Source organism: Flavobacterium denitrificans DSM 15936 (assembly GCF_000425445.1).
Lineage (GTDB): Bacteria > Bacteroidota > Bacteroidia > Flavobacteriales > Flavobacteriaceae > Flavobacterium > Flavobacterium denitrificans.
On the sequence record NZ_AUDL01000011.1, the window covers coordinates 115,343 to 173,013 of the forward strand.

General features: G+C 34.9%; 46 protein-coding genes (2 of these 46 running past the window's edge). 25 read left to right on the plus strand and 21 right to left on the minus strand.

The features are described from left to right. From H600_RS0106520 to H600_RS23100, 6 genes are all read left to right on the plus strand, one after another. A protein-coding gene (locus tag H600_RS0106520; RefSeq protein ID WP_026728027.1) for a CinA family nicotinamide mononucleotide deamidase-related protein crosses the window boundary here: on the plus strand, window positions 1-576 show its 3' portion. 678 nt of this gene lie to the left of the window's left edge; the window shows 576 of its 1,254 coding nt (coding positions 679-1,254); its start codon lies beyond the left edge, outside the window; its stop codon occupies window positions 574-576. Between the two features lie 71 nt (window positions 577-647). Further along, window positions 648-884 (plus strand): 50S ribosomal protein L28, encoded by a 237-nt coding sequence (gene rpmB / locus H600_RS0106525; protein ID WP_008468080.1) that lies wholly within the window; start codon window positions 648-650, stop codon window positions 882-884. Window positions 885-911: 27 nt separating this feature from the next. Then, complete coding sequence (gene rpmG / locus H600_RS0106530; RefSeq protein WP_008253902.1) at window positions 912-1,094, plus strand: 50S ribosomal protein L33; 183 nt, start codon at window positions 912-914, stop codon at window positions 1,092-1,094. Between the two features lie 74 nt (window positions 1,095-1,168). Beyond that, window positions 1,169-1,321 (plus strand): DUF4295 domain-containing protein, encoded by a 153-nt coding sequence (locus tag H600_RS22685; RefSeq protein ID WP_070261881.1) that lies wholly within the window; start codon window positions 1,169-1,171, stop codon window positions 1,319-1,321. Between the two features lie 189 nt (window positions 1,322-1,510). Continuing rightward, a complete protein-coding gene (ftsY, locus tag H600_RS0106540; RefSeq protein WP_026728028.1) occupies window positions 1,511-2,464 on the plus strand; it encodes a signal recognition particle-docking protein FtsY in 954 nt (317 codons plus the stop codon). A gap of 6 nt (window positions 2,465-2,470) precedes the next feature. Continuing rightward, the gene (locus tag H600_RS23100) at window positions 2,471-2,635 is read left to right on the plus strand and encodes a hypothetical protein (protein ID WP_209320117.1); all 165 of its coding nucleotides are present in this window, start codon (window positions 2,471-2,473) and stop codon (window positions 2,633-2,635) included. 73 nt (window positions 2,636-2,708) lie between these two features. On the opposite strand, the gene H600_RS0106545 is transcribed toward H600_RS23100, so the two are convergent. Then, on the minus strand, window positions 2,709-3,773 hold the full coding sequence (locus H600_RS0106545; RefSeq protein ID WP_026728029.1) for a serine hydrolase domain-containing protein: 1,065 nt from the start codon (window positions 3,771-3,773) through the stop codon (window positions 2,709-2,711). 232 nt (window positions 3,774-4,005) lie between these two features. On the opposite strand from H600_RS0106545, the gene H600_RS0106550 reads away from it, so the two are divergent. The 3 genes from H600_RS0106550 to H600_RS0106560 are packed head-to-tail and all read left to right on the plus strand — an operon-like array spanning window position 4,006 to window position 5,187. After that, the gene (locus tag H600_RS0106550) at window positions 4,006-4,446 is read left to right on the plus strand and encodes a hypothetical protein (RefSeq protein ID WP_026728030.1); all 441 of its coding nucleotides are present in this window, start codon (window positions 4,006-4,008) and stop codon (window positions 4,444-4,446) included. Continuing rightward, window positions 4,427-4,723, plus strand: coding sequence for a DciA family protein (locus tag H600_RS0106555; protein WP_026728031.1), 297 nt, complete (start codon window positions 4,427-4,429; stop codon window positions 4,721-4,723). The genes H600_RS0106550 and H600_RS0106555 overlap by 20 nt, the downstream gene beginning before the upstream one ends. 29 nt (window positions 4,724-4,752) lie before the next feature. Next, entirely contained in the window at window positions 4,753-5,187 is a 435-nt protein-coding gene (locus tag H600_RS0106560; RefSeq protein WP_026728032.1) for a hypothetical protein, read from the plus strand. 132 nt (window positions 5,188-5,319) lie between these two features. Here H600_RS0106560 and H600_RS0106565 read toward each other — a convergent pair whose 3' ends face one another. The 3 genes from H600_RS0106565 to bshC form a co-directional block, all read right to left on the minus strand. Further along, window positions 5,320-5,739 carry a nucleoside-diphosphate kinase gene (locus H600_RS0106565; RefSeq protein ID WP_012026941.1) on the minus strand — a complete coding sequence of 140 codons (420 nt, stop codon included), beginning with the start codon at window positions 5,737-5,739 and terminating at the stop codon, window positions 5,320-5,322. Between the two features lie 219 nt (window positions 5,740-5,958). Next, complete coding sequence (locus H600_RS0106575) at window positions 5,959-7,230, minus strand: acyltransferase family protein (RefSeq protein WP_026728033.1); 1,272 nt, start codon at window positions 7,228-7,230, stop codon at window positions 5,959-5,961. Window positions 7,231-7,437: 207 nt separating this feature from the next. After that, on the minus strand, window positions 7,438-9,027 hold the full coding sequence (gene bshC / locus H600_RS0106580) for a bacillithiol biosynthesis cysteine-adding enzyme BshC (RefSeq protein ID WP_026728034.1): 1,590 nt from the start codon (window positions 9,025-9,027) through the stop codon (window positions 7,438-7,440). 274 nt (window positions 9,028-9,301) lie between these two features. Between bshC and H600_RS0106585 the strand changes: the two genes are divergently transcribed. Then, complete coding sequence (locus tag H600_RS0106585; protein WP_026728035.1) at window positions 9,302-10,579, plus strand: MFS transporter; 1,278 nt, start codon at window positions 9,302-9,304, stop codon at window positions 10,577-10,579. Window positions 10,580-10,640: 61 nt separating this feature from the next. Here the strand turns inward: H600_RS0106585 and H600_RS0106590 are convergent, their stop codons facing one another. Then, window positions 10,641-14,708, minus strand: a complete 4,068-nt coding sequence (locus H600_RS0106590) for a DUF7948 domain-containing protein (protein ID WP_026728036.1) — start codon at window positions 14,706-14,708, stop codon at window positions 10,641-10,643. A gap of 136 nt (window positions 14,709-14,844) precedes the next feature. Here H600_RS0106590 and H600_RS0106595 point away from each other — a divergent pair, with 136 nt between their 5' ends. Continuing rightward, window positions 14,845-17,046 (plus strand): B12-binding domain-containing radical SAM protein, encoded by a 2,202-nt coding sequence (locus H600_RS0106595; protein ID WP_026728037.1) that lies wholly within the window; start codon window positions 14,845-14,847, stop codon window positions 17,044-17,046. Here the strand turns inward: H600_RS0106595 and H600_RS0106600 are convergent, their stop codons facing one another. The 3 genes from H600_RS0106600 to H600_RS0106610 all read right to left on the minus strand — a co-directional run bounded on the left by H600_RS0106600 (window position 17,047) and on the right by H600_RS0106610 (window position 19,850). Further along, entirely contained in the window at window positions 17,047-17,811 is a 765-nt protein-coding gene (locus tag H600_RS0106600) for an MBL fold metallo-hydrolase (RefSeq protein ID WP_026728038.1), read from the minus strand. Window positions 17,812-17,904: 93 nt separating this feature from the next. Beyond that, window positions 17,905-18,591 carry a response regulator transcription factor gene (locus H600_RS0106605; RefSeq protein ID WP_026728039.1) on the minus strand — a complete coding sequence of 229 codons (687 nt, stop codon included), beginning with the start codon at window positions 18,589-18,591 and terminating at the stop codon, window positions 17,905-17,907. Next, on the minus strand, window positions 18,588-19,850 hold the full coding sequence (locus tag H600_RS0106610; RefSeq protein WP_026728040.1) for a sensor histidine kinase: 1,263 nt from the start codon (window positions 19,848-19,850) through the stop codon (window positions 18,588-18,590). Before H600_RS0106610 ends, H600_RS0106605 begins: the two co-directional genes overlap by 4 nt. Before the next feature lie 165 nt (window positions 19,851-20,015). Between H600_RS0106610 and H600_RS0106615 the strand changes: the two genes are divergently transcribed. Both H600_RS0106615 and H600_RS0106620 read left to right on the plus strand, forming a co-directional pair. Continuing rightward, the gene (locus H600_RS0106615) at window positions 20,016-20,429 is read left to right on the plus strand and encodes a DUF1573 domain-containing protein (RefSeq protein ID WP_026728041.1); all 414 of its coding nucleotides are present in this window, start codon (window positions 20,016-20,018) and stop codon (window positions 20,427-20,429) included. A gap of 156 nt (window positions 20,430-20,585) precedes the next feature. Then, window positions 20,586-22,163 (plus strand): L,D-transpeptidase family protein, encoded by a 1,578-nt coding sequence (locus H600_RS0106620; protein ID WP_026728042.1) that lies wholly within the window; start codon window positions 20,586-20,588, stop codon window positions 22,161-22,163. 151 nt (window positions 22,164-22,314) lie between these two features. Here H600_RS0106620 and H600_RS0106625 read toward each other — a convergent pair whose 3' ends face one another. Beyond that, window positions 22,315-22,824, minus strand: a complete 510-nt coding sequence (locus tag H600_RS0106625; RefSeq protein WP_026728043.1) for a C40 family peptidase — start codon at window positions 22,822-22,824, stop codon at window positions 22,315-22,317. Between the two features lie 222 nt (window positions 22,825-23,046). Between H600_RS0106625 and H600_RS0106630 the strand changes: the two genes are divergently transcribed. From H600_RS0106630 to mgrA, 4 genes are all read left to right on the plus strand, one after another. Further along, window positions 23,047-24,132 (plus strand): SGNH/GDSL hydrolase family protein, encoded by a 1,086-nt coding sequence (locus tag H600_RS0106630; RefSeq protein ID WP_245176544.1) that lies wholly within the window; start codon window positions 23,047-23,049, stop codon window positions 24,130-24,132. Continuing rightward, window positions 24,122-25,516 (plus strand): sialate O-acetylesterase, encoded by a 1,395-nt coding sequence (locus tag H600_RS0106635; RefSeq protein WP_026728045.1) that lies wholly within the window; start codon window positions 24,122-24,124, stop codon window positions 25,514-25,516. Before H600_RS0106630 ends, H600_RS0106635 begins: the two co-directional genes overlap by 11 nt. 431 nt (window positions 25,517-25,947) lie before the next feature. Then, window positions 25,948-28,245: a beta-glucosidase BglX gene (gene bglX, locus H600_RS0106640; RefSeq protein WP_026728046.1), complete on the plus strand. Its 2,298-nt coding sequence runs from the start codon at window positions 25,948-25,950 to the stop codon at window positions 28,243-28,245. A gap of 359 nt (window positions 28,246-28,604) precedes the next feature. After that, window positions 28,605-29,561 (plus strand): L-glyceraldehyde 3-phosphate reductase, encoded by a 957-nt coding sequence (mgrA, locus tag H600_RS0106645; RefSeq protein ID WP_026728047.1) that lies wholly within the window; start codon window positions 28,605-28,607, stop codon window positions 29,559-29,561. A 262-nt stretch (window positions 29,562-29,823) separates the two neighbouring features. Here mgrA and H600_RS0106650 read toward each other — a convergent pair whose 3' ends face one another. From H600_RS0106650 to H600_RS0106680, 7 genes are all read right to left on the minus strand, one after another. Further along, on the minus strand, window positions 29,824-31,803 hold the full coding sequence (locus H600_RS0106650) for a retaining alpha-galactosidase (RefSeq protein WP_026728048.1): 1,980 nt from the start codon (window positions 31,801-31,803) through the stop codon (window positions 29,824-29,826). A 101-nt stretch (window positions 31,804-31,904) separates the two neighbouring features. Beyond that, entirely contained in the window at window positions 31,905-33,194 is a 1,290-nt protein-coding gene (locus tag H600_RS0106655; protein ID WP_026728049.1) for a glycoside hydrolase 5 family protein, read from the minus strand. Between the two features lie 143 nt (window positions 33,195-33,337). Continuing rightward, window positions 33,338-34,567, minus strand: a complete 1,230-nt coding sequence (locus tag H600_RS0106660; RefSeq protein WP_026728050.1) for a glycoside hydrolase family 26 protein — start codon at window positions 34,565-34,567, stop codon at window positions 33,338-33,340. Between the two features lies 1 nt (window position 34,568). Next, the gene (locus H600_RS0106665) at window positions 34,569-35,759 is read right to left on the minus strand and encodes an AGE family epimerase/isomerase (protein ID WP_026728051.1); all 1,191 of its coding nucleotides are present in this window, start codon (window positions 35,757-35,759) and stop codon (window positions 34,569-34,571) included. 6 nt (window positions 35,760-35,765) lie between these two features. Next, entirely contained in the window at window positions 35,766-36,956 is a 1,191-nt protein-coding gene (locus H600_RS0106670) for a glycoside hydrolase family 130 protein (RefSeq protein ID WP_026728052.1), read from the minus strand. Window positions 36,957-36,984: 28 nt separating this feature from the next. Next, on the minus strand, window positions 36,985-38,376 hold the full coding sequence (locus tag H600_RS0106675; RefSeq protein ID WP_026728053.1) for an MFS transporter: 1,392 nt from the start codon (window positions 38,374-38,376) through the stop codon (window positions 36,985-36,987). Window positions 38,377-38,414: 38 nt separating this feature from the next. Continuing rightward, on the minus strand, window positions 38,415-39,551 hold the full coding sequence (locus H600_RS0106680) for a glycoside hydrolase family 26 protein (protein WP_026728054.1): 1,137 nt from the start codon (window positions 39,549-39,551) through the stop codon (window positions 38,415-38,417). A 304-nt stretch (window positions 39,552-39,855) separates the two neighbouring features. Here H600_RS0106680 and H600_RS0106685 point away from each other — a divergent pair, with 304 nt between their 5' ends. The 7 genes from H600_RS0106685 (at window position 39,856) to H600_RS0106725 (ending at window position 50,877) form a co-directional block, all read left to right on the plus strand. Then, entirely contained in the window at window positions 39,856-40,734 is an 879-nt protein-coding gene (locus H600_RS0106685) for an AraC family transcriptional regulator (RefSeq protein WP_026728055.1), read from the plus strand. Between the two features lie 313 nt (window positions 40,735-41,047). After that, complete coding sequence (locus tag H600_RS0106690) at window positions 41,048-44,239, plus strand: SusC/RagA family TonB-linked outer membrane protein (protein ID WP_051234387.1); 3,192 nt, start codon at window positions 41,048-41,050, stop codon at window positions 44,237-44,239. 11 nt (window positions 44,240-44,250) lie between these two features. Next, the gene (locus H600_RS0106695; RefSeq protein WP_026728057.1) at window positions 44,251-45,849 is read left to right on the plus strand and encodes a RagB/SusD family nutrient uptake outer membrane protein; all 1,599 of its coding nucleotides are present in this window, start codon (window positions 44,251-44,253) and stop codon (window positions 45,847-45,849) included. 19 nt (window positions 45,850-45,868) lie between these two features. Further along, window positions 45,869-46,906 (plus strand): IPT/TIG domain-containing protein, encoded by a 1,038-nt coding sequence (locus tag H600_RS0106700; protein WP_026728058.1) that lies wholly within the window; start codon window positions 45,869-45,871, stop codon window positions 46,904-46,906. Window positions 46,907-46,999: 93 nt separating this feature from the next. Continuing rightward, complete coding sequence (locus H600_RS0106705; RefSeq protein ID WP_026728059.1) at window positions 47,000-48,232, plus strand: glycoside hydrolase family 27 protein; 1,233 nt, start codon at window positions 47,000-47,002, stop codon at window positions 48,230-48,232. Between the two features lie 11 nt (window positions 48,233-48,243). Next, the gene (locus tag H600_RS0106710) at window positions 48,244-49,209 is read left to right on the plus strand and encodes a glycoside hydrolase family 5 protein (RefSeq protein ID WP_026728060.1); all 966 of its coding nucleotides are present in this window, start codon (window positions 48,244-48,246) and stop codon (window positions 49,207-49,209) included. 594 nt (window positions 49,210-49,803) lie between these two features. Next, a complete protein-coding gene (locus tag H600_RS0106725) occupies window positions 49,804-50,877 on the plus strand; it encodes an outer membrane beta-barrel protein (RefSeq protein ID WP_026728061.1) in 1,074 nt (357 codons plus the stop codon). A gap of 391 nt (window positions 50,878-51,268) precedes the next feature. Here the strand turns inward: H600_RS0106725 and H600_RS0106735 are convergent, their stop codons facing one another. From H600_RS0106735 to H600_RS0106755, 5 genes are all read right to left on the minus strand, one after another. Continuing rightward, window positions 51,269-52,174: an N-acetylmuramoyl-L-alanine amidase gene (locus tag H600_RS0106735; RefSeq protein ID WP_026728063.1), complete on the minus strand. Its 906-nt coding sequence runs from the start codon at window positions 52,172-52,174 to the stop codon at window positions 51,269-51,271. Between the two features lie 37 nt (window positions 52,175-52,211). After that, the gene (locus H600_RS0106740) at window positions 52,212-52,757 is read right to left on the minus strand and encodes a hypothetical protein (RefSeq protein ID WP_026728064.1); all 546 of its coding nucleotides are present in this window, start codon (window positions 52,755-52,757) and stop codon (window positions 52,212-52,214) included. Window positions 52,758-52,796: 39 nt separating this feature from the next. After that, the gene (rimO, locus tag H600_RS0106745) at window positions 52,797-54,110 is read right to left on the minus strand and encodes a 30S ribosomal protein S12 methylthiotransferase RimO (protein WP_026728065.1); all 1,314 of its coding nucleotides are present in this window, start codon (window positions 54,108-54,110) and stop codon (window positions 52,797-52,799) included. A 182-nt stretch (window positions 54,111-54,292) separates the two neighbouring features. Beyond that, window positions 54,293-55,798, minus strand: coding sequence for an OmpP1/FadL family transporter (locus H600_RS0106750; protein ID WP_026728066.1), 1,506 nt, complete (start codon window positions 55,796-55,798; stop codon window positions 54,293-54,295). Window positions 55,799-55,843: 45 nt separating this feature from the next. Continuing rightward, window positions 55,844-56,839, minus strand: coding sequence for a hypothetical protein (locus H600_RS0106755; protein ID WP_026728067.1), 996 nt, complete (start codon window positions 56,837-56,839; stop codon window positions 55,844-55,846). Between the two features lie 101 nt (window positions 56,840-56,940). Between H600_RS0106755 and proS the strand changes: the two genes are divergently transcribed. Next, window positions 56,941-57,671: the 5' portion of a proline--tRNA ligase gene (proS, locus tag H600_RS0106760; RefSeq protein ID WP_026728068.1), read on the plus strand. It continues 748 nt past the right edge of the window; 731 of the gene's 1,479 nt are visible here — the first part of the coding sequence; its start codon is at window positions 56,941-56,943; the stop codon falls past the right edge of the window.

Sequence of the window (57,671 nt, forward strand, 5' to 3'; positions counted from 1 at the left end):
GGAACTGATAAAGAAGAATTGGAAAAAGCGATTGAAGACAATGTCAAGTCTTTAGATGCTATAATTCATGATATAATAGTGGGCTACGAAGAAAATGAAACAATCGAAACCGTAATTGCAAAGTTTCTGACAAAGCAAAACAAAACAATTTCGACTGCGGAAAGTTGTACAGGAGGGAAAATTGCTTCGCTTTTGTCTTCCGTGCAAGGGGCGTCTAAATATTTTAAAGGAAGTGTTGTTTCGTATGCGACAGAAGCAAAGGTCAATATTCTTGGGGTTTCGCAAGATTTGATTGATGAATATTCGGTGGTAAGTGCTCAAGTTGCATCGGCTATGGCTTTGAATGTGAAAGAGATGCTTAAAACTGACTACGCAATTGCGACAACAGGTAATGCTGGACCTTCAAAAGGTGACTCTGATGCTGAAATCGGCAGTGTTTTTATTGCATTAGCAACGCCAAATGAAGTGATTGTTGAAGAATTTAACTTTGGACAACCGCGTGAAAAAGTGATAGATAGAGCTTCTATTAAGAGTTTGGAAATATTACAGAAAGAAATTTTAAAAATTGTGCAATAATTTTTTGCTACAATGGTTTATTTTTCTTTTCTTTGCACCCTGATTTTGAATAACGATAAAAGATAAGTATAATGTCAAGAGTTTGTGACCTTACAGGTAAAAGAGCGATGGTAGGAAATAACGTTTCTCACGCTATGAACAAAACTAAGAGAAAGTTTTCTGTAAACTTAGTTAAAAAGCGTTTTTATCTTCCAGAAGAAGATAGATGGATTACTCTTAGAGTAGCAGCATCTACGATAAAAACAATTAATAAAAATGGAATCACTGCAGTTTTGAAAAAAGCGCAGTCAGAAGGGTTTATCAAATAATCTTTTCCTAAATAAATATATAGCAAGATGGCAAAGAAAGGTAATAGAATCCAAGTAATTTTAGAATGTACTGAGCACAAGACTTCTGGTGTTCCAGGAACTTCTAGATATATTACAACTAAGAACAAAAAAAATACTCCAGACAGATTAGAGATTAAAAAATTTAATCCAATCTTAAAAAGAGTAACTGTTCACAAAGAAATTAAGTAATAATTAGAGATTTTTATAAATCTCAAATGGTTTGGCCATTCGAGTTTTATGAAAAGTTCAATAACATTTGAATCATGGCAAAGAAAACCGTAGCATCGTTACAAACAGCTTCTAAGAGATTGTCAAAAGCCATCAAAATGGTAAAATCTCCTAAAACTGGTGCATATACATTCGTAGAATCTATTATGGCTCCTGAAGAAGTTGATGAATTCTTGAAAAAGAAATAATTACAATTACATTATATAGAAAAGCTACTTTCTTACAGGAAGTAGCTTTTTTATTACCTATATTTGTCTAAAAATCTAAAGAATCGCAACAATTGCTCTTTTTTTGAAAAACAATTACGCTTTCTTTAATGAATTGGGTTTCTTGCCTGAAAATCGAGAAATCTAGCAAAACTAAATAAACTACAAAAAATGAGTTTTTTTAAAAAATTATTCTCTACCGAAAAAAAAGAGACTTTAGACAAAGGTCTTGAAAAAACTAAAACTACTTTTTTCTCGAAGTTAAGCAAAGCTGTTGCTGGAAAATCTAAAGTCGATGATGATGTTTTAGATAATCTGGAAGAAGTTCTTGTAGCATCAGACGTTGGTGTAAACACTACTTTGAAAATCATTGAAAGAATTGAAAAGCGTGTCGCTGAAGATAAATATCTTGGAACTGATGAGTTGAATCAGATTCTTCGTGATGAAATAGGTGCTTTATTAGCTGAAACTAATACAGGCGAAGCAACAGAATTTGAAGTTCCGAAGGATAAAAAGCCTTATGTTTTAATGGTTGTCGGCGTAAACGGAGTTGGGAAAACGACAACAATTGGAAAATTAGCTTATCAATTCAAAAAAGCTGGCCATAAAGTGGTTTTAGGTGCAGCTGATACTTTTCGTGCCGCGGCAATTGACCAATTGCAAGTTTGGGCTGATAGAGTTCAAGTGCCAATTGTAAGGCAACAAATGGGAAGCGATCCAGCTTCTGTAGCATTTGATACTTTGCAATCTGCAGTTGCTCAAGATGCTGATGTTGTAATTATTGATACTGCCGGACGTCTGCATAATAAGATTAATTTAATGAACGAGTTGACTAAAGTAAAACGCGTAATGCAAAAGGTAGTTGCCGATGCTCCTCACGATGTATTATTGGTTTTAGATGGTTCAACTGGACAAAATGCTTTTGAACAGGCCAAACAATTTACTGCTGCGACAGAAGTAACATCATTAGCAGTTACTAAATTAGACGGAACAGCAAAAGGCGGTGTTGTAATTGGTATTTCAGACCAGTTTAAAATTCCGGTAAAATATATTGGTGTTGGTGAAGGAATTGAAGATTTGCAGGTCTTTAATAAATATGAATTTGTTGACAGTTTCTTTAAATAATATACAATGAAAAATATATCAGCTCTAACTTTTTATTTTGCTAGTGTAATATCTTTTGTTTTGGCAAATGTTTTAAAGGATAAGAATCTCTCGGTATATTATATTTTACTGGTTTTGGGAATTGTCTTATTCTTTTTAGGAGTTCTTAAAAGAATAAAAACTAACCGCTAGTTTTTCTATCTTAAAATAGTTGAGCTTTTAAATAAAAGTGTTTTTTAATGGCTTTTATTTAAAAGCTCTTTTTTTATTGATATAATGCGTTGATTTTTTTCCAAAGCGTTTTGTCGAAATCAGATAAGGCTAGATTTTCGCTGTCTGCAGCATCTCCCATTCTGATTACGACCATTTTTTTGCTCGGAATCACATAGATTTTTTGATCGTTTTTTCCTAAAGCCATAAACATGTCATTTGGAGCTGTTGGAATGACGCTTCCTTGAAAAGTGAGTTGTGATTGTGGTAAATGGTAGGAAGCTTTTCCGTTTAGCCACCATAAATAACCATAACCTAAATTTATGTTTTGTGAGGTTGTTGTGGCTTCATTAAAATAAGCTTCGTTCAAGATGGTGTTGTTTTCCCATTTCCCTTTATTTAGCATTAATAACCCGAAACGTGCCATGCTTCTTGTGGTGCTTGCATAAACGCTGTTTGCGCCTAGTTGAACCCAATTGCCATTCATTCCGATTTTGTCTCTTAGTTTGCTGTTGAAATAGGTTTCCCATTTTTGTCCGCTTGCCTTTTCTACAACATCCTGCAGTTTCACATAAACATTATGATAGGCCCAGCGTGTGCCCGCATCGGCTTTGTAGATTAAATTGGCTGGCTCAACATCATCGGCGCTGTCGTCTAAGCCAGATGTCATTGTCAATAAATGTTTGCAGGTAATGAGATCTTCTTTTGCTAAAGTTTCGCTTGTCCAGCCTGTGCCAAGATATTTTGAAACTTTGTCATTTATATGTAATAAATTTTCTTGTTGCGCAATTCCTGTTACGGTTGAAGTTAGTGTTTTTCCTGCGCTTGCCCAATACCAAGGTGTTGTTGCTGTATGTCTGTTGAAATAATTTTCTAATACAATTCGGCCGTTTACTAAAATTATAAAGGATTTAGAGTTCTTAAGTTCTAAATAATCTAAAAGAGGCTGAACGGCATTTTGATTCCATTTTAAATCAGCTATTGATTTCGTTTCCCAAGTTGTTCCGGTTAATGGTGGAAAATACATGTTTTCTGTTGGAGCAGTATCTGGCTCTGTTGTGTCTTTGCTGCATGCGCTGAACGATAAGAGTATCAGGGTGATGCAGATAAATTGTTTCATGGTTTTTTGGTTTAGGTTTGGGGTTTGACCAAAAATATGCAAAATAGTTTAATGGGTTTTTCAATTTTTTATTTCTTTTGAAATTTATAAGTTTAACTTTGTATCTCGCTAAATTTTCTTTTGAAAACGGGAGCCCTAGCCCTGATGGAAGCGGCATCCTTTTGTGCCGGGGTTCGGCGCAAAAGATATAGCGGACAGCAGGATCAGCTTCTTATTAATATTATAAATTATTATGAAAAACACTTTTATGATTTTGGTTTTATCACTTTTGATGATAAGCTGTAAACAGGAGATAAAGCCTGCAGATATTGCGAAACTGAATGGATATTGGGAAATTGAAAAAGTGGTTTTTGATAAAGGGGAAGAGAAGGCGTACGGAATGAATGAAAACTTTGATTTTTTTAAAATTACGGGTACGAAAGGAACGAGGACAAAAGTTATGGCACAGCTTGATGGGACTTTTTTGACTACAAATACGTATGAAAATTTTTCGGTTAGGTTTACAAATAATGGAACTTTTTTGGATTACAAAACAGATTATGCGAAGTGGAGTGAGGAGTTGATTTCGATTTCAGACAAAGAGTTTGTGGTGAAAAATGACCAGAACAAAGAGTATCATTATAAAAAAGCAGAACCAGTTAATATTTTGAACGATGGCAAAAAGACTAAATAACGAAAGTACGATTGGTGCTGTTTTGAAGCAGATTATTCAGACGAACAAGCTTCAGTCTGGAATGGATGAAATTGATGTTCGTGACGCCTGGAAACAGCTGATGGGAAGCGGCGTAAACACATACACGAGAAATGTTGTCTTGAAAGGAAGTACGCTTTATGTTGAATTAGGTTCGGCTGTTTTGAGAGAAGAACTGAGCCATGGAAAGTCGAAAATCGTTAAAATGATTAATGAGGAACTTGGACGAGACGTCGTGAAAGATGTTGTTTTGAGATAGACTTTTTTTTGATTAATGACAGTTTAATTATGATGATGGTAAAATCGAAATTTAAAATTTTTCCAATTGTTCTAATTTCATATTTAAGTGCTTTGCCGCTTTTGCTAATAATTGTATGCCTTGTTTCGCCAAAGCTAAATGTGATTTTGGCTACTTTGGTTGTATTGTCTATTGTAGTTGTTTTCTGGATGACAATTTTGAAAAGTAGATCACACAGTGTAGAAATGAGTAAAGATGATATTTCTGTGAAACGTTACTTTGGATTAGGTGAATTGGTTGTTTATAAATATAGTAAGTTAGATGGTTTTGTAACTGTAATGGAATCTGCAAAGGGTAGTGTTTATGAAACTATTTTTTTTCTGCAAAATGGAAAGCGAGTAGGATGCATCTCTAGTTTTTATCATAAAAATTTTGAGAACCTAAAGTTGAGATTAAAAGAGAATTTAGTTGATTTAGGAGAGTAAAGCAATTTTAAATAAGAGAAGTTTAGAATTGTTTTGAGATGATCAATAAAAAAATGCTGTTTGGTTTACAAACAGCATTTTTTTATGAATGGCAATCACTAAAAACTGTGACTGCGACTGAAAACTATTTTATTAAAATTGCTCTCTTCCTGCAAAGTGGAATGCACTTTCGATAGCAGCGTTTTCGTCGCTGTCAGATCCGTGAACTGCATTTTCTCCGATAGAAGTTGCGTATGCTTTACGAATAGTTCCTTCAGCAGCTTCAGCTGGGTTTGTAGCTCCAATTAAAGTTCTGAAATCTTCTACTGCGTTGTCTTTTTCTAAAATTGCAGCAACAATCGGCCCGCGAGACATGAATTCAACTAATTCTCCGTAGAAAGGTCTTTCTGCGTGAACTGCGTAAAATGCTTTTGCATCAGCTACAGTTAATTGAGTTAATTTTAATGAAACGATTTTGAAACCTCCATTAGTAATCATTGCTAAGATATTCCCGATGTGTCCGTTTGCAACAGCATCTGGTTTAATCATTGTAAAAGTTCTATTTGTTGCCATTTTATTGTGCTTTTTAAATTTTGTGCAAAAGTAGACTTTTTTTGTGAATTGATTTTAATAAATTCATAATTAAAACACTGTGGAATGCTATTTTGAATAAGAAAAGCTTTTTTTAAACCATATAAGTGATATGAGTTCATTTAATTAGGGATGTGGCATATCCGTTGCAAACTATACGCAGTTCTAAAATGAACTTATATCACTTATATGGTGAAATCTTTAAACTTTGAATATTAATTTGTTTTTGTAGAAAATCCATAAGATAAAAGTCCAGATGCAAACATAAACCAACGCGCCAGCAAGTGAAGCTGTCATTGGATTGCTGAAAAATGGCGCGATCCAGAAACCGTACAAATAATTCAACAAATTGATTTTTTCTGAAGGATTATGTGGATTTTGAAATTCTATCATTACTAAAGCCTGTGGAATAATCTGTGAAGTAAAGAATACAATCATTGGGTTTACGCCCCAAATTAAAAATGGTTTGAATCCTTTTTTGTAATCTTTGATGTCGATTATTAAATAGAGAACAGTCAAAAATCCAGTTGCGAGTCCAGTTGTATATAAAACGTAACTGCTCGTCCAAATTGATTTGTTGATTGGAAAAACAGTGTCCCACATCAAGCCGAAAAAGATAAGTACCGTTGCTGTTATTCCCATTTTTTGGGCCTTTTGAATTTTAGTCACATCAAAAAGCAAAAGCTTTCCAATTAGTAATCCAATAATTCCGTTTACAATTGATGGGATTGTGCTTAAAATTCCCTCAGGATCCCAAGTTACAGTGCCACTATACATGTGCCCTTTTAATAAAACGCCGTCTAACCATGCAGAGAGATTTGTTCCTTTGTCAAGATTGGCGCTTCCAATTCCAGGAACCGGTAGTAAGGTTATTATTGCCCAATATCCTAACAATAAAACTGCTCCAGTAATAATTTGAGTTTTCTGAGACGTTTTCAAATACAGAAGTGAAACGACAAAGTAAACAACAGCAATTCTTTGCAAAACTCCCGGAAGCCTGACATCGTGATAAGCTTCAATTCCGCTGTAAGCTAAAAACAAATAAATAAACAGAATAGAAAATGCTAGAATGTTTTTGATTTTTGAACTAAAATTTCCCATTAATGCGTAACCCACAGCAATTGTAATTGCCAAACGCCCAATTAAAAGCGGAATTCCTTCAAGTCCGAATAATTGGATTTTTCCGAAAAAGTTGAAGAAAATCCCTAAACAGAGCATTCGTAAAGAACGAACAAGGATTTTGTTGAAAGTGGTGCCGTCATAAAATTTATCCGGCATTGCAAGCGGAACAGCGACTCCCATGATAAATACAAAAAATGGAAAAACTAAATCGGTCGGCGTGCAGCCATTCCATTCGGCATGGAGCAGTGGCGGATAAACATGGCCCCAGTCTCCAGGATTGTTGACGATTGTCATTAATAAAATTGTGAGTCCGCGAAAGACATCTAGCGAAATTAAGCGTTCTTTTACCATTGGTTTTGGGTAAATAGGTTAGTTAATAATTTTAAAAATCGCTATTTGGTTTGGAGAATAATAATTTTGAGAGGATAGGTGGTTATTTGGTTTCTCAGAACTATTACTTTATTTTTTTAGCCACTAATTGCACAAATTTCCACTAATTGTTTTTACTTTTTGCAATCAAAAATTAGTGCTAATTTGTGCAATTAGTGGCTAACTATTTTAAATGGTTATGATGTTAAAATTCATTTCTAAAGGTTTCAGTTTTTGGATTAAAAGAGGAATCAACTGATCGCCTTTTTCTAGATAAAATTCTGAAAAATTGCTTTGACGTTCCTGTAAGCTATTGTTTGGGAAGAGTTCGCATTGCAAGTCGGTTACGCGCTGTAATTGATCGCTTAACTTTCTTTTTTGTGCTTTTAATAATCGCTTTTCTAGATTCTCTAAACCTTTTGTCTGTTTTACTTCCTGTGCCTTTACAGCTCCAGAAAATGATTTGTCAGTCTGATTGGCTAAGTTATAAAGATATTCAAATTGTGTTTTCAGTGCTTCTTTTTGAGGTGTTAAATCAATTGGAAAAGCAGAAATTTTATGTGTAATCGTATTTACTAAATTTTCTTGTTTTGTGAATAAGTCTTTCCAGCTTAAATTTAAATTGTCGGCTTTTTTAGCTTGTTTTTCGGTTGCCAAAAGCACTGAATTACGAACTAAAAGTATTGGGAAAGTAATGTTTACAGCATCAAAAAAAGATTTCAATTCCAGCCAATATGCAATTTCTCCGCCTCCGCCAATGTAGCATAAATTGGGAAGAATAATTTCCTGGTACAGTGGACGCATGATTACATTTGGACTAAATTTCTCTGGATTGCTTTCTAATAATTGGAATATTTCATTTTTTGAAAAAGCTATTTTGGTATTGTTTACATGGTACTTGTCGTTCTCGAAAATGATCCTTTCACGCAAATCATTTTCAATATAAAATAAATTGATTTCGCGTGGATTTACCTGAACGGTGTAATCTTTTAGTGATTCAATCGTTTTTTGGACCGCTTTGTATGAAGTGTTTTTTTCTAATTCTTCTTTAACAAACGGAATAAAAGCTTGTTTCAAAGTGGCATCATCAGCATCAATAATAACTAATCCATAATTTGAAAATAAGCTGTCAGCCAAAAAGCGTGTTGCGTCAGCTAGGTTGTCATGCTTTAAATAAGCGTCTTCAAAAAGCTTTTTTAAGGTATTTGCATTGGTATTCGAACCTAATTCTAAGGAATAAATTTCGAAAAATTCAGCTAAACCTTCAGTTGAAAGTCGGCCGACAGGACCAGTGCTTTCTTTATTCCATCTGAATTTTTTTCCTTTAAAATTAAAATAATTTATTTCTTCAAAATCATGATCTTCAGTCGCCATCCAATAAATCGGAACAAAATTATTTGAAGGATATTTTGACTTTAATTCTTTAGTCAAATTAATTGTAGAAATGATTTTGTACAAGAAATATAAAGGCCCGCTAAATAAATTTAACTGATGTCCAGTTGTAATTGTAAAAGTGTTTTCGAGAGCTAAAAGCTCAATATTTTGTTTTGTTGAATCTGAAATCTCAATATTTTGATATTGTTTTTTTAAGGTTTCAACCAATGGGATTCGGTTCTTATTATCAAAATTGGATTGTTTTTTCTGGATTTGTTTTTCGAAATTTTCCAAAGTTGGAAAATTGTTATATAAAGATTGCAGTGCTGGTTTTTGATCTAAATAATCTTGTATCAAGGCAGAGAAATATCCTGAAGTTTGATAGCTGATACAGTCGGTAGGCATAATTTTAGATTTATTTTTGATAGCTGTAAATTTAATGAAAATATACAGTTAAAAATGTTTTTAACGATAGCTTATGATTTGATTTTTTGTTAATGAATATTAAAGTTCATAAAATCAAGTTTTTAATTTTAGTTGAAATGAAAAATCTGTAAAATGTAAAACACATGAAATTTGTTAAAAAGCAATTGTTGTTTTAAAACTATTTTGGTTTAATATGAATTATTAATAATGAAACTATATTTTTGTAATCAAAAAAAAGTTAGATCTATTTTACATGAAAAATAACCCAAATCAAAAGAACTCATTAAAACACGTTCTTTTTGGAAGCCTTATAGGTACCACAATTGAATTTTTTGATTTTTATATTTATGCCAATGCTGCAGTATTGGTTTTTCCTCAATTATTTTTTCCAAGTGCAAATTCAACAATGGCAACTTTGGAATCTTTAGCAACTTTTTCAATAGCATTTTTGTCGCGTCCATTAGGATCTGCTTTTTTTGGGCATTATGGGGATAAAATTGGACGTAAATTTACTTTGGTTGCGGCATTATTGACCATGGGGATTTCTACAGTCGCAATTGGATTTTTGCCGAGTTATGCTAGTATTGGTGTTGCTGCGCCTTTATTATTAATGCTTTGCCGATTTGGCCAAGGAGTTGGATTAGGCGGAGAATGGGGCGGAGCCGTTTTGCTTGCGATCGAGAATGCACCTCCACATAAACGAGCTTGGTACGGAATGTTTCCGCAACTAGGCGCGCCAATTGGTTTGTTGCTTTCTGGCGGAACTTTTTTGTTATTGACAGATTCTATGAGTAATGAGGATTTTATGAATTATGGCTGGAGAATTCCGTTTATTGCAAGTGCGCTTTTAGTTGTAGTAGGTTTTTATATCCGAACAAAAATTACGGAAACACCTTCTTTTGAAACTGCTAAAATAGAACAAGAAGAAGTGAAAGTACCTTTCCTTGAATTGGTTAAATCCTATAAGAATCAATTGGTTTTCGGAACTTTTGCCGCAATTACGACTTTTTTGGTTTTTTATTTAATGACCGTTTTTACGCTAAGTTGGGCAACATCAGATTTGGGAATTGTTAAAAGAGATGGATTGTTGATACAATTGTTCTCAGTATTATTTTTTGCGCTTTTTATTCCGGTTTCGGCTGTAGTGGCTGATAAAATTGGGCGCCGTAAAATGCTTATTTTGGCTACAGCGGCGATTGCAGTTTTTGGTTCTTTCTTTTCATTCTTTTTAAGTACAGGGAATATCACATTAGTGACCACTTTTGCTTGTATCGGAATGGCTTTAATGGGATTTACTTATGGTCCGCTGGGAACTTTTTTATCGGAGTTATTTCCAACAAATGTTCGTTATTCTGGCGCCTCTTTGACTTTTAATTTGGCAGGAATTCTAGGTGCGGCTTTTGCGCCAATGATTGCTATTTGGCTGGCATCTACTTATAATGTAAGTTATGTAGGTTTGTATTTAACTGCGGCGGCTTGTATTTCTTTATTTTCGTTTTTGGTAATAAGTAAAGACGAGCATAAATTTTAAAATAGAAAAAGATTTAAAATATATTAGCGTCCGCAGGTAAACTAACTTGCGGACTTTTTTTCTATCTTTTCAAACTAAAATGCCCTTTGAATTCTTTACCATTTAATCTTGTAACAATAAACCAATAATCTGATGCTGGTTGTTGTTGTCCAAGATAATTTCCATCCCACGCCGTATTGTTGTTTAGTTCTTTAATGAATTTCCCATATCTATCAAATATTCGAATTCCAGTATTTGGCGCTAAATAGGCAAAATCAATTGTCCAATGATCATTGTAACCATCGCCATTTGGTGTAAAGAATTTTGGAAAAGGAAGTTCTTCAACTAAATTGATGCAATTGCCAGCCGTTGCTTCTAACACTGAAATTTTTACTGGAATTCGGTCGCTTTCGCAATTATTTATTGTTTCTGAAACATAATAAGTCACTCCATTTTCAAGCAAAGTTGATTCAGATAAACTTATGTTAGAAGTTGTGCTTTCGAACCATTTCAGATTCTCTCCAGAAACCTTAATGTCGCTGATTTTTGCTTTCTGCTGCATACAAAATATTTGTGGCGAGTCAGCAGTTGGTTTTTGAGTATCCTGAATTTTGACATTAATTGCCAATCCTTTGCTTTCGCAATTGTTAAGTGTTTGTGTTGCGTGGTATGTTCGATTTTGCAACAAAGTAGTTGTTGGCAAAAGCATTCCGTTTGTTGCAGCATCGTACCATTTGATGTTTGTTCCAATGATGTTAAGATTCGCAATTGTAGCGTTTTCATCCATACAAAATAGCTGAATGCTATTTCCGGTTGGCATAGGAGTATCATAAACACGAACTAAAATTGGAGTTCTGTCACCTTCGCACCCAATAGTCTGTGATGCATAATAGGTTTTATTATTTTCTAAAATAGTAGTATTTGGTAAAGCAGCTGCAGAAAAATTAGTATCATACCATTTTATATTTTGTCCCGAAATTTGAATATTGCTTAATGTTGCATTTTCATTTTTACAGAATGTCTGATTTGCATTTGATGTTGGGGCAGACGGCGTATTTACAATTGAAACCGTTACTCCAAATCTTGGTCCTTCACAATTATTTACGGTTTGTGAAGCATAATAGGTTTTGCCATTTACAAGATTAGTTGTTTCCGTTAATAGAGAACCATTTGTTAAAGCGTCATACCATTTTATTGCTGTTCCAGTAATTTGAATACTAGCAATTGTCGAATTTTGACCAGTACAAAATGTCTGAGTTGTATTTCCTGTTGGAGGAAATGTAACTTGAATATTAATTTTAACAGGGATTCTTTCGCTTTCGCATCCGTTTATGGTTTGTGAAGCATAATAGGTTGATTTGTCCTGAAGCAGAGTTGTCGTTGGTACAAGTGTTCCTGCTGTTAAGTTAGTGTACCATTTTATATTTTGGCCAGTAATTTGAATGTCATTCAATTTTGCGTTTTGCTCAACACAAAAAGTCTGTACAGCGTTTGCAGTTGGCAATGGCTGACTTGCAATAATTACAGTTTGATTTTGTGTTGCTGAATTTCCGTTACCATCATTATAATTCCAAACAATGGTGTACGTTCCTGGTAAACTATAAGATAATGGACTTGTAGTTGTTCCTGTTATTGCTCCAGCGCAAACATCAGTAGCAGTTGGAATTGTGTTAATAACGGTATGGCAGTCCCCTGTTATGGTTGGGAGAGCAGCTAAATCAGGAACAGGTTTTTCAATATCGCCAATAACGACATTTAATTTTTTTGTATCGTCACAACCTGCAGTTCCTGTTATTGTGCAGCTGTATTCGCCACTGTTAACAGCTTTCGCATTCAAGATTGTTGGATTTTGATCTGTTGATGTAAAACCGTTTGGGCCAGTCCAGGAATATGATGCGCCTCCGGAAGCGTTAAGTTCCAGAGTCTTTCCCAAACATATTGGAGAGTTGCTTGTTATGGCCGCGCTTAAATCGCAATCGAGAAATTTTACTAAAAAAACATCATACACATTAGGAGTATAGGTGTTTTTGTCTGGATATAAATCGGTTTGATAAGTACCGGGAGTTGCAATATGTGTTTTACTATTAGTTGATCCAGCTAAGTAAATATTATGATTGTCATCTAAAGCTGTTACAATGGCATTGTCTGCATTTTCACCGCTAAAATAAGTCGCCCAGACTCTTTGTCCATTTGTATTAAATTTAACAAGGTAGGAATCTGTTCCTGGATTGTTGTTCAAAGGGAATTCCTGATAGGTATCGGGTGTTGATGAAAATCCCGTTTTAACGCGTCCCGTAAAAATGATCGATCCGCTTTTGGTGATTGAAGTACCTGCTGTTTCCGGGTAAAAATAAGTTCCCCAAATTTTAAAACCCGCTGCGTTAAATTTAAATATAATGCCATCCCGATCAAGTCCGGTAGAGATGCGATTTTCTTGAAAAACTCCTGATGAACTTATTCCAGTTGTACTTAATGTATAACCTGAACAATAAATATTACCAGAGGAATCTTGACCAAGATCAGAAAAATAGTCGGTATTTTCTCCACCAAAATAAGTTCCCCATATACGATTTCCATTTGGGTCAAATTTTACCAGAAAACCATCTAAATCGCCTGTTGTTTTGGTACTTTTAAAGGAACTTGGAGTAGCTATATTTTGAATACTTTGTGTAGCCCCCAAAAAAATTATGTTACCATCTAAATCTAGTTTTGAGTCTGTAATTTCATCGTAGGCGCGACCACCATAGTAAGTCCCCCAAATTCTGGTTCCATTTGTATTAAATTTAGCGATAAACGAATCTATTGAAGAAGCGTCTGCTATATTAGGTTGATGAGAACCCACTGTAGCAATGTTAGTTGTGCTGAAAGTTTGCCCCGATATATAAATGTTTTCATTCGTATCTATAGTAAGAGCCCGTACATTGTCATTATTAATGCCTCCATAATACGTTGCCCATTCTCGGACTCCGTCACCGTTAAATTTTGCTAAAAAGCCATCCCAATAAGCACTTTTAAATTCCTGATGACTTCCAGCTGTCGATATATTATTTAGGCTTGAGGAAGAACCAGCAATGAAAATAGTATTGTTATCTGAAACAACGATTTTTTCAATTTCGTCACTGTTGCTGCCACCATAATATGTTCCCCAAACTCGCGTACCATCAGAATTAAATTTAGCAAAGAAACTATCATAACTTGAATTTGGAAGCGAACCTAATTCATTTTGAGACGCTCCTGCCGAAGCTATATTACTTGTACTGGACGTAATTCCTGCTAAATAAACATATCCATTTTTAGTAAAAACAAAAGTAGGATGGTCATCATCAGAACCACCATAATATGTCCCCCAAAGTCTCGTTGGCACAGGGTCGATCACAATAGTTTTTCCATTTACAGAATTAGTAGAGCTAAAACCAAAAATATTTTTCTTAATCTTACTGTATCCAACTGCAATTTCCTTTTTATTTCCTCCATCTTCAATCCAGCTTGCAGGAAGTGTTTCTTCCATTTTCCCGAAACGAACATTCATTTGGATTTTGTTGTCAATCAGATCAGTTTCGACGCCATTAAATCTTAATTGAATGTCCGATATTTTTCCTTTCGGATGAATTACGAAATTATACTCAACCGTTTTTTGAGGATCACTTGGAATTGAAAAAACAACATCAATATTTGGGTAGATGTTTTTATACGTAATTTGCTTGTATTTGTAAACACCAGTTATTCCTTCCGGTTTATTTGGAATATTATAATAATTATCAAAATCAGCTGATTTTTGCTCTGTAACTAATTCTACTTTTGAATTTGAGTTTACAAAGTCTATATCAATTCGATGAAAAATATATTCTAAATTAAAATTTTCTTGTTCTTCTTTTTTGTTATCACGAAAATGTGACGAAAGTTCACGCTCATTTCTAGTATCTTTTAAGGGAGTCTTTTTTACTTCATAAACATCATATGAAAATCCATTTTTCTTCAATTGAACATTTAAGCCATTAGAATTTAATAGATATAAAACGGAAGTATTTGATTTTCCTTTTTGATCAACAATCTGGCCTTTATTTTCTTTAAAACCAACAGATTGATTTTTGGTTTGAGAAAACAATTGGATTGTTATTAAAAAGAATATTAATAGTAATGTTTGTTTCATTTAGAATGATTTGGGGGCGGCGCAAATGTAATTAATTATCCTACAAGATAAAATCAAAAAATCAAAACACAATCAACTAAAATCTTTTCCTAAAAAGTCTCTAAATATCCCGTATTTTTGCAGAAAATAATTCCCTTTGAAAACAAAACTTTTTGTAATTACACCGCCTTTTACCCAACTGAATACTCCGTATCCGGCAACTGCATATATAAAAGGTTTTTTGAATACCAAAAACATCGAATCAGTTCAGGCTGATTTAGGTATTGATGTGATTCTCGAATTGTTTTCGAAAAAAGGGCTTTTAGATTTGTTTCAAGTTTCAAGTTTTAGGTTTCAAGTTCACTCTGAAATCTCAGATAATTCTAAACGTATTTTTGCTCTTCAAGATGAATACATCAAAACAATCGATTCGGTAATTCAGTTTTTGCAAGGGAAAAATCCAACTTTAGCTTTACAGATTTGTCAAGAAGATTTTTTGCCCGAAGCTTCTCGTTTCGCACAATTGGAGGAACTTGATTGGGCTTTTGGAACAATGGGAACTCAAGACAAAGCAAAGCATTTGGCGACTTTGTATCTTGAAGACATTTCAGACTTTATTGTGGAATGTGTCGACGAGAATTTTGGCTTTAGCCGATATGCAGAACGTTTAGGAAGAAGCGCCAATTCGTTTGATGAATTGTACGAAGCTTTGCAACAAGAACCAACTTATATTGATTCGATTTTAATTTCACTTTTAAAAGCTAAAATCGAAGCTGTAAAACCTACTTTATTTTTAATTTCTGTTCCATTTCCAGGAAATTTATACAGCGCGTTTCGTTGTGCGCAATGGGTCAAACAAAATCATCCTGAAATTAAAATTTCAATGGGCGGCGGTTTCCCAAATACCGAATTGCGTTCGCTTTCGGATAAACGTGTTTTTGAGTTTTTCGATTTTATTACTTTGGATGATGGCGAAGTTCCGATAGAAGAATTAATTTCCAATTTAGAAAATCCAAATTCCAATTCTTATAAAAGAACATTCTTATTAGAAAATGGAGAAGTAGTTTACAAAAACAATTCGTTAAAACACGATTACAAACAATCGCAAGTTGGAACTCCAGATTATTCAGATTTGCCTTTGGATAAATATATTTCGGTTATAGAAATCGTAAATCCAATGCATCGAATGTGGAGCGACGGACGTTGGAATAAACTAACAATGGCACATGGCTGTTATTGGGGAAAATGTACGTTTTGTGATATTTCTTTAGATTATATCAAAGTGTATGAACCCGTTGCTGCAAGTTTGCTTTGTGATCGAATGGAAGAATTGATCGAACAAACAGGTCAAAACGGATTTCATTTTGTTGATGAAGCGGCGCCACCTGCTTTAATGCGTGCCGTAGCTCTTGAAATTTTGAAACGAAAACTGGCTGTAACTTGGTGGACGAATATTCGTTTTGAAAAAAGCTTTTCAAAAGATTTGTGTTTATTGCTAAAATCTTCTGGTTGTATAGCTGTTTCGGGCGGTTTAGAAGTAGCTTCAGATCGATTATTAAAGTTGATCGATAAAGGCGTTACAGTCGAGCAAGTGGCAAAAGTAACTCGAAATTTTACTGAAGCCGGAGTTATGGTGCATGCGTATTTAATGTACGGCTACCCAACACAAACCATTCAAGAAACAGTTGACAGCCTTGAAATGGTGCGCCAATTATTTGAAGCTGGCGTTTTGCAATCGGGATTTTGGCATCAATTTGCTTTGACGGCTCATAGTCCGGTTGGATTGTATCCGGAGAAATTTGGCGTGACCAAAAAAACAGAAACCATCGGAACTTTTGCTAATAACGATATTGATTACACCGATTCAACAGGAATCAATCATGATAAATTCAGTTTTGGATTAAAGAAATCCCTTTTTAATTTCATGCACGGAATTTGTTTTGATTATGAACTCCAAGACTGGTTCGATTTTAAGATTCCAAAAACAAAGATCCACCCGGATTTTATCTTTAATGCTTTAGAAGAGCAAAATGATTTCAACACAAAACCAAACGCAAAAGTTGTTTGGCTCGGCGGTAAGCCTTTTGTTCAAGTTTTCACAAAATCAAAAAAAGGCAGAAGTTGGGAAATGATGTCGTTGACTTTTCATGACAAAAAAGAAAGTTTTACCATTCAAACCAGCAAAGATGAAGGAGAATGGTTGCGTTCAATTTTAGATAAGATTTCGGTTTCAGGTGCTAAAAGCTATACTTTTCAGGAAGTGAAAAATGATTTTGAAACTTCATTAGAGGATTTTGAATTGTTTTGGTATTCAAAACCTGTAAATACGTTGCGTGAGTTTGGACTTTTAGTTTTGTAACTAATATTCAATCGCATATCCATCATTTGGAATTGCAGTTTTTGATAAAAGATCATTTTCTGAAAGCGCTCTTTTTAACTCTTCACGTGTTGTTGGACAATGATTTAAGGCTTCAAGATGATTCGCAAAAACTTTTCCTGGTGCAAGTGCTGCAAATTTCAAAATGTCGTTCATTCGCATTAACAAAGGCTGTCCAAAATCCAATCGAGCAGTGCCACAGGCGACAGTCGCAATTTCAGGTTTGAGTTCAATTAATACTTTTTGCACATCATCTGTGAAGATAGTATCAGAGCTTATATAGATGGATTTTTCATTTGCAAGCTCGATATAAAATCCCATTACATTGCCCATTAGTTTTGCAATGAATCCATAGCCATGAAGAGCCGGAATTCCAATAATTCTTCCGTCCAGGAAAGGTTGAGGTTCCCAGTAATTAAGCGTTTGTACGATGTTTAATCCTCTTTTCGTCAGTTCTTTTTCATCTTTAGAACTGCATATAACCGCAATGCTTTTTCGTCTTAAAAAAACTTCTCCGGCTTTGTCAATATGATCGGGATGCAAATGTGTAATTAAACAATGTGTTACTTTGCTTAAAATTTCTCTGCTGTTTTTGGGTAAAGCAACAAGAGGATTTCTTTTTGGTTTATAGCGAAAAATGGTAAATGGTGGGATCGTTTTTCTTTTTCCCAACATTGGATCAACCAGAATTACATGTTTTTCTGTTTCAATTACTAAAGTGGCATTTCGCAAATGATGTATTTTCATATCTGAGAAAATTAGAACTTAAAAATACAAAGATTTTTCAAATAGCATTTACAGATTTTTCTTTATTTTTAGTGGAGTTGTTAGGAATTGAAATTAGTCGATTGCAAATCGAAATCCAATTCCGTGCAAGTTTTCAATAGAAATCCCTTTTTCATTTGTGAGGATCTTTCTAAGGCGTGAAATAAAAACATCAAGGCTTCTTCCCATAAAATAATCATCAGTTCCCCAAAGTGCGGTCAGAATTTGTTCGCGCTTTAAAACCAAATTTTTGTTGTCTAGAAAAAGTTTTAGCAATTCGGCTTCGCGTTGTGTCAGGCTGATTTTTTCAGCATCATTGAAAAGAATAAAATTATTTGTGTCAAATTTATATTTACCAATCTCATAAACTGATTTTTCAAGCGGAACGTTTTTCTGTGAACGTTTTAAAAAAATTTCAATTTTCAGAAGCAATTCCTCAATGCTAAAGGGTTTTACCAAATAATCATCGGCACCTAAACGCAAGCCTTTAATGCGGTCTTCTTTTAAAGTTTTGGCTGAAAGAAAAATAATCGGAATATCAGTATTTAATTTTCTGATTTCGGTAGCCAAATCAAAACCATCCATTTTTGGCATCATAATATCGAAAATGCAAATATCAAATTTTTCTTTTTTAAAACTTTCCAAACCTGATTGTCCATCATTGCAATGAAGAACATTGTAGTTGTTTTGCTCCAAATTGTCTTTGGTTAAAAAAGCTAAAGTTTCATCATCTTCGGTATAAAGTATTTTGAACTGTTTCATTTTTTATAAGGAATTGATAAAGTTATCGTGATGCCTTTTTCTTGATTGTTTTCGGCTTTAATTTTCCAGTTTTGAAGACTGCAGATTTCTTTTACATAGTACAAACCTAGTCCGAAACCGTTTACTTCGTTGCTTTTTTCGTTTTTTACACGATAAAATTTATCAAAGATAAAAGAAATGTTTTTAACTGGAATCCCAATTCCGTTATCAACAAAAGCCAATTTTAAGGTTTGGTTTTGCTGTGAAATCTGAACCAGAATTTCTGGTTTTTCCGTACAGTATTTTACAGCATTGTCCAGCAGATTGTATACTAAATTATGAAAATGAAAAACATCAGTTTCAATTTGAAAATCTTTTGAAGTCGTTTCGATTTTGACAGAAGCTTCCGGATATTTCAATTGAATGTTTTCAATCGTTTCTTCAATAATTGGAACAATTAAAACGGTTTCTTTTTTTATTTCCAAAGGCGCATAATCTGATTTAGCGATATTCAGAATCTTTTCAATATGATTGTTCAGTTTATTACTCTGATTGATAATAATATCAGTATAGGTATGCAATTTTTTATCTTCCTTTATTGGATTTTGTTCAATCAAATATTTAGATGCAATTAAAATGGATGACAATGGTGTTTTAAATTCATGCGTCATATTGTTGATGAAATCCCTTTGCAGTTCGGAGTATTTTTTTTGCTGTAAAAGCTTAAAAATTGAATACACATAAATAAGCAAAATCAGAATCAATGCTGTCGAAAGGACAAACCAAAAACGCATGGAACTAAATAAATAAGTCGTTTCATTTGGAAAACGAACGGCAAAATAATAAACCAGATTTTTGTGTTTCGGGAAATAGACCGTTTTGTTTTGTTTTCCTTTTTTGGACAAAGAAACATAATCGCCATAAACCATTTCATCGCTTTGGCAATTGTACATCGCATATTCAAAATCGGTTGTGATGTTCATTTTTTTGAATTCGGATTTTAGATAAAATTCTAAAATATCGGGTTCAAAATCATTCTCAATATTGACAATATAATAATCGTTCGAAATTTTTTGAACAGGATTTTGGCAAGAATGTTCATGATCCGTTCCTTCATATAATTTTCGGGAAACTTCAAGCAATGCAATATGGGCTTTTTGGCTCAGCTTTTTTTGTTCTAATGTAAATGCCTCTTTTGTCCAAAGCAATTGCGCGACCAAGATGCTAATAATGGCAATTAATCCGAGGAGGATGATACTATTAAGTCTGTTTATTTTCAAGAAAAATGGCTTTTTAAAAGTGTAATATTAATCAAATTTATGCTTAAAAACACCCCTTAACAAGTTGTTAACAAAGATTTGAAAGCGGTTAACAGCGATTTGATTTATTCTGAAATACTTTTGAAATACAAATTTAGAACTATAAATCACTAAAAATATTTAACTATGAAAATGATCAAAATCTCCATGTTAGCATTGGCATTAGGTTTAATGTCTTTCTCAGCTGTTGCGCCAGTAAAATCTTTGGTTTCTGAACCAAAAGCAATTGAAACAGCTTCGACAATTGTTTGGAAAGCAGAAACAATTGATGTTGGACAAATTCCGCAAGGAACTCCAAAAGCAATTGTTTACGAATTCAAAAACACTGGAAAAACTGCAGTTGTAATTACAAATGTTCAAGGATCTTGCGGTTGTACTGCAACAGATTATACAAAAGAGCCAATTCAGCCAGGAAAAACAGCTAAAGTTACTGCGACATACAATGCAGCAAACAAAGGCACTTTTACAAAAACGGTAACCGTTACGACAAGTGCTGAAACAACTCCAAAAGTTCTGACATTAAAAGGAACTGTTATTTAATTAGAATTTTAATAGGTTAGTTATATCGTGAGCCCCAAATACAAAATGTATTTGGGGCTTTTTTTGTTTAATTTGGGACTTTAGATTTATTAAAAAATTCATTTTGGAAAAGTTTATTTTAATGAAAACTTTTCTATTTTTATTAAAAATTTTATTATGAAAATTTGGTATCAGTTTATTGCCGCCGTTAGCCTTTTTGCTGTCGTTTCATGTAATTCAAAAGGGGATAAAAAAGAAGAAAATCAAATAAAAACCAAAGTCGAAATTCCAGAACTTCATCTTACAATTGATAGTTCTAAAATTGCTTCTTTTTATGCAACATATCCAAAATTAGCTAAATTTCAAGATGAGGTTTTTACTTTGTACAAGAAAAATAAATCAACTCAATTGTGGCAGGATAATAAAGGAATTGATGAGTTTGCACATACTTTGTTCAATAAATATAAAGGTCTTGATGAAGAAGGATTAAAAGCAAATTTTCCTTATAAAGAAATCACCACTATTTTTGAAACAATTGGCGACAATAAGATGTCGAAAGAAAATACAGATTTAATGATTTCAAACCTGTATTTCTATTATGCTGAAAAAGTATATTCTGGTGTTGACGAAAAAACTAGTATTTCGCTTGAATGGCTTTTGCCAAGAAAAAAACTTAACTATCGTGCTTTAACCGATTCTATTTTTCAAAAATCGACTATCAATGACGATCATAAAAGCAAAATGTTTAGTCAGTATTATAAACTGCGTGACGTTTTGAAGCAATATCGTGATATTGAGAAAAAAGGAGGCTGGAAAACTATTGACACAGGAGATGATTATAAAAATCTCAAGTTAGGGGATTCTTCTGCTGTGATTGCTCAAATTAGGGAAAGGCTTTTTGTTACAAAAGATATCAAAGAAGATAATAAAAGTGCAGTTTGTGATACAGTTTTGATTAATGCGTTGAAAAACTATGAACTTCATCACGGATTAACACCTAAAAATATAATCCTGCCAGAGCACATCGCAGAAATGAATATTCCAGTTTCTGACCGAATAAAAACAATTATTGTCAATATGGAGCGTTGCCGATGGATTGATCCTGAATTGGAAAAAGGAAAAAAATACATCGAGGTAAATATTCCCGAATTTAGATTGTATATAATTGAAGACGCAAAAATCGCTTTTATTTCGCCAGTTGTGGTTGGAAAAGCGATGACAAAAACGGTTATTTTCAGTGGGATGATGAATAATATTGTTTTCAGTCCGTATTGGAATGTTCCGACAAGTATTATCAATTCAGAGATCAAACCTGGAATGGCAAGAGATAAAAACTATTTGCAAAAGAAAAATCTAGAATGGAATAACGGCGCCGTTCGTCAGCTTCCAGGAAAAAACAATTCGCTTGGTTTGGTGAAGTTTTTGTTTCCAAATTCAAGCAATATTTACTTGCATGATACGCCAGCAAAAAGTTTGTTCGAAAGAGAAAGCAGGGCTTTCAGCCACGGTTGTGTACGTGTTGCAAAGCCTCGTGAATTAGCAATTGAATTATTAAAAGATGATCCAAAATGGACTCCAGATAGAATAGATAAAGCGATGCACGCAGGAAAAGAAAACTGGGTTAGCCTAAAAAAGAAAGTTCCAGTTTATATTGGATATTTTACTGCTTGGGTCGACCGAAAAGGAAATCTAAACTTCTACAAAGATATTTATGGAAGAGACGAAAGCCTGCTTAAATTATTGACGGAAGATTAAAAAAGTTTCACGCAGATTTTGCAGATTTAAGCAGATTTAATTTTAGATTTTGAAAATAAATAAATCTGCGCTTATCTGCTTAAATCTGCAAAATCTGCGTGAAATAAATTTTTAAAGATCTACTAATCCCTTTAATCTTTGGCTAAAAAAACTATTTACTCAAAACATCAATACATTTGTAAAAACGTTTTGTGTAATGTTCGGTATCAAGAGAAGTGATAGTCACGCATTGAGCCTTGCCTGATGAAGCGTGAATAAATTTTGACTGCATCCCGTTGGCTTCACAAATAATTCCGAGATGCCCAATTATGTTGTTGTTTTTATATCCGTAAAAAACAAGAATATCTCCAACTTTAAATTCTTCAGGATTTAGTTTGGTGCCAATGTTTTTATATTCTCCAGAACTTCTTGGTAATGCTACGCCATAGTTTTTAAAAACATAACTCACAAAACCCGAACAATCAAAACCTTTTTTTGGATCACTGCTTGCGTAAACGTAAGGTGTGCCCAAATATTTTTTTGCGTAAGCAACGATCGAATCGCGGTTAGCTTGAATAATGATTTTTTCAAAAGGAATATTTGTTGCCTTTTCTTTTTCTTTAGCTATAAAAGAAGAAAATATGAGAACAAACAGTAAAAAAATATAGGAGGATGATTTCATTTTCAGACGATAATTAATTCATAAAAATAGACCGTTCTTTCCTGAATTCAAAGGAAATGGGCAAATTTGTAAGATTTTGCAATTAGAATTTGAAGTTTGATGTGTTTATGTGGTGTTTTTTTATTACGTTTTGACATTTTAGTATCTTTTTGAATCAAGAGTTTCAAATATATTTGTGAATTCTATTTAGATTTTAACAAATAACCTATGTTTATCAAAAAAATGCTTTTTTTAATTTTGTTTTTGCAGATTGCAACCGTTTGTGTTTCGCAAGACCAAAATCAAAATAATACTTTTTTATATGAAGGCCGAGTTGAAAAACTCCAAAATAATAATGTTGTTTTAATAGGATCAGCTTCTTCGGTTTCATTCAGTTTTACTGGAAATGAATGTTCGATTTCGCTTCAAAGTGTAGATTCATATGAACATCATAATTATGTTTCATTAGTTTTGGATGAAAAATACATTGGCAAAATCAGAATTGAAAAAGGCGCTGTGCAGTCTTTTCCAATTAAAGTTACTTCGACAAAAAAAGAGCATAAACTTGAAATTTATAAAAATACAGAAGCACATACTGGAGGTGTTTTATTTGCCGGAACAACAGCAAAACTGACTGCAATTTCGGCTAAAAAAAGAAAGAAAATCGAATTTATTGGCGATTCAATCACGTGTGGTGCAGCAAGTGATGGTTCTGATATTCCTTGTGATAAAGGCGAATATTACGATCATCATAATAGTTATTATGCTTACGGCCCTACGCTTTCTCGAGCAATTGGAGTGGATTATTTGGTAAGTTCAGTTTCAGGAATCGGAATGTATAGAAACTGGAATGACGAGAACAAAGACGAAGCGATAATGCCAGATGTGTATCAGCATTTATATTTGACAAAAGACAATTCGAAGCCTAAATATGATTTTGCTTTTCAGCCAAATATTATCAGTATTGCTTTGGGAACCAATGATTTTTCTACAGGTGATGGCATAAAAGAAAGATTGCCGTTTAATGCCGATAAATACGTTTCGAATTACATCAATTTCATAAAAATGCTTTATCAGCATAATCCAAAAACGCAAATAGTTATTACAAATAGTCCAATGGTTAATGGTGAAAAAGCTGTTGTTTTTGAAGAATGTTTGAAGAAAGTTCAAAGCGCTTTCGCGAATGATAAAACCCACAAACCAATTTTGATTTTCAAGTTTAAGCCTATGACGCCAAAAGGTTGTTTAGGACATCCAGATGTCGCAGATCAAAAAGTGATGGCAGATCAATATGGTCCTTTTTTAAAAAAGCTATTAAATGAAAAATAATATATTTAAGTTTGCTTTCTTTCTATTGATTTCCAGTACTATGATGGCAAACGTTTCTCTTCCGAATATTTTTGGCGATAATATGGTTTTACAGCGAAACTCAGAAGTGAAAATTTGGGGTTGGGCAAATCCAAAAGAAGAAATCAAATTGGTTTCAAGCTGGAATAATCAGGAATATAAAACGGTTGCAAACAATCAAGCAAAATGGGAATTGTTGATTAAAACTCCAGAAGCCGGAGGGCCTTTTACCATTTCAATAAAGGGCTACAATGAAGTGGTTTTAAAAAATATTTTGATTGGCGAAGTTTGGCTTTGTTCAGGGCAATCGAATATGGAAATGTCGGTGAGTTGGGGAATTGATAATGGGGAAGAAGAAGCTAAAAACGCCACTAATCCAAACATTCGTTTTTTTACTGTTCCGAAATTAACTGCTACAAGTCCGCAGAATAATTTGCTTGGAAATTGGACGGAATCGACTCCGGAAACCATGAAATATTTCAGCGCGATTGGTTATTTTTTTGCTAAACGTTTAAGAGAAGATTTGAAAAATGTTCCTATCGGATTGATTTCTTCGAATTGGGGCGGTACTCCAGCTGAAATCTGGATGCCAGAAGAAACAGTAAACAATGACCCTCTTTTATTAGAAAATGCTAAAAAACTAAACGAGCAAGAATACGGTCCAAGACAACCTGGACGCGCTTATAACGCTATGATTTATCCAATCGTCGGATTTAAAATTGCCGGAACAATTTGGTATCAAGGTGAATCGAATGTGGGTTCCTTGGTTTATGATAAAACATTGGGTGCATTAATTACTTCATGGCGAAAGGAATGGAAAGATGATTTTCCGTTTTACTATGTTCAGATTGCGCCCTTTAAAACGGGAAGCAATAGTTTTTCGAATGTAACAGTTCGAAACTCACAACGAAAACTTTTAAATGAAGTTCCAAAAACCGGAATGGTTTTGACTTCTGATATTTCAGATACAATCGACATTCATCCAAAGAATAAAAAATCAGTAGGAATTCGTCTTGCGAATCTGGCTTTGGCTGAAACGTATCCCGAAGCTTCGGGACTAAATTCTAATTTGGTAAACGGCCCACTTTTTAAAGACTTTAAAATTGAAAAAAACAAAGTAGTCGTTGCTTTCGATTATGCTGACGGACTTTATTTTAAAGACAAAAAATCGAATCAATTTGAAGTTGCCGGAACTGATGGTGTTTTTGTTCCCGCTGAAGCTTTGATAAAAAATAATCAAGTGATTTTGACAAGTAAAAAAGTTGTAAATCCTGCAAAAGTGAGGTTTGCATGGGGAAATACAATTCAGTCTGATTTGTTTAATAAAGCGAATTTACCGGCTTCTTGTTTTACCACGGAATTTTAGATTCTAGATTTTAAAGAATAAAGAGCCAAGAAAAAAGATTTTAGATTTTTTTGCCCGCGGATTTTACTGATTGAACGGATTAGCACTGATTTTTTGTTTTGCGTTTGTCAGGCTGAGCGGAGTCGAAGCCCTCGCAAAGTTTGTCATCCTGAGGAACGAAGGATCACACTCGGGATTCGACAAATATTGGTGACGTTCTATGCGGAGTTTCTAGTGTGATCCTTCGTTCCTCAGGATGACAAGATAATCAAAGACGCTCTTTTGAAACCGCTCGCGTGAAGGATAGCAGTGGAAAGCCCACAGCCTGACGAAGGAAGAGCGAGGACTTGAAACGGATAGCCTCCCGATAGTTATCGGGACAGGCACACGCCCAAAAAGAAAACTTAGGATCTTAGCATCTCAGCACCTTAGTAGCTTAAAAAAAACTAACCATGAAAAATAAAAAAATAATAATTATTGGGGTTTTGTCCCTGTTTACTGTTGGAAATATGAATGCACAAAAAAAGCCGTATTTGGATAAAAATAAAACTATTGAACAACGTATAGATTTGCTTTTGCCTTTAATGACTTTAGAGGAAAAAGTGGGACAAATGAATCAATATAATGGTTTTTGGGACGTGACCGGACCGGCTCCGAAAGGCGGAACAGCTGAATTAAAATACGAACATTTACGAAAAGGATTAGTCGGTTCGATGCTGACGGTGCGCGGTGTGAAAGAAGTACGCGCTGTGCAGAAAATTGCGGTTGAAGAAACGCGTTTGGGAATTCCGTTAATTATTGGTTTTGACGTAATACATGGCTATAAAACGTTAAGTCCTATTCCGCTGGCAGAAGCGGCGAGCTGGGATTTGGAAGCGATTAAGAAATCGGCGGCGATCGCGGCTGATGAAGCTTCTGCATCAGGAATTAATTGGACTTTTGGACCAAATGTCGATGTAGCAAATGATGCACGCTGGGGACGTGTGATGGAAGGTGCAGGTGAAGATCCTTATTTGGGAAGTAAAATAGGTTATGCACGTGTAAAAGGTTTTCAAGGAGAAAATGTTGCTGATTTGGCAAAAGTTAATACGATTGCAGCTTGCGCAAAACATTTCGCCGCTTATGGTTATGTTGAAGCGGGATTGGAATATAATATTGTAGATATCAGCAATTCTAAATTGTACAATTCGGTTTTGCCACCTTTTGAAGCGACGGTTGAGGCGGGAGTCCGTACGTTTATGAATTCGTTTAATACGCTGAATGGTGTTCCAGCAACAGGAAATGCCTTTTTGCAAAGAGATATTTTAAAAGGAAAATGGAAGTTTGACGGATTTGTGATTTCTGATTATGCTTCGATTCGCGAAATGATTGCACACGGTTATGCCAAAGATGAGGCCGATGCAACTGCAAAAGCAGTCATTGCAGGTTCTGATATGGATATGGAATCGTATTTGTATGTGGCAAAATTGGTAGATTTAGTGAAATCAGGAAAAGTAAAAGAATCTTTGGTTGATGATGCTGTTCGCCGAATTCTTCGTGTAAAATTTGAATTGGGATTATTTGATGATCCGTACAGATATTGCGATGAAAAACGCGAGAAAGAAGTTGTAGGAAGTAAAGCTAACAATGAAGGCGTTCTGGACATGGCGAAAAAATCGATCGTTTTGTTGAAGAATGAAAAGAATTTGCTTCCGCTAAAGAAATCAGGACAAAAAATTGCTTTGATTGGTGCGTTGGCAAATGACAAAAACAGTCCATTGGGAAGCTGGAGAATTGCTGCTGATGATAATACTGCGGTTTCGGTTTTAGAAGGAATGCAACAATATAAAGACAATCAATTGGTGTTTGAAAAAGGAGTAGAATTGTTAACGCAAAAAGCTACTTTTTTAACGGAAACTATTTTTAATACAACTGATAAAAGCGGATTTGAAGCTGCAAAAACAGCAGCAAAAAATGCTGATGTTGTGGTTATGGTTTTAGGAGAATACGGATTCCAAAGCGGTGAAGGAAGAAGCCGTACTGATTTGAATTTACCAGGTTTACAGCAAGAATTATTAGAAGAAATTTATAAGGCAAACCCAAATGTAGTTTTGGTTTTAAATAATGGTCGTCCGTTGAGCATTCCTTGGGCAGCGGAAAATGTTCCAGCTATTGTGGAGGCTTGGCATTTAGGAACTCAGACAGGAAATGCTGTAGCGCAGGTTTTATACGGAGATTATAATCCGAGTGGAAAACTGCCAATGTCGTTCCCAAGAAATGTAGGGCAGGTGCCAATTTATTATAACAAATACAGCACAGGAAGACCAATTGACAGCGATAAAAATGTTTTCTGGTCACATTATATGGATGTGGAGAAAACGCCTCAATTCCCATTTGGTTTTGGATTAAGCTATACTACTTTCGATTATAAAAATCTGAAATTGAATAAAACATCATTTGCAAAAGGAGAAAAGGTTCAGGTTAGTATTGAGGTTACAAACTCAGGAAATTATGATGGAAAAGAAGTCGTTCAATTATACATTCATGACGAATTTGCAAGTATCGTTCGCCCGATAAAAGAATTGAAAGGTTTTGAATTGGTGAATCTGGAAAAAGGAGAAACTAAAACGATAACTTTTACTTTAACAGACAAAGAACTTGGCTTTTATAACAACGAAGGAAAGTATTTAGTTGAACCTGGAACTTTTAAAATCATGGTTGGAGGAAGTTCTGATAAAGGTTTGCAAAGTGGGTTTGAGATAAAAGAATAGATTTGTTTAGTTTCAAAGGGACAAAGGGACAAAGTTTCAAAGTTTTTTTGAATAGCCCCTAGCTTCAGCTAGGGTAATAAGATTTGAATAGAAAAAGGCTTTAGTCGAACTTTAAAGTTTGGCTAAAGCCTTTTTGATTGCGTTTATGTTTTCATCCATCTAAAGCTGGACGCTATTGAATTTTATTTTTAAATTAAAACTTTGCGACTCTGCGACTTTGCGAGATTAATTGCAGGCATATTTTCCTTTCGCAGATTTAGCAAATTAGGCAGATTTTTTTATCTCCTGTATCTGCTAAATCTGCGGGAGTTTTTTGTATTTTTAAAACCTATAAAACTCCAACTTTTTAAATTAAAACAATGAAATATAACAGATGTGGGAAAAGCGGTTTGCTGCTTCCAGAGATTTCTTTAGGATTATGGCACAATTTCGGTTCAGTAGATAATTTTGAAAATGCGGAAAGTATTGCTATTGAGGCTTTTGATAAAGGAATTACACACTTTGATTTAGCAAATAATTACGGTCCGGTTCCAGGTTCTGCAGAGGAAAATTTCGGAAAAATATTATGGCATAATTTTCAAGGAAATCTGCGTGATGAAATTGTAATTTCTACCAAAGCAGGTTATACAATGTGGAAAGGCCCTTATGGAGACTGGGGTTCTAGAAAATATTTGCTGTCAAGTTTAGACCAAAGTTTAAAGCGAATGAATATCGATTATGTTGATATTTTCTACTCGCATCGTCCAGATCCTGAAACGCCAATTGAAGAAACGATGATGGCATTGGATCACGCCGTTAGAAGCGGAAAAGCTTTGTATGTTGGGATTAGTAATTATTCGGCAGAGCAAACCAGAGTTGCGGTTGATGTTTTGAAACAATTAGGAACGCCTTGTTTGATTCACCAAGCAAAATATTCAATGTTGCAACGTTGGGTTGAAGATGGTTTACTAGATGTTCTAGAAGAAAAAGGAGTGGGATGTATTGCATTTTCGCCATTGGCACAAGGACTTTTAACCGATAAATATTTAAACGGAATTCCTGAAAATTCACGCGCTCATAATCCAAACGGACATTTGAGGGAAGATGAGGTGACGCAGGAAAAAATTGAAAAATTAATTCAGCTGAATGAAATTGCTCAAAATAGAAATCAATCTTTAGCTCAAATGGCTTTGGCTTGGCTGCAAAAAGACAAACGAATTACATCGGTCTTAATTGGCGCAAGTTCTGTAAAACAATTGTGCAATAATATTGATTGTTTACAGAATACTGATTTTACGGATGATGAATTGAATGCGATTGAGAAGATTTTATCTTAATTGTGAATTGATAATTCGTAAAAAACACATAATCGTAGAGGCGCACGGCAGTGCGTCTACGGCTCGTTACCATCATGAATATTAAACCTGACAGGTTATAATAATCTGTCGGTTTTGTGTTTCCTATAAAACCAACATTTAAACTGGACTGAAGTCCAGCTCTACAATATAATTTGTTCCTTCGGAACGTAAAAGAGCCTTTGGCTCGATCCATATTGTAGGGCTGGACTTCAGTCCAGTTTTGTTAAATTATAATTGAAATCTATTTTATAATCATTGCCAATCCGCCACCGCTTGCCAAACGATATTTTAATTTCGTTGTCGAATCAACGGTAATCATTTCCTTTTTATAATCGGTTGCGGCTTTGTCTGCGTTAAGGCCGTCTGAGAAAATTTCGGCTTCGAATTTTTTGCCTTTTTCAAGGAAAGAAAAATCAATTGTAATATTTCTGGAATCCCAATTTGTGATTGCGCCTAAATACCAAGTATTTCCTTTTTTTCTGGCGATTGAAACATATTTTCCAACTTCGCCATCAAGAGGTGCGGTTTCGTCAAAAGTAGTTGGAACTTTTGCGATAAAATCGGTGCTTTCTTGTTCTTTTATATATACGGTTGGGCTATCGGCCATCATTTGCAGAGGTGCTTCAAAAATGGTGTAAAGTGCCAATTGATGACATCTTGTTCCCTGACTCATCGGACTAGAATGACTCGGTTTGAATTCGCTTTTTGTTGCATTTCGCATTGCGCCCGGTGTATAATCCATTGGGCCGGCCATCATTCTGATAAACGGAATTGTTGTGTCGTAAAGTGGAACGTCATCATTTGGTGTCCATTTATTATTTTCAAGACCTTTTACGCCTTCAAAATTTAGAATATTCGGATACGTTCGCTGAATTCCTGTTGGTTTGTACATCCCATGAAAATCAATAATCAATTTATGATTCGCTGCTTTTTGCGCAATATCATAAACCGAATTGACCATTTTGGCATCGTCACGATCTATAAAATCTACTTTAAAGCCTTTTACGCCTAGTTTTGCATAATTGTCAAAAACAGCTTCTGTTTTATTGTGTATTGCCATCCATGAAGCCCATAAAATAATGCCGACGTTTCGTTCTTTCGCATAAGTAATCAAAGCTTCCAAATCTACATTTGGATTGTGTTTCATAATATCGGTTTCAACACTCCAGCCTTCGTCCAAAACTACATATTCCACTTTGTTTTTATAAGCAAAATCAATATAATATTTATAAGTCTGCGTATTGATTCCGGCTTTGAAATCAACATTATAAATGTTCCAGTCGTTCCACCAATCCCAAGCAACTTTTCCGGGTTTTATCCACGAAATATCTTTTATTCTTGACGGTTCGGCTAATTTCTGAACCATGTCATTGTTGGCTAAATCGGAATCATTTTCTGAAATTACAATCGCTCTCCACGGAAAAGTTCTTGTCCCTTTAGTTTTTACCAAATAATCGGCTCTTTCCGTAATTAATTTGTTGAGGTAATTAAATCCGCCATTGGTTTCTTGGGTTGGATATTTTGAAAAACGAGATTCAAAACCTGTTTTGTCTTTATTATTGGTAACAAATAACCCAGGATAATCTTCCAAATCAGCTTCTAGAAAAACAGCTTTTTTATGGTTTCTATAATCAATTAAAAAGGGTAGAAATGCCAAAGTATCTTTCGCAAATTCGCTTATTTTTTTGTTTTCATAATGCGATTCAAATGAAGAAATAAAAGGATCTTTCGGGTTTCTTAAATCTCTTACGTACGGCATTAAAGTATTGTAATCTTGATCGAAATTTAAAACGACTTCCTCTGATTTTACTGTAATGTCTTTTTTCTTTTTGGTGAGAAATCGATACGCAGCGCCATCATCAAAAACGCGAAATTCAATACTGAAATCATTTTTGAAATTTAAAGTCAGTTGGTTGTATTTATTCTGAACGGATTTCTTTTTGTAAAAAGGCGTTTCAAAAGAAGTATTCACACTTTCTTTTTTTGTATTTAAAACGATTGGATTTTTTCCTAAAACAACATTTTCGTCCAGTGTCAAAGACATTACGGAAGGTGCTATAATCAAATCTTTTTCATGCGAAATCATCCACGAAATTTTATCATTAACAGCAATTTTAACTTCGATTTTTCCATTAGGAGAAAAAACAGTAAAGTCCTGTTTCTTCTGTGCGAAAGAAAAATTTATGAGTATGAAACAAAAAAGAATAAATATATTTTTCATGAGAACATTTTTAAACCATAAAAGTGATATAAGTTCATTTTAGTAAAAGCCTAAATAAAGCTGTTAAATGAACTTATGTCACTTATATGGTGGAAATAAAATTACTTTTTCTTTAATTCGGAGTTGTATTTTTTGACAATTTCAAGTGTTGATTTATCTCCGTTAAATACCGAATTTAAACCTTGTGGTTCTTGCGGAGGATCTGTAGTTAAAGGATCGCCGGGATTCCATTTTCCAGTATCGTTTACCGCTTTTCCTTCTCCGCCAAATCCCCAGAAATTAGCTGCTTGCAATGGACCACCACTTTTAACACTTTCTAAGACTCTTCCAAAAATATAGCTGTAAAATTTATCTCTGTTGATAGAAGAAGCTCCCGCGTTTAAATTTTCATTTTCTCTTGAAAGACCAAATTCTTCAATAATAATAGGTCTTTTTAACTGCTTTGCTACTGCAGTATGTTTGTCTATATATTTTCCTGCATTTTGTAAAGTTGCCGGCATTGTTGCCTCGGCATTGTCGGCCTTAAACCAGTTCCAGTTTTTTGGCCAAATATGCATGGTCAAATAATCGATATTTGGATTTTGATGCGTTCGTTCAAAAATTTGAATATCATCATTTGAACTGTTTAATCCTTCTGAACCAGTAGAAATTAAATGGTTTTTATCTAAACTGTCTATTAAATTGACAATATTGTTTAGCCAAACCGTAAATTTAGCCTCATTTTCTGGCGTAAAAGTTCTCGGTTCATTGCCAACCTGCCATGCCATAATGGTATTGTCTTCAGTATATTTCTTTTTAGAATAAGTATTTGTTCTACCCATAATAAACTTTACATGATTTTCTAAAGCTTTCATGCAAGGCTCGCAACTATGAAACTGTTCCGTGTAAGCCATAAATTGAGGCCATGTATTGGGCGCAATTCCCGGAACTGGCACCGGACCTTTGCCGTTCCATTCCAAATATTGCGACATGCCACCAGACCATTCCCAGTTGTTTGTCAAAAATAAAACAGCATACATTTTTCGCTTGCTCATTTCACTGATTAAAAAATCCAGTCCGTCAAGCAAATCTTGATCATATTTTCCTTGTTCATATTGCAACGCAGGACGAACGGTAAAATCGTATTTTCCACCGTCACCTCCAACTAGAATTCTTAAATTATCGATTCCGTTTTTTTGCATCAAATCCAATTCTCGAAGCAGTCTTTTGCGGTCACCTACCTTTTTAGAAGCTAATAAACTTCCGTACCAATAATTTGCTCCAATATAGGAATACGGTTTATCGCCTTTGTAAAATTGTGTTCCTTTCACCGTAATTCTTTCCTGCGCCTGGCAAGCAATTGCAACAAAAATCATGGCGAATGAAAGCGTTTTTAAAAATCTGTTTTTCATATGATATTTTTTAGGAGCTCATCCTGCTATCCGCTGTATCTTTTATGGTGAACCCCACCATAAAAGGATGCCGCTTCTATCAGGGCTAGGGCTTTGCGTTTTTAGAGTTTTTTTATGGTAACTTGAAACCTGCAACAAAAAAGCTATTTCGGCATTTCATACATCTTCGGCAGGGAATTCACCAAAGCCGATTTTGTTTTGGCACTATAATTTTTAAAATCTGTTGCATTTGAAACCGAGCCTGTCGGGACATAATAGCCGTCTTTATCATTGTTCCAAAACATTACGTAACTTATTTGGATGTCATTTTTAGTAAGTGAACTATATAGCAAAGTTGAAAACCAATCTATAATGGCCGGATTTGTGCTGGTTACACGAAAACCAGTTTCGGTCAAAGCGGCAATTTTCACTTTTGTTTTCGCATAATCCGAAAGGATTTTGAGTTTAGAATTTGCACGGTCGGCACCAGTTTGACCTTGATTGCTAAAATCACCGTAATTGTCCATTCCAATAATGTCGACATATTTATCACCCGGATAACGACTCAAATAATCAGCCTGTGTGGTATATGAATTGTCAGGTGAAAAAGCATATAAAATGTTGTGAACGCCCTTGGTGTTTTTTAAATAATCAACCGTGAATTGGTATGCTTTTTTATATTCATCGACAGTGCAAAAATTCGCTCCCCACCAAAACCAGCTTCCGTCAAATTCATGAAACGGCCTGAAAATTATTGGAATCAATTCTCCGTTTGATCCTTTTAAATCAGAAACGACGTTGGCAATTTTATCTAATTTTTTCTTGTACCATTCATTATTTGCTCCACCTGGTAAAATACTTTTAAAAGCTGTGTTTTTTTGTTCTGATGTCATATCAGCAGCATAAAAAGATTCTTCTTTGTAAGGTTCTCTCAAATGCCAACAAAAAGTATTGATTATGCCTTTTGCGTAAGCATTTTTAACAGCAGACTTAATTTTGATCTCCTCTCCATAAAACCAATTGCCTATTTGTTCATTGTTGTTTTTATCGGTAATAAACATAAAATCAGAACCTAAAACTGCAGGGTCGTAACCGGTATTTTTTTTAATATCAGAATCGCCTCCAGCATCTTGATAAAAACTATTGAAAGCGTCCTGCTGACCTATTGCTGTTTTGGTTTTTGCTAGTTTTTTTAAATTATAAAATAAAGCGACAGTTTCTTTTGTAGCACTGACATCAACCATATAAGTTGGCGCGTTTGAAGTTGTCAAAGGATCATCCTGAGCTGGAGGATCTACAATTACTTCTCTTGGATCTTCATTGTCTGAAGAACAGCTTACAACGGCTGAAAATAATAAGCTGAGAAATGCTATTTTAAGAAAGTTAGTTTTCATTTTAAGTCTTAATTCGGTTAATAAGTTCTAAGCAAGCTCTGCCGTTATGATAAGGGCATTTCCAGAATCCAGCCTTGTCTTTTTTCATGATAGAATAATCTTCGTAAACACCCCAAAACCATTCTCCATTTTCGTGATCGATTATGTGTTTTTGCGTGAATTTCCAAATTTTGTAAACGATATCCAGATATTCTTCTTTTTTGGTCAATTGATAGGCATTGTAAAAGCCAATCATAGCTTCAGCTTGTGGCCACCAATGTTTTTCTCGAATTAATTCCTTTTTTTCAGGATCAAATTCATACCATAATCCCCCATCAGAATCGATTCCTTTTTTTGTGGCTTCGGCAATTTGGATTGCGTATTTTTTATAATTAGCAATTAGCGTTTCATCTTCTGAAATTTCGGCACATTGCTGTAAAAGCCAAGCCGCTTCGATGTCGTGTCCAAATGAAATAACATCTGGTTTTTCGATCCAGTTTTCATCAAAAAATAAATGAAGATGGCCTGTTTCAGTATTGATAAAATGTTTTTCAATCGTTTCAAGAAGTTCAATCATAATGTTTTGAAGCGTCTTGTCTTTCCATACTTTGTATAAATTCGCATAAGCTTCAATAATATGAAGATGCGTATTCATAGTTTTCTTTTCGTTGGCGTCTTTTTCGCTTAAACGCAAATCTTCGATTGGTTTCCAATCTCTTGTGAAAGCTTCGAGATAACCTTTGTTTATTGGATCGTAGCTGTAATCCTGAATTTTAGAATATAAATTGATGGCAATTTCTAAAGCTTTTTCATTTTTAGAAATTGCATAATATTCAGATAGCCCATAAATCGCAAAGGCTAGCGCATAAATTTGATTTTTGGTATCTTTTGGTGTTTTATCGCTATTGATACTCCAAAAAAGGCCTTCAAATTGTTTGTCATAAAAATGTTCAGACAGAAATTCGAATGCTCTTTCAGCCAGTTTTTTGTGGCTTTCGTTTTTTGTGATTTTATAACTTGCTGAAAATGTCCATAAAATGCGGGCATTTAAAACGGAACCTTTTTCTGAATTGGTTATTTCATGTTCATTAAAATCGATCTGTCCAATAAAACCGTCGTTTTGATTGTCGACGGTATTTTTGGACCAATATTCAAGAATCGAATCTAATTCGGTTTCTAATTCTGATTTTAATTTTTTTAGATTTTCTGACACGTGGTTTTATATTGCGTTGTTTTTTTCGATTTGGTTGATGATGGTTTCTACAGACCCCGCAGAAATAAAAGTGTCAGCCGGTGTATTTGTAACATAATCAACCAATTTTGCAACAGAGGAAACCGCAACATGCATTCTTGTGTCTGATGATGCATAATAGATGTAAACTGTTCCGTCGCCATCTTCAATCCATCCATTAGAAAACAATACGTTTGATACATCTCCAACTCGTTCAATTCCTTCTGGCCCCATAAAATGTCCCGCTGGAACGTGTGTTACTTTTGTAATATCATTCAAATCGGTCATGAACATATACAAAGTGTAGCGCAAGCCTGCGGCTGTATTACGTACGCCATGTGCTAAGTGCAGCCAGCCTTTTTCTGTTTTGATAGGAGCAGGGCCAAGACCATTTTTTAATTCGTAAATTGTATGATATTGTTTTCCGAAAATGATTTTTTCATCCTTTACAACTGGATTCGTCATATCTTCAACATATCCCAAACCTATTCCGCCTCCTGAACCTACATCAATAAATCCGTCTTGGGGACGCGTGTATAATGCATATTTTCCATTTACAAATTCGGGATGCAAAACCACGTTTCGTTGTTGTCCTGTATTTGAAATCAAATCAGGAAGCCTTTCCCAATTTATTAAATCTTTAGAGCGTACAATTCCTGCGTTTGCAACTGCCGAACTTGTATCGCCTTTTGGAGCTTTAGGATCTTTTCTTTCAGTGCAAAAAATACCATAAACCCACCCATCTTCATGGTTGATCAAACGCATATCGTAAACGTTTGTGTCTGGATCTTCGGTTTGCGGAATTACGCATGGTTTTTCCCAGAACTTGAAATTGTCGATTCCGTTTGGACTTTCAGCAATGGCAAAAAATGATTTTCTGTCAATTCCTTCAACACGTACGGCAAGTAAATATTTTCCGCTCCATTTCATAGCGCCAGCGTTGAAAGCCGCATTCATCCCGATTCTTTCTTGCAAAAAGGGATTTGTTTTTTCGTTTAAGTCAAAACGCCAGTTCAAAGGCACGTGAGCTGCAGTAACAACAGGATTTTGATAACGCTGATAAATTCCGTTTCCTGCATTTTCTTCGGGAGCATTTTTTTGCTCAATGAGTGCTTTATGTTCTTTTTCTAATGTTGCTTTTCGATCCTGAAAAGCAACTGAAGAGGTTATTGTTGTCATATATTTTTATTTCTGTCTGATTTGTTTTTTAAAGTTTTTGGTCTCTTTTTTCGTTTAAATCTTGTTCTATCGTTTGCAGTTTTTCTTCAGATAGTGGATAGAATAGGATAAAAGCGACTGATATTGCTGCTGCGATTGCAGGAAGTATGCTTAACATTAATTGAATTCCGTGTTGTGCTGTGGCTGTTTGTTCAACATTGGCTTGAAAACCGTAATAGCCTAATAGCCATCCTGCTCCAGCACCACCAATTGTCCATCCAAATTTTTGTGACATTGATGAAGCTGAGAAAACCAAACCTGTCGCTCGACGACCTTGTTTCCATTCTGAATAATCGGCGCTGTCTGCGTACATTGACCAGATCAACGGGAAAATACAGCCTGCACATATGCTGATTAAAATTTGGAAGATTAGGATTAAGAAAATGTCTTCTTTTCCGAAGAAATAGAAAATCAAGCTCAATATAGAAGCTAAAGCCATTGCTCCAAAAAAGGTTTTTTTCTTTCCGATTTTGTTCGCAATTGGAGTAGCAAGGATTACTCCAATGATATTAGCAGCCTGACCCAACACTAAATAAATGGAAGTTGGCGTCATATGAAAAGCAGTTCCGAAAAGTGAGAAGTCGAAATTAATGCTACTGCTTACATAATATTTAAAATAATAAACTGCAGCACCGTCACGGATCGAATTGAAAACTAAAGTTCCAATTCCGGCACCAAGCAAAATCCACCAAGGTCTGTTTTTCCATAAGTCTTTTAAATCTTCTTTTAGGTTGGATTGTTCATTTTCAATTGGTTTTACCCTTTCTTTAGTGAAGAAAAAGCAAGCCCAGAAAAATACAGTTGTAATTAATCCAAAAACAGCAATTGTTGCCAGCCAGCCTGTTTTAGAGTTAAGGCTTCCGCCGAAGTAATTTACCAATGGTTCAATCAGCCAAAGTGCTAAAAGACTTCCTCCAAAGGCAAAAACCATTCGATATGAAGACAAAGTGGTTCTTTCTTTTCGGTCAGATGACATTACGCCTAAAAGTGAAGCGTACGGAACATTGATTAGCGAATAAATCATCATCATCAAAGAATATGTCACATAAGCGTATATTATTTTTCCTTTTTCATCAAAATCGGGTGTGTAAAAAGTGAGAACTCCAATGACGGCAAAAGGCACGGCAACCCACAGTAAATAAGGTCTGAATTTTCCCCATTTTGTTTTTGTCCTATCGGCAATGATTCCCACAATAGGATCAAAGCAGGAATCCCAGATTCGGGTGATTAAAAACATGGTTCCTACGACTGCAGGGGCTATTCCGAAAACATCGGTATAGAAAAAGAGAAGATACATGCTGAAAATCTTCCAGAACATTGATGATGCGGCATCTCCGAGTCCGTAACCTATTTTTTCTTTTAAATTAATTTTGTCGTGCATTGAGTTCTTTTTAAAGGTTGTAAGTTAGATTTGGTTGTTTATTTTAAAGCTTTTTTGATGTCTTTTTCAAACAAGGTTTTGTCGAGATTGTAGAAAACTAAAAAATCCTTTTCGCTGGCTTGTCCAGAATAAGGTGCGTAATAATGCATTTTCTGCTCTTTTTCCTGCCAGCCGTGGTTTCTCCATAATAAGACATATGATATTTTATAATCGCCAATAGCTTTATTTAGAGTTCCAGTCCACCATTTTGGATCAGGAATTGCTTCGTAGCCAGCTTCTGCAATCGCAATTGGTTTGTGCTTCTCGTGACCAATTTCGTTTACTATTTTAAGTTGTTTCTGAACTTCTTCAACGAATTTTTTGCCGTCTTTGTCGTCATTGTTTTGATAACTGTCAAAACTCAATATGTCAGCATAATTGTCGCCCGGATAACTCGCTAAAAAATCTTCTTTAGAACTGAAGCTACTTGTGTTGTACACATAGATTAAATTGTGAACACCTTTTTTCTGAAGATATTCAAAGGTGAATTTCCACAAAGATTTGAATTCTTCTGGGGTGCAATTTCCTTTTCCCCACCAAAACCAGCCTCCAGTAAGTTCGTGATATGGTCTAAAAAGAATTGGAATGTTTTTTCCTTTTTTATCCTTTAAAGACAAAAAGAAATTGGAAGCTTTATCCAGCCAAGAAGTAAATTTTATATGATTTTCTCCACCAGGCAAAATTGTTTTTATAGCGTTTGGCGTATTGTCCCAAGCATTTTTTCCGGTTGCAGGATTGTCAAAATGCCAGCTGATTGTCGAAATCCCGCCTCTTTCATTGGCTTCTTTGATATATTGTTTCATTTTATCAAAGGGCACGCCGTCAATATTTTTGGCATCGTCTTTTTCCAAGCCTGCAATATCCCAACCATAAACTGCTGGATAATCGCCCACAACATCTTTTACATCACTTCTGTTGTTTTCGTATTTCCAATTTACACCGTAAGCAAGATCGTCTTGATGTCCAAAAAGATAGCCTTTCTGCGTTAATTGATTCAATTTTTTGTAAAGGGAAAGTGTTTCAGGTGTCGCTTTTTTATCTGAAAGTGACAAATTAGTATTACCCACAATATCTTTAGCAGAACATGAAGTTCCTATAAATACTGCCATAATTAGGGTTAATAAGTTTTTTTTCATTCTGGTTTTATATTGTTTTTGACTGTAATACCCACAAATTCAGAGATTGAGAAGGTGATTTTTGTAAAATGCTTTTCAATCGACGATTCGTTATTGATTTTCAGATAAAATTATTAAAACTTTAAAAAGATATTCTATAAAAAATGATTAATGTTTATTATTAATACAGTTTTTAGAAAATCGATAATTCTATTTTTCAAAGATAATTGGATGTTTATCCTGTAATTAATATTATTTTATCAATTATATATCATATTATTGCAATCAAAAAACAACTTATTATTACATGAAATAATTTTATAATATGAGCAACGCTAAAAATTTTTATAGAGAAATAGCACCACTTTCAGCTGGAGATAGTTTTTTGGTTTTCGATCGCGTTAAAGATAGTTTTGATTTCCCGGTTCATTATCATCCAGAATTTGAGATTAATTTTATCTTAAATGGAAAAGGAGTGAAGCGAGTTGTTGGTGATAATATTGAAGAAATCGATAATGTAGAATTGGTTTTGATTGGCCCAAATTTATATCACGGTTGGGAACTTAATAAATGTACTAGCAAAAAAATCCACGAGATCACTATTCAATTTCATAATGATTTATTTCATGAATCATTGTTGTCAAGACGTATTATGAATCCAATTCGTGATATGTTCAATCGTTCGATTCATGGAATTTTGTTTTCAAAAAAAACGGCCGAAGAATTGACGCCTAGGCTTGTAAGGCTTTCAAAATTAGATGGTATGGATTATTTTTTGGAAATAACCTCTCTGTTGTATGATTTAGCCAATTCCAGAAATCAACGTTTGCTTTCTACTTATACGGTAGATTATGATACGTTTGATGATTATGATAAAATGAAGTTGGTTTATGAGTATGTTCAGAAAAATTTTGCTGATAAGATTACTTTAGAAGATGCTGCAAATGTCGCTAGCATGTCGATAATTTCTTTTAATCGATTTATTAAAAAACGAACGGGAAAGACTTTTGTCAATTATATTAATGATATCCGAATTGGATATGCAGCACGATGGCTGGTTGAAAAAGACATGAGTGTTTCTGAAGTTGCTTTCAAGTCAGGTTTTAATAACATAGCCAACTTTAACCGAAGTTTCAAGGCTACAAAAAATTGTACCCCTAGCCAGTATCGAGAGGAATTTTCGGGATTAAAGCGTATTTTATAGTGATACTTTTTTTTCACAAACAAATATTATTTTTAACGAAATCGTTTGCTTTTTAGCCAATTCGTTAATTTTTATTTATAATTTGCAGTGATTCGAGGGTAACTGATTGCGAAAAACGCAATAATTTTTATGTTTTATTTTCATATATGTTTTTTTACAACCATATAGTAAAAATATTATCATTAAATGATATAATATTATTGATTTAATGTTTTGTTCTGTTATAGATTTGTTAAATAATTTAGAAAATAAATCACACCCTTTTTATTACTTAATTATGAGTAAACAAATTTAAACTAACCAAACATTTATTATGAAAAAACTAATGACTAACTTTATTCATTGGAATGCTAACCACAGAGCAGTTCCTTTGATTTTGCTCTTGTTGCTGACTAGTAATTTTATTACGGCTCAGGTTAAAATATCAGGAGTAGTTTCTGATGACAAGGGATTAACCATTCCTGGAGCCAACATTTCTGTTGTTGGTACAAAAACTACTGCCTCAACTGATTTTGACGGTAAATATACGATCGACGCACCTGCAAATGGAACTTTATTAGTTTCATTTATTGGATTTGATTCTCAAAAAATAGCCATTGGTGGCAGAACAAAAATTAATATCACTTTACAATCCAGTTCTGAAGATTTGAAAGAGGTAGTTGTAATTGGTTACGGAACTCAGAAAAAGAAAGACGTAAACGGGGCAATATCTTCAGTGAAATCAACTGATATTGAAAATTTAAAACAAGTTTCTATCGACCAGATGCTTCAGGGTAAAGCAGCTGGGGTTTCAGTAACAAACAACTCAGGACAGCCGGGGGGTGCGGCCTCTGTAAGAGTTCGTGGAACTACTTCTATTACAGGTACAAACGAACCATTGTATGTAATTGATGGTGTGCCTATTTCTGGAGATGCAACAGGTAAGTCGACAAGCGGTCAGACTTTGGCTGGAAAAGACGGTTTTTCTTCTTCAGGAGGAAGTGGAAACAACGCAATGAGCCCACTTTCTATGATTAATCCAAATGATATTGAATCTATGGATATCTTAAAAGATGCTTCTGCAACAGCAATTTATGGCTCTAGAGGTGCAAATGGTGTAATCATCATCACGACTAAACAAGGTAAAAAAGGAACAGGAAAAGTGGCGTATGAAAACTATACTTCGTTTGCTACTGTTGCAAATAAATTAGATGTTTTGACTTTGCCTCAATATGCAACTTTAAAAACAAATTTGGCAAAATTATGGGGTTTCCAAACGCGTCAAGAATTCAGCCATCCTGAGTTATTAGGTCCTGGAACGAATTGGCAAGATGAGGTTTATAGAACTGCAATTTCAAATAGCCATCAATTATCCTTTTCTGGTGCAAAAGATGGAACTAGCTACTATTTGTCTGGAAGTTATTTAGATAACGAAGGAACAATCATCAATTCTGGTTTGAAAAGATATACGGTAAGATTGAACTTAGATTCAAAAATCAAATCTTGGTTAAGAGTTGGAGGTAATTTGACAGGAGGTATTACAAACGAGAGAATTACAGTAAACCAAAGTTTCTCAGGATTGATTTCAAATACTTTATTGCAATCGCCAGATATTCCGGTTAGAAATATTGACGGAACTTTTGCAGGGCCGCCTTCATCAGAACAAAGTGTAACGTACTATAATCCTGTTGCTGAAGCTTTGACTAGAGATAATAAATTGGTGAGAAAAAATTTCTTAGGAAATGTGTACGCTGAGGCTGAAATCATCAAAGGTTTAAAATATCGTTTTGAAATTGCTGCAAATACTGAATTTAGTGAAAATGACGATTTTAGACCTTCATACAAATGGGGAAGCCAAACTAATTTATTAGCGGATCTTGATGTTAGAAGACAAAATTGGTACTCAACAAACATCAAAAATTTATTGACTTACGACAAAACTATCGGGAAGCATAAATTTACGGTTTTGGCTGGTCAAGAAGCAAATGATTCTCATTGGGAAGGTTTGATTGCTTCTGCACAAGGCTTCAAAACAAATTCGATTCATACTATTAATTTAGCAGATGTTGATAATAATACAGTTACTCAATATAAAGGAAGCGCTTCACTTTCGTCTCTTTTTGCTCGTGTTATTTATGATTTCAATGATAAATACAGTATTACGGCTTCAATTAGACAGGACGTTTCTTCGAAATTTGATCCAACAACTGACAATCAAAAAGGTGTTTTCAATGCAATTTCTGGTTCTTGGAGATTATCTAGCGAGCCTTTTATGGAAGGTACACGAAAATATGTAGATAACATTAAAATTAGAGTTGGTTATGGAGAAACTGGAAATCAGCAGATTCCAAACAACAGTTATTCTGCCATGTTAGGAACTCAAAACTCAGGATTAGGAAGCGGATTTTTGCCGTCAAATTATCCAAATCCAGATTTAGTTTGGGAATCATTAAACCAAACCAATATTGGTATTGATTTTACATTTTTAGACAGTAAGCTTTCTGCAAGTTTTGATGTTTATGATAAAAAATCGGAAGGTTTCTTATTCCAAGTGCCATTGCCACTTTACTTAACTGGAGGTGGAGGTCAGTACGGAGGGGTTTCTGCGCCTTACTCTAATTTAGGAACGATGAGTAATAAAGGTTTTGATTTGACTCTTGGTTATGACATGAGATCGGCAGGCAATTTCAATTGGAGTGCTTCGGCGGTGGTATCTCAATACAAAAATAATCTTGATGAGATCGCAAACGGAATTGTTTTAACTCAGGAGGTAAATACAAATGGATATCAGCCGGTTGTTGTGACAAACACTACAGTTGGAAACCCAATTGGATTGTTCTACGGATATAAAACTGATGGAATCTTCAAAGATCAAGCTGTTTTAGATGCAGCACCACTTCAATTTGGACAGCCTGTAGGAACAGGAGCTGGAGAAACTGCTTTAGGAGATGTAAAATATGTTGATGTTAATGGAGATGGAAAAATCGATGCAAGTGATAAAACATTTATTGGAAATCCGCATCCAAAATTCACTTATGGTTTTACAAACAATTTCAAATACAAAAATGTAGATCTTTCTATTTTTCTTCAAGGATCTTATGGCAATGATGTTATGAACTTGACTAAAAGAGCAGGAACAACAAATGCTTCTTTGTATGACAATCAATTAGTTGACGCAATGGATTATTATTCTTCTACAAATACAGCAAGTAATAACCCAAGACCTATTGCAGATTCTGCAAATAATAACTTGTTGATTTCTGATCGTTATGTTGAAGATGGTTCTTATTTAAGAATTCAAAACGTTACGTTGGGATATTCTTTGCCACAAGATGTTATTTCAAAATATAAAATTTCAAGATTAAGATTATACGGATCTGCTCAGAACTTATACACGTTTACAAATTATTCAGGTTACGATCCAGAGATTGGTTCATTTAATCAAAATGTGCTTTTATCAGGAATTGACAACGGAAGATATCCGATTGCAAGAACATTTTTAATCGGTCTTAACTTAGAATTTTAAAAATAAAAAAAATGAAAAAGAAATCTTTTTTAAATAGATATAGTTTGCTTTTTATAGCAACAGCGCTTCTGACTTTTGCATCATGTTCAGATGATTTTACGGATAGACCTTCTGAAGATGGAATAAGTTTGGACTCTTACTACAGCACAAATGATCAGGTTTCATCGGCTACAAATGGTATGTACAGCAGAACTTGGTTCCAAATGTATAACAAGTTTTGGTGGGCGCTTGAAGTGGGTTCAGGAAATATGTATTCAGGTTCGCCAGACGTTAGCGGATTGAGAACATTTTCATTGAACGGAAGTGATCCTGAGTTGGTAAACGGTTGGTCTTCATTGTGGGCAAATGTACAGCAGTCTAATATGATTATTAACTTTTTGGAGGCTAGAGTAGGTCCCGAAGTTGATAAAACGGTGTTGAATAATACAGTTGGAGAGGCTTATTTCATGAGAGCGACTGCTTATTTTGATTTGGTAAGGCTTTGGGGGCCGGTGCCAATCATTGAAAATCCGCTTGATTACACAAGTAATCCATATGTAAATACAAATACAGTTGCAGATATTTACAAATTGATCACAATGGATTATTTAAAAGCTATTGAATTGTTGGCTTCTAAAACTAGAGGGGCAAATTATGCAAACAATGGTCACGTTTCTAAAGGTTCTGCAAGAGCAATGTTGGCAAAAGTGTATTTGTACCAAAAAGATTATGCTAATGCAAGAGCAATGGCCGAAGCAGTAATTAGCAGTGGAGAATTTAAACTTTTAGGTGGTGATCAGTTGCCAGGGAAAAGTTTTGCAGATTTGTACACGTATGCAAACAATAATAATGAAGAGTCAATTTTTGCTATTCAGTGGAAAGGAGACGGAGCTTATGGTTCAGCTAATAACTGTAACACGCAATTTGGATTCCAAGATGGAACATTGTCAACATCTAATGCGTCTTATGCAGGGGTTTTTGGGCCAAGCCAGGAAGTTATGCTGTCTTTATATGGAGACGGCGATTTAAGAAAACATGAAACAGTAATGATAGGTGGTGATACATATCCTAACATCAAAACAACACAAGGAATTGGTTTTACAGTTCCTACAGGAAAAGATCTGGCACAGGCATCTGGCGGCGCTATCAAAAAATACTGTATTGGTGTGGTAAACGGAGCCGTTACGGGTCAAGCAGACGCATGGGCAATGATGGACAACAATACTTATAAAATGCGTTACGCAGAATTATTGCTGATTCATGCTGAAGCTGTTTTAGGTGCTGGTGCTAGTACAACAGATGCAAGTGCATTAAATTCGATTAATCAAGTTAGAAGAAGAGCAGGTTTGGGAAATTTAACTTCAATTACTTTTGATGATATCTTTTTAGAAAGAAGAAAAGAATTATGTTTTGAAGGAGATTATTGGTTTGACTTAGGTCGTATTGATAAGAACAAAGCCATTGCGATCATGTCGGCTCAAAACAGAGGCGACCGATATGGTGAGCGTCATTATACGCCTGTATACAGCCAAGATCATGCAGCAAATGACTTCTATATGGATTATCCGGACAATGAGGTGGCTAAAAATCCTAAATTATTACAAGCACCAGTTCCGTATACTTTTAAATAATTACTAAAATTTGACAATTATGAAAAATATAAAAATAAAATACCTTTTGCCTCTTATTATGGCATTTATGGTGCTGGGTGTCTTTGCTTCATGCGACAATGATGAGGCTTCGGGTGGTTCTGGAGGTGCTCCTGTAATTACAAGTGTAGCAAAATCTGTTGAAGGAGATCTAGTTCCGGTTAAGGTTGGAGATCCTAAAAATTACTATATCATTCAGGGAACAGGTCTTGCGAATGTAACAAAAATCTATTTTAATGATTTTGATACATATTTCAACCCGACAATGGTTACTGACACTGCAATATTTGTTTTGATCGACGAAAAAACGCCGTATGCAAATTCAAGTAATAAATTAAAATTAGTTACAAAAACGGGAACTGTTCTGTATGATTTTGTGATTGCGCCGCCAACACCAAAATTAGAGAGCTATAATTCTATTAATGCTGCTGAAGGTGAAATTGTAACAGTTTATGGTGACTATTTCTTGAATCCAACTGTAAAAGTAGGAACAGCAGATGTACCTTTGATTTCTTCAACATTGACTGAAATTAAATTTAAAATGCCAGCTAATGCAACAGATAAATATGTTACTGTGACAAATATTTCTGGTTCAACAGTTTCAGAAGAAGCAATTGGTTCTGCATTATATGATGATGTTTTGCAAGGTGACGCAGGACATTGGTTGTGGAATGGTGCTGATACTTTTGATACAGACTTTAAAGATGATAAAGTTCAGGGGAAATCTTCTATTAAATTTGTGTTTGGAGGATGGAATGGTGCTGATATGAAATTTAATTCTAGAAATGTTTCAAAGTATAAAGCTTTTAGAGTAAAAGTGAAATCGGGATCAACAAATACCGCTGCAAGCGTAATATTTGTTTTTGGCGGATGGGCTTATCAAATTAAAAAAACAATAACTCCAAATTGGACTACAATTGAAATTCCGTTTTCAGATATTGGAAATCCAACTACTTTCGATCAGTTGACACTTCAAGAATCGGGTAATTTTGGAGGAAATACAATTCTTATGGATGACATGGGATTTGTTTTGAAATAGTAAGCAATATTTTGGTTTGAGTTTTGTTGAAATATTCCCTAATCACTTAATTAGGGAATATTTTTTTTAGAATAATTAATTAGAAGTTTTAAAATGAAAAAGATTATTTCAGTACTTGTTTTAGTTGTTTCGACCTTAAGTTTCGGACAAGGAAATACACACAATCAAACAGGAGGGAAATTTGAAGGTTTAGCCATGACGCCGCCAATGGGATGGAACTCATGGAATACTTTTGCAACCAATATTGACGAAAAATTAGTTAAAGAAACGGCTGACATCATGGTGTCGTCAGGTTTAGCCGCTGCGGGATATAATTATATTGTATTAGATGACGGCTGGATGACTAAAGAACGTGATGCTAATGGGGATTTAATTCCTGATCCAGTAAAATTTCCTAGCGGAATGAAAGCCCTTGTTGATTATGTACACGGCAAAGGTTTGAAATTTGGTTTGTATAATTGTGCAGGAACGCAAACTTGCGCTGGATACCCAGGAACTCGTGGTTACGAATATCAAGATGCACGTTTTTATGCAAAATTAGGAATTGATTTCCTGAAATATGATTGGTGTAATACTAAAGGAATTACGGCTCCCGAAGCATATACTACAATGAGTAATGCATTAAAAACTGCAGGAAGGCCAATTGTTTTCAGTCTTTGTGAATGGGGAGACAATCAGCCATGGGAATGGGGAAAGCCAGTTGGGAATCTTTGGAGAATTTCGGGTGATATTTATCCGTGTTTTGACTGTGAGTACAAGCATCCAGAAAATTGGTCGTCTTGGGGATTCATGAAAATTGCCGAAATGAGAAAAGATATTCGTAAATATTCGGGCCCAGATCATTGGAATGATTTTGATATGATGGAGGTTGGAAACGAAATGAATGATACTGAAGACAAAGCGCATTTTGCAATGTGGTGCATGCTGTCGTCGCCATTATTTACAGGAAACGATTATCGAAAAATGTCCAAAGAAACATTGGCAATTTTGACGAATAAAGATTTGATTGCGGTAAATCAAGATAAACTCGGAATTCAAGGATTTAAATATTCGGCAGAAGATGGTTTGGAAGTTTGGGTCAAGCCTTTATCAGATGGAAATTGGGCGATTACTTTTCTAAACAGAAGTGAGGTCGCTAAAAAGGTTAATTTTGATTTTAAAAAGAATGCTATTAAAGATGCTGATTTTGGTTTTGAAGCCGATTTCAATAAAATGACTTACAAAATAAAAGATCTTTGGAAAAACAAAGAAATCGGAACTACTAAAAAGAGTTTTGTTTCAGATCTTGCTTCCCATGATGTAATTACACTTCGATTAATCCCTTAAATTTAAAATTTATGAAATCAGAAGCTCATCTTTTTACTCTTGTTTTATTGATAATTACGTACAATTTGCAAGCTCAGTTTGTGAAAAAACACGGTCAATTAAGTGTGGAGGGGACTCAGTTGGTGGATCAGAATAATGAACCTGTTGTGTTGCGAGGTTTGAGTTTTGGCTGGCACAGCATGTGGCCGAGATTTTACAATGAAAAAGCAGTTAGCTGGCTGAAAAAAGATTTTAATTGCAATGTGGTTCGCGCCGCAACGGGTATTGAGTTAGGAGAAATGTCGTATTTGAAAGATCCGCAGTTTGCTAAAGAAAAGATTGAGGCCGTTGTAAATGGTGCTGTAAAATCAGATATTTATGTAGTTATCGATTGGCACAGTCATAATATTAATCTGAAAGAAGCTTCGGCTTTTTTTGCTGAGATGTCAAAAAAATATGCAAAGTATCCTAATATAATATATGAGGTATTTAATGAGCCAGATTATGAAACTTGGTGGGAGGTTAAAGCTTATGCTGAAGAAATTATTCGAGTAATTAGAGAAAATGATCCTAATAATGTCATTTTGGTCGGTTGTCCGCATTGGGATCAAGATGTCAACCTTCCTGCCGAAGATCCCATTATAGGATATTCTAATATAATGTACACTATGCATTTTTATGCCGCAACTCACGGGAAAGAATTACGAGATAGAACGGACGCTGCAATAAAGAAGGGATTGCCGGTTTTTATTTCTGAATCTGCTGGAATGGAAGCTTCTGGGGATGGCCCCTTAAATATGAAAGCTTGGCAAGAATACATTGATTGGATGGAAGCGAATAAGCTAAGCTGGATAACTTGGTCTGTCTCTGATAAAGAGGAAACGTGTTCTATTCTCAAGAAAACTGCAAAATCTGAAGGGAAATGGAAAGATGAGGATTTAAAAGAATCGGGAATCAAGGTTAAGGAGTTTTTAAGAAAATATAATAAACAGGAATAATGTAATTGTTCTATTTCAGTTGTAAGCCTGTCCATTTTTTGGACAGGCTTTTTTGTTTTTTTACCAAATATTGATTTGTACAAGTCAAGAACGTGGAGTTGTTTTGTAGGGGTGTTTTTGTAGGAATTTTATTTTTGTATAAAAGTGTTTTTTTTGAAAATTTAAATTCGGATATTATTTACTTTATTTTTTATTTTTAAATCAGTACCCCTAAAATTTCAGGGGGTGTTAATGTTTTTGCTTGTATTTTTTGCTGTTTTACTACTAAATTTATGGTTGGTTTTTGTTTAAACCCTGTTTTTTGTTGTTTTAAAGATGAAAATGCATTGTTGAATTTTCAAAAATGAATCCGTATAAATGCCAAATAACGATTATTGGTGTCTTAATTTTTGTAATCCATAATTCTGCTTGTAAAACATCAAAAAAGTACTTTTCGATTGTTCTACTCATGCAAAAGTTAATAAATTCGCTAATGAAAACGAAGGGGATTTTAGCGGAAGATGAGGGACTTTTTGGAATGACATATACTATTAATTACAGCTATATAAAGATTAACTAACCAGAATCAATTAATAACCAAAAACCAATTAAAACATGAAAAAAGTATTACACATTTTTGCCGCGATGTTAACGAGTTCTTTTGCTTTTGCCCAAGATGATACAGAAACTCCAGTTTCTCCAGCTACAACATGGGGCGGATCAGCAGATGCATACTATAAATACGATTTTTCTAAACAAATGAATGGATTAACGAGCTTTACCAACTCTCAGGATTCATTTGAATTAGGAATGGCATCTATCGAAGCTGGACACACCTTCGGAAAAGCCTCTGTATTTGTAGATTTAGGATTCGGAAAAAGAGCAGGCGAATTTTCATACAATGAAACAACAGATAAGGATATAACTGCAAAATTTTTAATTAAACAATTATTTTTTACTTACCAAGTTACCGAAAAATTCAAGTTTGTTGCGGGTAGCTTCGGTACTCATATAGGATATGAGGTGTTAGATGCTGTGGATAATAAAAACTACAGTATGTCATATGCCTTTTCTTATGGGCCGTTTTTTAATACAGGTTTAAAAGCGCAATATACTTCAGGGAAGTTTACAGCAATGTTTGGTATTACTAACCCGACAGATTTTAAATCAGCAATGGATGCGGGTTCGTCTCAAAAAACATATATCGGGCAAGTTGGATATATTGGCGAGACAGGAAGTGCTTATTTGAACTTCACATCAGGAAGTTCAAATCCATCTTCAGATGAAAATAAAACGCAATTTGACTTGGTTGCTTCAAAAACAATAAGCGATAGTTTTGCTCTTGGATTTAATGCAACTTATGCTAAGACTAAAAATGATTTTATAAGTGCTGATGATGGAGAATGGTTCTCATTAGTAGGATATGCAAATTATTCATTCTCGCCATCATTATTGCTAGCGTACAGAATGGAATATTTTGATGCTAAAGATGCTGCGCCAAGTTTAGGGACTTTAACAGGTTCAAACGTATTCGCAAACACAGTTTCTTTGAACTATAAAGTTGGAAAACTTACTATAATTCCTGAGTTACGATACGATGCTGCATCTGAGGATATCTTTTTGGATAAAGATGCTGCTCCAACGGGAGGATCGTTCTTCGGTTTAATTGCTACAACATACTCTTTCTAGAGATAAAGATTGATATTTTTTTTTTTTTTTTTTGGAGCTGTCGGAACATGCTAATGTTTTGGCAGCTTTTTTATTTTCTCAAGTGTAAAATGTGTTATGGAAAAATGTGTGACGTGAATTTTTGCAGTGCTTAATCAGCCTATTTTTAGATGTTGTTTGCGTACTGTATAGACGTACTGTCCCACACTGTTGCAAGTTTTTTCATTGTAACAGAGTCTTTCAGAATAAAGATCTTAAAAAGACAAGCAGATGCGCGGATTGAACAAATTTACACAGTTGAAAAAACAGTGGTAATCTCTTTAGGATGCGTAATTTGTGTGCTATTGACAGCAAGATTTGGAAAATAAAAAAAGAGGCTAGAGAGCCTCTTTGTATTTTTTTGCGGAAACTACTATTGAATTTGCTTTTTGTAAATCGAGTAAATAGTGTCTATTGTTTTTCGATCTAATGTCGCCGTTACATCAGTTTGAATATAATGTAATTTGAAAGCCATAATGGCTGCCGATAGATTTTTTGTGTTGTAACCAATTATTCTTAGTGCTGGTTCGATTTTAAAATCAAATGGAGCTTCTTCCAAAACTTCATCTGGCCAAATCCCGAAACCTTTTTCAGCTAATGTTTTCCACGGGAATAAAGCACTTGGGTCTTGTTTTCTTCCCGGAGCTATATCAGAGTGACCTAAAATGTTTTGCGTCGGAATATTGTAATCTTTTTTTAATTTTGTTAAAAGAGCAACAAGACTGCTGATTTGGCTTTCTGTGAAAGGTTTAAATCCGTTGTTGTCTAGTTCAATCCCGATAGAGCTTGAATTGATGTCAGTGTTTTTTCCCCAAGTAGATGCTCCTGCGTGCCATGCTCTTAAATAATCATTAAGCATTTGAACTACTTTTCCGTTTTCTGAAATAATATAATGTGCGCTAACCTGTGTTTTTGTTTTGGTAAACGTGCTTATAGTTTGTTTCAGAGAATCTTGAGCTGTATGGTGAATGATGATAAAGCTTGGTTTTCTCAAATTGAAATTCACAGTTCCAACCCATTCCGTTGTAATTCCGTTTACTAAATAAGTCGATCCTGTTTTAGACAAAGTGTCTTTTATGATGCCCAGTTGTTGCGCATAAGTAGTGTCAATTATTACAGGGCTCACAGCCGGAATTGGTTGCGGATCTTTGCTTGTAATTTGATTTTCTAAATTTTTAAGCTGCTGATCATATACCTTTTCAGTTGTTTTATAAGGATTTGTTGAGCAAGAAGTTATTATAATTGCTAAAATCAAATAACACAAATGTTTCTTTATCATGGTCATTTACATTTTGAGATGAAGTTTTTTTTAAATATTATTCTTCAGCTTTTTTTGTTTTTTCTTCTTCGGTTGGTTCTTTATGATCTTTAGAGTCCTTTTTCTTTTTTGATTTTTCTTTTTGAACTCCTTTGAAATTTGCCGTGAATTCCTTGTATTTTTCTATTTGATCAGGATTCAAAAAAGCATTTATTTTTTTAGTAGTGCTTTCTCTTAATGCATTGATCTGTTCAATTTTTTGATCTTGGCTACTGCTTTCATTTTTTAAAAGAATTCCTTGTTCTTTCATGCTGTCGGCTAACGCGTTTGTTATCGCTATCACTTGAAGGTCATCAAGTTTTAGCTCTGGTTTCATTTGTTCAACGATTTTAGCTGCAGTTTCCTCGGCAGGAATTTCTTTTGGTTTGCTTGGTGTGCTTGGTGGAGTGGCCATCATGCTTCTGTCCATACCCATTCCGCCACCACGGCCATAACCTCCACCATAACCATTATTGTAACCATTGTAGCCTCCATATTGTGCAGATGCTAAATTGAAACAGCATAAAGTGAAAATCAATAGAAAAAATGTGTTCGTAGGTTTCATAATAGTTTTTATCTAAATTGATAATAGTTTAGCGTAAATTTAAGCAGGTTCTCCGTATAAATCAAATTCTGTTGCTTCAATTATCTTGATATTAACAAATTCTCCTGTTTTTACATAATGTTTAGATGCATCGATCAAAACTTCATTGTCAACATCTGGGCTGTCAAACTCAGTACGGCCAACAAAATGTGCACCTTCTTTTCTGTCGATAATGCATTTATAGACTTGCCCAACTTTTTCTTGATTTAAATCCCAAGAAATTTGAGATTGTAGTTCCATTATTTCATTTGCTCTGGCTTGTTTTACATCATCTGGAACATCATCCTCTAGTAAATAAGCATGTGTGTTTTCTTCATGCGAATAAGCAAAACATCCCATTCTGTCAAATTTCATTTCCTGAACAAAATCTTTTAAAATTTCAAAATCTTCCTGTGTTTCGCCTGGATATCCAACAATTAAAGTAGTTCTGATTGCCATTCCCGGAACCGAAGCACGGAAATCTTTTAATAATTGGGTTGTTTTGGCTTGTGTTGTGCCACGACGCATCGATTTCAGAATGGAATCAGAAATGTGTTGCAATGGAATGTCTATATAATTACAGATTTTTGGCTCACGTTTCATGATCTCCAAAACATCCATTGGAAAGCCAGTAGGAAAAGCGTAGTGTAAACGGATCCATTCGATTCCTTCTACTTTAGCTAACGCTTCTAAAAGTTCGCCAAGATTTCTCTTTTTGTAAAGGTCAAGACCGTAATAAGTTAAGTCTTGAGCAATCAAAATTAATTCCTTAACGCCATTTTTTGCTAGGCCTTCGGCTTCTTTTACCAATTTTTCAATTGGTTGAGAAACGTGTGATCCACGCATAAGCGGAATTGCACAGAAGCTGCAAGGTCTGTCACAGCCTTCGGCGATTTTTAAATAAGCATAATTTTTTGGAGTTGTTGTTAAGCGCTCTCCTAATAATTCATGTTTATAGTCGGCTCCTAAAGCTTTTAATAATTGTGGCAATTCAGTTGTTCCAAAGTATTGATCAACATTTGGAATTTCTTTTTCTAAGTCTGGCCTGTAACGCTCAGATAAACATCCGGTTACGAAAACTTTATCAACTAAACCTTTGTCTTTTTTGTCGGCATATTCTAAAATCATATTAACAGATTCCGCTTTTGCATTGTCAATAAAACCGCAAGTGTTAATTACAATTATGTTTCCTTCTTTTTCTGCAGGAGCCTCGTGTTCAACTTCTTTTCCATTTGCACGCAGTTGTCCCATAAGGACTTCGCTGTCATAAACATTTTTTGAACACCCAAGAGTGATTACGTTAATTTTGTTCTTTTTTAAAGACTTGGTTCTCATACTTTTATAAATTGGAGTGCAAAATTACACTTTTTTATTCAAACACCGCTTGTTTCGGTTTCATTTAGATGTTTTTTATGAAGCGAATCCCGTTGTTCACTATATCTTTTGTGCTTTAGTAAAAAAAAATCCGTCAAGAAAACACTCGACGGAAATCTTCAATCATCTATTTTGATTTTTAATTACAATTCAAATAATAATGTAAAAGTAACATTGTTCAATTTTGAAGTTATGTTAGCTCCGTCGGTAAAGCCTGTTGCAAAAAAACCTTGGTTTGATTTTCTTTCTAAATAAGAATAAGCTAAATCTAACTTAGTTGCTCCAAAGCTATAGCCCAAACCTCCTGAATAGCTGTTTGCGTCACCAATAGTTCTTCCATCTTTATAAGGGCTTCCTTCAAATCTATAACCTCCACGAAGGCTTAATCTTTGAATTTTGTATTCGGCTCCAATTCGCAATTCTCCATTTGATGTTAGCTGATTGCTCATGTCTGCATTTAATCCTCTGAAACCGGGATCGCTTGTTGGTTTGTATTTTGTGTTTCCGTAATTTTTAATTGAATAGTCGACGCTAATTAAGCCAGACTTTCCGAAAACATAAGCACCGCTGAAAGTGAATTTGTCAGGTGTCTGCAAAGTATATCTTTCGTAAACGTTGATTATATTTGGGTTGATTGACTCACGAATTTCGTCGCCGCCTGCTGCTTGTCTTGTTGTTGATAAGCTTTGTGCGACTTCATCGTATAAATCATACCAAGTATTTGATTCGTAAGCGACACCAAGTCTTAAGCCGTCAGTAACTTTGGCTATAGCACCTAATTGGAACGAAAACCCGTTTCCGTAAGTGTATAAGTCATTGTTGAAGCGCAAACTCGATATTGTTTCGCGCGCTTCTAAAGGATTGCTGTTGTCTTCGTAAAAACTGCTTGATCTTCTGTAATCTGTAATGTGGAGATTTAAGTTGGCCCCAAAATAAATTTTATCTTTGTATGAAGTAGCAATATTGAAAGTCAATTTGCTGTTGTATCCACTTGTGTAAATTTCGTTTTCTTGATAGTAATTTCCTCCAGCAGGAACGGCAGAAACATATTGTGTATTATTGTTGTCGTTTGCATTGACAGGGTTTATTATGTATCCTTGATATCCAAAATAGGCTTGTTGTTCATCATAATACATATCTCGATAAGGAACTCCTGTGATTACACTTAGCGGAATTCCGTTTGCATAAGTCAAGAAGTACTGATCAATTGAATTTCTAGGATTTGTACCAGCAGAAAATATGTCGTTGTCGAAATTATTTGTGTTTTCATAAGTTGCCCCGATGGCAATTTTTTTCCAATTATTATTTGGATTACGATCATGAAAAACAAAAACACCACCGGCTTGATTTAATATAAATGAGTTGTCTTTGTCGCTGGTTTCAGTTCCGAAGTAATTGGAGTTGTTTTTCTTGGTTAAATTGCTGAAACTTATTCCCATTTGATTGTTGTTGAATACAGCAGATCCGGCAGGATTGACTTGCAATGCTGATATATCACCTCCAACAGCTCCAAAGGCACCGCTCATGGCTCTGTATCTCGCAGTTCCGGTTAAATTTTCTTGAGCATATCGAATAGCGTCAGATACTTCTTGTGAATGTAAGGCGCTAAAAGATAGTCCTGTTATAAAAAGGAAGAGTATTTTTTTCATCGGGTTAGGTTTTTAAAGTGATTGAAATGATTTGCGAAAGAAGCTTTATCTTCTTCCGCCGCCGCCACCGCCACCGTAGGATCTTCCTCCTCCTCCGCCGCCGTAGCTTCCTCCGCCACCGCTTCTCATGCTTGCTCCACTGCTGTTTGAAGAACGCGATGGGCTAGGAGAGTATGTTCTAGAAGAACTGCTGTTAGGAGTGTAGCTTCTGTTGGTTGCTCCAGCACTTGATCTATTAGAGTAGTCATAGCCACTGCTACGGCCTTGAGTTGTGCTTCTTCTATCTGTAAAAGATGGACTTGAATATGTTCTTCCATTTACAGAAGAGCTTCTTCTGAAATCAGAATAGCTTCTGCCGTTAGTGCTGTAGTTACTGCTTCGTCCGGCGTAACTTCTAGATGATAAATTGCTTCCTGAATAACTTCTTCCCGCATATTCTCTTCCCACGTAATTTCTTCCCGCATAAGAAGAGCTTCTTGATGCATAGCCTCTGGAGCCGTAATAGGCTGCAGATCCTCTTCTTCCGTAGCTGTAGTTGTAATTAGCATAGTATCCGTATCCACATCCTGGATATCCCCAACCAGGATATCCCCAACCTGGGTAATAACCCCAACCGTACCAAGGGTATCCCCATCCGTATCCATAATAAGGGTATCCCCATCCAAATCCGATTCCCCAGTACCATGATGGGTCATTGTAAACAACTACAGAAGTCTCTGTACTGGCGCTTCCCCAAGCTGGGTAAGCTACAGTTGCTGTTTGTGTACTGTCGTTTATAGCATAATTACCGTAATTGTCTACATCTGTAAAAATTTCGGTAGGCTGATCGGCATCTTGAAGCGATTTGAAGTAATCTTTATATTGGTTATTAGTGCTTGTGGTATTTGTTTGTGCATACGTGTTTGTTGGTTTTCCATAAACTCCATCATTGTCATAATAAGATGTGTTTTGGTAAGAACCACACGATGCAAGCAGAAAACTCAGTAATCCAATTAAGTAAAAGTAACTTGAGTTTTGGCGGAGATAAGTAGAAGTTTTCATATCTGTGGAGTTTTTTATTGTTGCACATTACAAAAATAGTTAGTTTTGTCAAACTATTTAGTTAAAATTATTAAAACAAAATTTGTGCCAAACTATATAATATGAGTAAGAACCTTACTACAAGATCAGAAGATTATTCAAAATGGTATAATGAACTGGTTGTGAAAGCAGATCTAGCTGAAAATTCAGGGGTTAGAGGATGTATGGTAATTAAGCCATACGGGTATGCTATTTGGGAGAAAATGCAGGCTGAGTTAGATAGAATGTTTAAAGAAACAGGACATCAAAATGCTTACTTTCCGTTATTCGTGCCAAAAAGCATGTTTGAAGCTGAAGAGACAAATGCAGAAGGATTTGCAAAAGAATGCGCTGTTGTGACGCATTATAGACTGAAAAATGACGAAAGCAGGCCGGGTAAATTGATGGTTGATCCAAATGCAAAGCTTGAGGAAGAGCTTATTGTTCGTCCAACAAGTGAGGCGATTATTTGGTCTACATATAAAGGATGGGTGCAATCTTATAGAGATTTGCCATTGTTGATTAATCAATGGGCAAATGTGGTGCGTTGGGAAATGCGTACGCGTTTGTTTTTGAGAACTGCTGAGTTTTTATGGCAAGAAGGGCATACAGCTCACGCTACAAAAGCAGAAGCTATTGAGGAATCTGAAAAAATGATGAACGTTTATGCTGATTTTGCTGAGAGCTTCATGGCTATTCCGGTTGTGAAAGGCTTGAAAACAGAAACAGAGCGTTTTGCAGGAGCTGATGAAACATATTGTATTGAAGCTTTAATGCAAGATGGAAAAGCACTGCAGGCAGGAACTTCTCACTT

Excerpts from the sequence above, each read along its gene's own strand:
- rpmB (WP_008468080.1), top strand. The coding sequence starts at position 648 with ATGTCAAGAGTTTGTGACCTTACAGGTAAAAGAGCGATGGTAGGAAAT.
- rpmG (WP_008253902.1), top strand. The coding sequence starts at position 912 with ATGGCAAAGAAAGGTAATAGAATCCAAGTAATTTTAGAATGTACTGAG.
- H600_RS22685 (WP_070261881.1), top strand. The coding sequence starts at position 1,169 with ATGGCAAAGAAAACCGTAGCATCGTTACAAACAGCTTCTAAGAGATTG.
- ftsY (WP_026728028.1), top strand. The coding sequence starts at position 1,511 with ATGAGTTTTTTTAAAAAATTATTCTCTACCGAAAAAAAAGAGACTTTA.
- H600_RS23100 (WP_209320117.1), top strand. The coding sequence starts at position 2,471 with ATGAAAAATATATCAGCTCTAACTTTTTATTTTGCTAGTGTAATATCT.
- H600_RS0106545 (WP_026728029.1), bottom strand. The coding sequence starts at position 3,773 with ATGAAACAATTTATCTGCATCACCCTGATACTCTTATCGTTCAGCGCA.
- H600_RS0106550 (WP_026728030.1), top strand. The coding sequence starts at position 4,006 with ATGAAAAACACTTTTATGATTTTGGTTTTATCACTTTTGATGATAAGC.
- H600_RS0106555 (WP_026728031.1), top strand. The coding sequence starts at position 4,427 with ATGGCAAAAAGACTAAATAACGAAAGTACGATTGGTGCTGTTTTGAAG.
- H600_RS0106560 (WP_026728032.1), top strand. The coding sequence starts at position 4,753 with ATGATGATGGTAAAATCGAAATTTAAAATTTTTCCAATTGTTCTAATT.
- H600_RS0106565 (WP_012026941.1), bottom strand. The coding sequence starts at position 5,739 with ATGGCAACAAATAGAACTTTTACAATGATTAAACCAGATGCTGTTGCA.
- H600_RS0106575 (WP_026728033.1), bottom strand. The coding sequence starts at position 7,230 with ATGGTAAAAGAACGCTTAATTTCGCTAGATGTCTTTCGCGGACTCACA.
- bshC (WP_026728034.1), bottom strand. The coding sequence starts at position 9,027 with ATGCCTACCGACTGTATCAGCTATCAAACTTCAGGATATTTCTCTGCC.
- H600_RS0106585 (WP_026728035.1), top strand. The coding sequence starts at position 9,302 with ATGAAAAATAACCCAAATCAAAAGAACTCATTAAAACACGTTCTTTTT.
- H600_RS0106590 (WP_026728036.1), bottom strand. The coding sequence starts at position 14,708 with ATGAAACAAACATTACTATTAATATTCTTTTTAATAACAATCCAATTG.
- H600_RS0106600 (WP_026728038.1), bottom strand. The coding sequence starts at position 17,811 with ATGAAAATACATCATTTGCGAAATGCCACTTTAGTAATTGAAACAGAA.
- H600_RS0106605 (WP_026728039.1), bottom strand. The coding sequence starts at position 18,591 with ATGAAACAGTTCAAAATACTTTATACCGAAGATGATGAAACTTTAGCT.
- H600_RS0106615 (WP_026728041.1), top strand. The coding sequence starts at position 20,016 with ATGAAAATGATCAAAATCTCCATGTTAGCATTGGCATTAGGTTTAATG.
- H600_RS0106620 (WP_026728042.1), top strand. The coding sequence starts at position 20,586 with ATGAAAATTTGGTATCAGTTTATTGCCGCCGTTAGCCTTTTTGCTGTC.
- H600_RS0106625 (WP_026728043.1), bottom strand. The coding sequence starts at position 22,824 with ATGAAATCATCCTCCTATATTTTTTTACTGTTTGTTCTCATATTTTCT.
- H600_RS0106630 (WP_245176544.1), top strand. The coding sequence starts at position 23,047 with ATGCTTTTTTTAATTTTGTTTTTGCAGATTGCAACCGTTTGTGTTTCG.
- H600_RS0106635 (WP_026728045.1), top strand. The coding sequence starts at position 24,122 with ATGAAAAATAATATATTTAAGTTTGCTTTCTTTCTATTGATTTCCAGT.
- bglX (WP_026728046.1), top strand. The coding sequence starts at position 25,948 with ATGAAAAATAAAAAAATAATAATTATTGGGGTTTTGTCCCTGTTTACT.
- mgrA (WP_026728047.1), top strand. The coding sequence starts at position 28,605 with ATGAAATATAACAGATGTGGGAAAAGCGGTTTGCTGCTTCCAGAGATT.
- H600_RS0106650 (WP_026728048.1), bottom strand. The coding sequence starts at position 31,803 with ATGAAAAATATATTTATTCTTTTTTGTTTCATACTCATAAATTTTTCT.
- H600_RS0106655 (WP_026728049.1), bottom strand. The coding sequence starts at position 33,194 with ATGAAAAACAGATTTTTAAAAACGCTTTCATTCGCCATGATTTTTGTT.
- H600_RS0106660 (WP_026728050.1), bottom strand. The coding sequence starts at position 34,567 with ATGAAAACTAACTTTCTTAAAATAGCATTTCTCAGCTTATTATTTTCA.
- H600_RS0106670 (WP_026728052.1), bottom strand. The coding sequence starts at position 36,956 with ATGACAACAATAACCTCTTCAGTTGCTTTTCAGGATCGAAAAGCAACA.
- H600_RS0106675 (WP_026728053.1), bottom strand. The coding sequence starts at position 38,376 with ATGCACGACAAAATTAATTTAAAAGAAAAAATAGGTTACGGACTCGGA.
- H600_RS0106680 (WP_026728054.1), bottom strand. The coding sequence starts at position 39,551 with ATGAAAAAAAACTTATTAACCCTAATTATGGCAGTATTTATAGGAACT.
- H600_RS0106685 (WP_026728055.1), top strand. The coding sequence starts at position 39,856 with ATGAGCAACGCTAAAAATTTTTATAGAGAAATAGCACCACTTTCAGCT.
- H600_RS0106690 (WP_051234387.1), top strand. The coding sequence starts at position 41,048 with ATGAAAAAACTAATGACTAACTTTATTCATTGGAATGCTAACCACAGA.
- H600_RS0106695 (WP_026728057.1), top strand. The coding sequence starts at position 44,251 with ATGAAAAAGAAATCTTTTTTAAATAGATATAGTTTGCTTTTTATAGCA.
- H600_RS0106700 (WP_026728058.1), top strand. The coding sequence starts at position 45,869 with ATGAAAAATATAAAAATAAAATACCTTTTGCCTCTTATTATGGCATTT.
- H600_RS0106705 (WP_026728059.1), top strand. The coding sequence starts at position 47,000 with ATGAAAAAGATTATTTCAGTACTTGTTTTAGTTGTTTCGACCTTAAGT.
- H600_RS0106710 (WP_026728060.1), top strand. The coding sequence starts at position 48,244 with ATGAAATCAGAAGCTCATCTTTTTACTCTTGTTTTATTGATAATTACG.
- H600_RS0106725 (WP_026728061.1), top strand. The coding sequence starts at position 49,804 with ATGAAAAAAGTATTACACATTTTTGCCGCGATGTTAACGAGTTCTTTT.
- H600_RS0106735 (WP_026728063.1), bottom strand. The coding sequence starts at position 52,174 with ATGATAAAGAAACATTTGTGTTATTTGATTTTAGCAATTATAATAACT.
- H600_RS0106740 (WP_026728064.1), bottom strand. The coding sequence starts at position 52,757 with ATGAAACCTACGAACACATTTTTTCTATTGATTTTCACTTTATGCTGT.
- rimO (WP_026728065.1), bottom strand. The coding sequence starts at position 54,110 with ATGAGAACCAAGTCTTTAAAAAAGAACAAAATTAACGTAATCACTCTT.
- H600_RS0106750 (WP_026728066.1), bottom strand. The coding sequence starts at position 55,798 with ATGAAAAAAATACTCTTCCTTTTTATAACAGGACTATCTTTTAGCGCC.
- H600_RS0106755 (WP_026728067.1), bottom strand. The coding sequence starts at position 56,839 with ATGAAAACTTCTACTTATCTCCGCCAAAACTCAAGTTACTTTTACTTA.